Raw genomic sequence first — 57,671 nt, forward strand, 5'->3', positions numbered from 1 at the left:
GTGGATGGCGACCCCGATCAGGAAGGTGGGTCAGGCCATGTCCACCCATGTCGTCACCAATCAGGTCCCCGAACTCGTCGACTTCGACTCCGCGGACACCCCGGCCATCGCCGAGGCGGTCCATCGCGCGGGCGCCGACCACATGCTCGAGGAGTTGCACCGGATCGGCCGGCTGGCCGGGGGCGCCGAGGCGCTCGGTTGGGGCGATCTCGCCGAGTCCCGCCCCCCGGAGCTGCGGACCCATGACCGGTACGGCAACCGGGTGGACGAGGTCGTGTACGACCCCGCCTACCACCACCTCATGCGGACGGGCATCGGCCTCGGCCTCGCCGGAACCGCGTGGTCGAACCCGAGCCCGACAGCGCATTTCGAGCGAGCCGTGAAGTCGAGCGTGTGGGGACAGGTGGACGCCGGACACGGATGTCCGATGTCGATGACCTACGGGGTGGTGCCTGCCCTGCGCGCCAACGCCGAGCTCGCCGAACTCTATGAACCGCTTCTGGTCTCGACGACGTATGAGCCCGGGCTCCGGAGCCCGCTGTCGAAGGCGGGACTGACGGCCGGGATGTCGATGACGGAGAAGCAGGGCGGGTCCGATGTCCGCGCGAACACGACGACCGCAGTCGCGCAGTCGGATGGCTCGTATCGCATCACCGGGCACAAGTGGTTCACCTCCGCGCCGATGTGCGATGTGTTCTTGGTGCTGGCACAAGCGCCGGGAGGTCTGTCGTGTTTCTTCGTACCGCGGGTGCTTCCCGACGGGACGCGCAACACCTTCCAGCTGCAGCGGCTGAAAGCCAAGTTGGGCAACCACTCCAACGCGAGCAGTGAAGTGGAGTACGACGACACCGTCGGATGGCTCGTCGGTGATGAGGGCCGCGGCGTGGCGACGATCATCGAGATGGTCAACATGACCCGCCTGGACTGCACCCTCGGGTCGGCGACCGGCATGCGGGTCGGCGTCGCCCAGGCCGCCCACCACGCCACCCACCGTCGGGCCTTCGGTGCCGCGCTCGTCGATCAGCCGTTGATGCGCAACGTCCTCGCCGATCTGGCGATCGAGTCGGAAGGCGCGACGATGACGGCGCTGTGGCTCGCGGAGTTGACCGACCGGGCCGTCGCGGGCGACCAACGGGCCGACGCCCTACGACGGATCTCGCTCGCGGTCAGCAAGTACCACGTGTGCAAGCGGGCGCCGATCCATGCCGCGGAGTCGCTGGAGTGCCTGGGCGGCAACGGATATGTGGAGGAGTCTCGGATGCCGAGGCTCTACCGGGAGGCCCCGCTCATGTCGATCTGGGAGGGGTCGGGCAACGTCGCCGCCCTGGACGTGCTGCGGGCGATGGTCAAACAACCGGACACGGTGACCGCGTTTCTCGACGAGATCGACCGCGCGGCAGGGGCCGACCGCCGCCTCGACGCCGCTGCGGCCGATCTGCGGCGCGAGTTCGATGACCTCGATGAGATGCAGTACCGAGCCCGCCGGGTGGTCGGCCGCATGGCCCAGCTCCTACAGGCCTCCCTGCTGGTGCGCAACGGGCACCCGGCCGTCGCCGATGCGTTCGTCGTGAGCCGCCTCGGCAACGACCGGGGTGATGTGTTCGGCACGTTGCCGACGGGGGTCGACACGGCGTCCATCATCGAACGCGTGATCCCGAAGACGGTGCAGGAGAACACACATGGTTGAGTCGAGCGGCTCGCGCCCGGCCGCGTGGCGCGACGATCTGCGCCACGGTGAGGACTCGTTGTTCGCCGGACGCGCGGAACGCGAGCCGGACGTCGACTACCGCACGCTCACCTACGAAGTCACCGGCCGGATCGCCCGCATCACCTTCGATCGGCCCGAGCAGGGCAACGCGATCACCGTCGACACCCCGGTCGAACTGTCGCATGCGGTGGAACGCGCCGACCTCGACCCCGGTGTCCACGTGATCGTCGTATCGGGGCGGGGCAAGGGTTTCTGCGGCGGATACGACCTGTCGATCTTCGCGGAGAACGGTGGCGACCCGTCGCAGGCTGTCGATCCCCGGACCGGCTCCGTCCTCGATCCCGTTGTGCAGGCGCGCAATCACGACCCGGGCCGGACCTGGGACCCCATGATCGACTACGCGATGATGAGCAGATTCAACCGCGGTTTCGCCAGCCTGCTCCACGCGAACAAGCCGACGGTCGCGAAGTTGCACGGATTCGCGGTCGCCGGCGGCACGGACATCGCGCTCTACGCCGACCAGATCATCTGCGCCGACGACACCAAGATCGGCTATCCGCCCACCCGGGTATGGGGAATTCCCGCGGCCGGTATGTGGGCACACCGGCTCGGCGATCAGCGCGCCAAACGGCTGCTGTTCACCGGTGACTGCCTGTCGGGCCGGCAGGCGCACGAGTGGGGACTGGCCGTCGAGGCCCCGCCGGCCGAGGACCTCGACGCCCGCACCGAGGATCTCCTCGAGCGGATCGCGCGGATGCCGGTCAATCAGCTCGTGATGGCCAAGCTGGCACTCAACAGCGCGCTCCTCGCCCAAGGGGTCGCCAATTCGGGAATGATCAGCACGGTCTTCGACGGGATCTCCCGCCACACCCGCGAGGGATACGCCTTCCAGCAACGTGCCGCGACCGCGGGTTTCCGGGAGGCGGTCCGCGAGCGCGACGAGGTCAACGGGGACTGGAAGCGGGCCCAATTCCGTTCACCGTCTGAGTGATTCGCTGGTCCCTGACCCGAGTGCAGCGCCCCCTCTGCTCCCTATCCGAGAGCAGCGACCCCCTCTGCTCTCCCTATCCGAAATCAGCGACCCCCCTTCTCTCCTCGCCCGGTGGACGACACCCGATCACCACTCAGGTGGCTTCACAACTCTGACGCTGAAGGGAGCAGTGGAGACTCGCTTCGCTCGCGCATGGGGGGCAACAATCGGGCCACATGCTCCAGAGCGAGGGTTCTTCTGAACCATCCACCTGTGACTGATGGGGTTTCTGTTCACTGTAGTTCACCACGGTTCACCGCTGATGCGTGAGTGATATCAACTGTGGCACAGCTGAAATCGAGAACAAGAGGGTTGTGGAGAAATCTCGTCGTCGAACGTTTTGGCGAGTACCTTGGTGTCATGACCTCGATCACCGAGCTCCGCGACACCCTCACCGGTCTGACTCCACCACCCGACGACGGCACCGGTCGCGCGGTGCTCGACCGACTCGACGAACTACGGGTGCTGCGAAACGTGCTCGATCACCAGATCGCTGTCCACATAGCTCTTCTGGAGGCCTCGGGTGCAGCGGCACGCGCAGGCTCGACGACACGGTCGTGGCTGATCGAGATGGGGATGCCGCCGGCGGTCGCCTACCGTGGTGTGCGGATCGCCGGCGGCCTGGCGTCGTTGCCGAAACTCGCTGACTGCGCCGCCGACGGATACCTCGCCGTCGAGTGCGTCGACGCGGTCGTCCGCGGTATCGCCTCCATCGACAAACGGTCAGCCGCTGGGCTTTTCGACGACGACCGGCAGGTGCTCGAGATCGAGCTGCTCACCCAGGCGTTCTCCGGTGCCACACCCGCCGAGATCGACACCCACGCCCGCTCGATCGCCATGGGTGTCGCCGAGGCTGATCCCGGCACGGTTCCGGCCGCTGATGACGCATCACTGAACACCCTGCACACTCGGGTGACCGACGAGGGCAGAGTCGCCATCACCGGCGATGTGACGGCGGTGATCGGAGAGAAGTTCCTGTCGATGATCGACGAACGATCCGGTCCACGTCCCGAACCCGACGGCGCCGAGGATCGGCGCAGTGTCGGCGAACGCCGCGCCGACGGCCTGGAACTACTGCTCGATCAAGCGGCGATCGGCGCGGCGATGACCACCGCCGGAGCACCCCGCACCCAAGTACTGGTCACCATTCCCGCCGACAACGCGGACCCGGCGCGGTTGCCGTGGGTCGGGGCGATATCGGCCGCATCGGCGCAGCGACTGTCGTGTGACGGTGGGGTGGCCGAGATCGTCCTCGACGCCGAGGGTGTGCCGTTGCGGATGGGCACCACCAAACGGCTGTTTCCGCACCATCTGCGGCAGGCGATCATCGTCCGGGATGCGTGTTGTGTGAAATGTGGTGCCCCCGCTGCACATACGCAGGTCCACCATCTGGTCCATTGGGCTGACGGTGGTCCCACGGATCTGGACAACGGGTGCCTGCTCTGCCAACGCTGTCATACCCAGGTCCACCGCCACAGTTGGCAGGTGGTGATGGGACCCGACCGGCATCCGTGGTTGATCCCACCGGCCGACATCGACCCCAAACGCTCACCCCGCCCCGCCTACAACCGGCGCACCATGCGACTCGACGACGCACTCGTTTAGACGCCCCGCGCACCAGACCCTCCGGCGTCGACCCCGATGCCACACGACCTTTGACAACTCCACAGTGTGATATGACCACCCGCGCCCGGTGGGATCAGGGAGCGTCGGGCACGAGGTCGACATCCCCGGGCGCGGACAGGGTCAGCACCGCTTCGGTGATCCGCGGGTCGCGCTCCAGCTCGTTCTCCAGTTCGCGCAGGGCGACCGCCACCGAGGATTCTGCGTCGTCGCCCGCGAAATCGACTGCGGCGACCAGGAACAGCTGAACGGGCCCGGTGTACTCGACGTGTAGGTAGGTCACCCGATCGATGTTGCTGTGCGCCAGTAAATCTCGGAGGACTCGGCGCTGAACGACGTCGTCCACTGCCTGTCCGAGCAAGAACCGGCGGTTCTGGTTGATCAGGACGATCGCGACGATCCCGAGCAGCACACCGACCAGGATGGAACCGATCGCGTCGTAGGTGGCCGACCCGGTGACCTGGTGTAGGAGTACGCCGACGAAGGCGATCGCCAGACCGATGAGTGCTGCCGCGTCCTCGGCGAAGACCGCACGCAGCGTCGGGTCCGAGGTGCGGAACACCTGCCGGAGCAGGCCGATCCGGCGCTTGACGGCGCCGCGCTTGGCCTGCTGGTACGACCGCACGAACGAGATTCCCTCGAGCACCGCGGCGACCGCCAGGACCGCGTAGGCGATGCCGTAATCCGTGGCCGGTTCGGGCGACAGGAGTTCGGAGATCCCGTGCTGCACCGACACCGCCGCGCCGACCGCGAACAGTCCGAACGCGGCGAACATCGACCAGATGTACGCTTCGCGCCCATAACCCTGCGGATGGGTGGAGTCCCGCGGGCGATGCGCACGACGTTCCGCGACCAGCAACAGGATCTCGTTCCCGGTGTCGGCCCACGAGTGCGCGGCTTCGGCGACGAGCGATGCGGACCCGGTGATCATCGCCGCACCCGTCTTGGCGACGGCGATCAGCAGATTCGACACGAAGGCGATGACGACCGTCAGGAAACTCTCGCTGGGGCCGCCGGATTCGTGCTGCGCTTCGGGAGGAGGAGACACTGCGGTCAGTCTCGCACACGGCGGGGTGCCACCGGTTCCATCCTGGCGGAGATGCCGGGCGGCACGCCTACACTCGCGGGAGTGGCAGCCCACCCCGATGATCGACCGGCTTCCGGTGCCCCCAGTCCCGACGTCGTCGAACTGGCCACCCGGCTGTTCGACATGGCACGGTCCGGCGACGCCGAGACACTGAGCAGTTACCTCGATGCAGGCGTGCCGGCAGATCTGCGCAACCAGTCGGGTGACTCGCTGCTCATGCTCGCGGCCTATCACGGGCACGCATCGACGGTGTCTGCACTCCTCGCCCGTGGCGCCGACGCCGACCTCGCGAACGACAAGGGACAGACGCCGTTGGCGGGCGCGGTCTTCAAGGGTTTCGACGACGTCGTGCGCGTGCTGGTCGACGCCGGGGCCGATCCCTACGGCGGAACCCCGGACGCCGACGCCGCCGCGTCCATGTTCGGTCGTGACGACCTGCGTCGACTGTGGACCTGACCTGTCGGCGCGGGCCGACGCGGCGTGATCGGGTTCGCATCACGCTCTCAAGTAGGGTTTGAAGTCGTGATCGACCTGAAGACTGTTCGCGACAACCCCGACCTCGTCCGCACCTCACAGCGCACCCGCGGTGAGGACCCGGGCCTGGTGGACGCACTGCTCGCTGCCGACGCTGAGCGTCGCGCCGCGATCGTCGAAGCGGACGCGTTGCGGTCCGAGCAGAAGACGCTCGGCAAGCAGGTCGGCAAGGCTCAGGGCGAGGAGAAGCAGGCGCTCCTGGCGAAGGGCAAGGAACTCGCCGAGCAGGTGAAGGCGGCGGTGGCGCGTCAGTCCGAGGCCGATGCGGCAGCCGCGAAGGCTCACCGGGCGATCTCCAACATCGTGGCCGACGGAGCACCGGCCGGTGGTGAGGACGACTACGTGGTCCTCGAGCACGTCGGCGAGCCACGCGACATCGAGAATCCGAAGGATCACCTCGAACTCGGTGAGTCACTCGGACTGCTCGACATGGAGCGCGGCGCCAAGGTGTCGGGGTCGAGGTTCTACTTCCTCACCGGTCAGGGTGCTCAGTTGCAGCTCGCATTGCTGAACATGGCCGCGCAGAAGGCGACGGCGAATGGGTTCACCCTGATGATCCCGCCGGTGCTCGTGCGTCCGGAGGTCATGGAGGGCACCGGGTTTCTCGGTGCCCACGCCGACGAGGTCTACCACCTGGACAAGGACGACGACCTGTACCTGGTCGGCACTTCGGAGGTGCCGCTCGCGGGGTACCACATGGACGAGATCCTCGACCTGTCCGACGGCCCCAAGCGGTACGCCGGGTGGTCGACCTGTTTCCGTCGCGAGGCCGGCAGCTACGGCAAGGACACCCGCGGCATCATCCGCGTCCACCAGTTCGACAAGGTCGAGGGCTTCGTCTATTGCCGTCCCGAGGACGCGGAAGCCGAGCACCAGCGTCTGCTGGGCTGGGAGAAGGACATGCTCGCCGCCATCGACGTGCCTTACCGCGTGATCGACGTCGCCGGGGGCGACCTCGGCTCGTCGGCCTCGCGCAAGTACGACTGCGAGGCCTGGGTTCCGACGCAGGGCACCTACCGCGAGCTGACCTCGACGTCGAACTGCACGACGTTCCAGGCGCGTCGCCTCTCGATCCGGTACCGCGACGAGAACGGCAGACCGCAGACCGCCGCGACCCTCAACGGCACCCTGGCGACGACGCGCTGGCTGGTCGCGATCCTGGAGAACCATCAGCAGCCCGACGGTTCGGTCCGGCTGCCCGCCGAGCTCGCGAAGTTCGTCGGCACCGACGTGCTCACCCCGCGCTGAGCTGAGCTCGTGTCGTGACCGCCGGCATCGTCATCGCGGTGATCGGTTCGCTGGCGTTCGCCGCCGCGGCCGTTCTGCAGGCGCTGGGCGCCGAGCAGGTCGCGCAGCGAGCGGCGATCCGGGAAGAGCGCCGACGATCCGCTGCCGCGCACCCGTCGCTGCGGTCGACCGCGGCGACGATGCTCACGCTGCCGTTCCTCGTCGGATTCGTCTTCGACATCATCGGATTCGTCGCGACGATCGCCTCCGCGCGGATGATCCCGCTCTTCCTGTCGCAGACGATCATCTCCGCCCGGCTGGTGGCAACCGCGCTGCTCGCGATGGTGATCCTGAAAGTTGGACTCACACTGCGGGATTGGATCTCCGGCGGGGTGATCGTGCTGTCGCTGGTGTTGCTCGCGGTCTCCGCCGGTCGCGAAGGCGTGGAGCACACCTCATGGATGCACTGGGCGGTGCTCGTCGCCGGGCCGGCACTGATCGCACTGGGCGTGATCATGATGCGCCGGCTGCGCACGCACATCGCGGCGGTCACCGGTCTCATCGCCGGGGCCGTCTTCGGCGTCATGGCGGTCGCGTCGCGCATCCTGGACGGACTCGACCCCCTCGACCTGTCGGTGCTCTTCACCGACCCGGCGCTGTATGCGTTGCTGCTCAGCGGGATCGGCGGTTTCTACCTGTTCACCGTTGCGCTGCAGACCGGGTCGGTCAACGCGGCGGCGGCTGCACTGGTCGTCGGTCAGACGGTCTTGCCCGGCGCGGTGGGGATCGCGTTCCTCGGCGACGTCACCCGAGCCGGGTGGGGCCCCGTCGCGATCGTGGCCTTCGCCGCCGCCGTTCTGGGTGGGGTGGTCCTGGCGTCGTCGGGCGCGGTCACCGCGGTCGAGACCGCCGACGCGACGAACGCGCCTCGCGGATACGGGCATCCGCCCCGCGAGGCCGATCGCCGCTGAAGCGGTCGTAGGGGCGTCGGTCCCCTCACATGATCGCGCCGAGCAATCGGTCGAGTGCTCGGTGTGTGCGTTCGCGGGCGGTGTCGTCGTCGGGGTGCCGGGCCAGCCAGAGTGCGGCCTCGTTCATCGCCCCCGACAGGAGCATCGTGAGGACGTCGACCAACTCGCCGTCGACCCCGACCGCCTCGAGGGCTTCGCGCAGATGGGCGGCCGAGCCGGCCTCATCGAGTCGACGCCACTCATCCCAGCCGACGACGGCCGGGCCGTCGATCAGCAGTATCCGTACGGCGGGCCCGCTGGTGATCGCATCGACGAAGGCGTGCGAGCCGGCGCTCAATTGGCGCGCCGGGTCGGTGCCCGCGGACTCGGCGGCCGCGACCACCGCGTCGGCGACCCGGTCGTGGCACGCCGCGGCCACGGCCGTGAACAACGCCGCCTTGTTGCGGAAGTGGTGGTAGACCGCGCCGCGGGTGACGCCCGCCGCCTCGGCGACGTCGTCGAGGGACACATCGGCGAACCCCCGCTCGGCGAACTGGCAGGTGGCGGCGGCGAGTACGGCGCGGGCCGTTTCGGCGGCGGCCGCGGCGGAGGCTCTGGGCACGAAGGGTTCCTTTACGTACGTAGCGTATGTATAGTCAGATATACATACTCATCGTACGTAAAGGAGATCAGTCATGGCCATCACCAGCGTGTATCCGGTCCTGATGTCGAACGACGTCACGTCTGCGTCGGCGTTTTACCAGCAGATTCTGGGTTTCGAGGTCACCTTCTCGGCCGACTGGTACGTCAGCATGCGCACCGGAGTGTTCGAGTTGGCACTCGTCGACGCGAGCCATCCGACGATCCCGGAGGGCCATCGCCGAGCGGCCGCCGGTCTGCTCGTCAACATCGAGGTCGACGACGTCGACGATCTGTACCGACGCCTGATGGGCGAGCACGGGTTGCGTCCCGTCCTCGAGTTGCGTGACGAGGAGTTCGGTCAGCGGCATTTCATCGTCGAAGGCCCCGACGGGGTTCTCCTCGACTGCATCCAGCCGATCGCACCGGTCGGCGAGTTCGTCGACGCGTACGTCACAGGCGCCGACGTCACCGGAGCGCAGGCGAACTGACCTCCCAACCATCGCCATCGTCCCGCACGACCGCCCGGGGGTGGCTACTGTTCGACCATGCTGATCGGGATCCTCGCGGCGGTGTTCGCGGCACTGGCGTACGGCACGGCGTCGGTGTTGCAGGCGCGCGGCGCCCAGAGTGTCGAGGACACCGGCGGACCGGGTGCGGCACCGTCACTGCGTTCGACGATCACCGCGATGCTGACGGTGTCGTTCCTGGCCGGGATCGCGCTCGACGGGATCGGGTTCCTGGGCAACATGGTCGCCGCCCGCATGATCCCGCTGTTCCTGGCACAACCGATCGTCAGCGCGAATCTGGTGGTGACCGTCGTGCTCGCCACGATCTTCCTGCACGCGAGACTGTCGGCCCGCGACTGGACGGCGATCGCGGTCGTGGTGGTGTCGCTGGTCCTGCTGGGGTTCGCGGCCGGGGACGAGGGACACGAACACGAATGGTGGTTGCACTGGGCGGTTCTCGCGGCCGGAGTGGCAATTCTCGGTGTCGGCCTCGTGGTCCTGCCGCGGATGCAGAGTCGGGTCTCGGTTCTCGCCGGGTTGTCGGGGGGCGTGCTGTTCGGCGTCCTCGCGGTCGCGGTGCGCATCCTCGACGGCCTCGACCCCTTCGATCTCGGTGAACTGCTCACCGACCCGGCGCTGTACGCGATCATCTTGTGCGGCCCGGGCGGTTTCTACATGTTCACCGTCGCACTGCAGAAGGGGTCGGTGAGCGCCGCATCGGCCGCCCTGGTCGTCGGTGAGACGGTCGTCCCAGGAGCCATCGGAATCCTGGTGCTCGGCGACACCACACGGGCCGGTTGGGGGGCCGTCGCGGTGATCGCGTTCGTCGCCGCCGTGGCCGGTGCGGTGGTGGTCGCGATGTCGCCGGTGGTCGAGGCGGTCGAGCGGGCCGGCGAGAATCCGGTGCCGGACGCCACTTCCGGGTGAACAGCGGTACGCGGCGTCGTGCCGAGTCGGAACGAAACCTGCTGCCGACGCCGCATATCGGGCATGATCATGACTCATGCGGCTTCTCTCCCGCAGCCTCGGAACGCTGACCGCGATCCTCGGGCTGACGACGTCCCTGTCCGTGCTCGCGCCCACGGTGTCGGCGGCTCCGGTTCCCGTACCCGCGGCGGCGCCGGCGCAGTTGCCGTCCCAGGATCCGTTCTATGACCCGCCGTCGGGGTACGAGTCGCGTTCGCCGGGTGCGGCGCTGAGGACGCGACAGGTCGAGTTGGGTTGGCGCGGAACCAGTATCCCGATCTCGGCCACCCAGATCCTCTACCGGACGACGAACCAGTTCGGTGGGCCGACGGCGACGGTCACCACGGTCATCTCACCGCCGGGTGCGCCCGCCGGGGCCCCGCGGCGCGTCGTCTCCTACCACTCGTTCTACGACGCGCTGGGCTCGCAGTGCGACCCGTCGTACACGCTGCGCGGTGGCAATGCGGCCGAGGCGCCGATCGACATCACGCTCATCTCCGGTCTCCTCGCCGCCGGTAACACCGTCGCCGCCCCCGACTACGAAGGTCGCGGACTGCGCTGGACGATGGCACGCGAGTCGGGGTACGCCGCACTGGACGGCGTCCGCACCGCGCTGACCCACCTGCGCGCGCCGGCCCGGACCCCGGTCGGTCTCTTCGGCTACTCCGGGGGTTCGATCCCCACCGGTTTCGGCGCGGAACTGGCCCCGCGCTACGCACCGGAGCTGAACATCGTCGGTGCGGCCGCGGGCGGCGTGCTGGTGAATCCGGCCAACAATCTCGGGTACGTCAATGGCAGTGAGAACTGGGCCGGCGTCATCCCGGCGTTGATGGCGGTGTACGGCGAGACCTACGACATCGACCTGCAGCCGTACCTCTCGCCGAAGGGCAAGCGGGTCCTCGGGCAGGTGGCGGGGGAGTGCATCGAGGCGTTCGCCGACAAGTACCCGGGTCTGACCGATCACCAGCTCCTCGTGCCGACGGTCGGCGGCCTGCTGGACGTCCCCGGCGTGCGCCAGGCGATCTCGCAGAACGTGATGGGCACGCTCGGCACCCCGCGGAGTCCGATGATGCTGGGGGTCGGCAACGTCGACGGCACCGGCGACGGTGTGATGATCACCGCCGACGTCGCACGCCTGGCCGGGTCGTTCTGCAATCGAGGGGTACCGACAACGTTCACCGAGTACCGCGGCTCGAATCACACCCGGGCGTTCATCCCGTGGAGCGCCGACGCGCTCGGATTCCTCGACCGTCGGTTCGCCGGGCAACCCGCCGGCGGGTGCGGCCGATGACCGCCATTTCTGTCGCCGCGACCTGCGGGAAACCGTGAGCAGGTGGACGACGCGCGTCGAGCGCGCCGGAGATGCCGATGCCATCCGCGAGGTGGTGACGGCGGCCTTCCCGACCCCCGACGAGGCGCGGATCGTCGACGAGCTGCGCGCCGATCGCGACGCCTGGATCGACGGGTTGTCGATCGTCGCCACCGACACCGACGGCAGGATCGTCGGGTACGCGCTGTACTCCAGGTGCCGCGTCGACGTCGAGCCCGCGCTCACTCTCGGCCCGTGCGCGGTGCTGCCGTCGCATCAACGGACCGGGGCCGGCTCGGCGGCCATCGTCGCCGGTCTCACCGCGGCGCGAGAACACGGCGAGAACCTGGTGCTGGTTCTCGGTCACGCCGAGTACTACCCGAGGTTCGGCTTCGTCCCCGCGTCCCGCTTCGGCATTCGTGCTCCGTTCGACGTCCCGGACGAGGCGATGATGGCGCTACCCCTCGACGACGCCCGTCCGGTGCCGAGCGGGACCATCGCCTACCCGGCCGCGTTCGGGGTGTAGAACGCGTCTCGCGCCCCAGGGATGGACTCCCTGGAGCGCGAGACCTGCTGCCGACGTGATCCCGCCGAGGGGACGCGGGTTCAGTCGGCGTCGGCCGAGGGACTGGCGTTGGTTCCCCCGTCGGACACCTCGAAGTTCTTCCACTCGCCGTCATCGTGGACCTGCATCACGGTGCCCAGGCTGTCGTCCGGTGCGGCGACGGTCTTGAACCAGTCGTAAGCGCCGGTGGCGTCGTCGAACTCCTTCTCCTCGACGACGTTCTCGTTCGCGTCGACTACGCGGTACTTGGCCATGATGTTCTCCTCACGGTCGATGTGTGCGACGTCTGGTCCCGGGCCCTGTCGGGCCGAAAGTCCTGACGTCATCGTATGAATCGGGTCGCCGACGTGGGGTCGATGTGCGTGCGTCGACGTCGGATCGTGTCTGCACGCAACGGGTCGGTAACGGTCGACTCGGGCAGGTCCCTTCCTGCCGTCCCGGAGGTCTACCCACAATCGCGGCGAGGTAATCCGGAGGACGGACCGTCGGGGTCAGAGGCCGCCGAACGAGTGACTTCGGGTGTCGGTGGGTACACCGCGGAACGACATCGGTGTCGTGTCGTCATGAGGAACGGTGAACGACAGGATCGAGGATCCGGCGTCGAAGCAGCCGATCTTCAAACTCGGTGCGGCGTCGTTGACGCTCCGCGCGCCGGGGTGACCCGACCGCATGTGCCGAGCACCGCGTCACGGCACTCGCGGCGGATTGCCCAACCGCTGGTTGATCACCAGGGCCAGATTGTTGCCCACGAGGTTGACGAACGCGCGCCAGGTCGTCGGGTCGAGCGCCATCGATCCCTGATCGCTTGTCATGCAACCGGTCTGTGCCGGCTTGCCGTTCAGGCGATCCCGCATCCACACGATGGCCGGCGCGAACCCCTCTACAGCAAGGGTGATGTGTTCACTGAAATGATCGCGCACGTATCGCACACTCGCGCCATCGGCGCAGTAGGTGCGGACCAACTCGTTGACCGGGCCCACGGGGGCGATCCAGTCGGGGTTCGACTGATAGATGAACATCGGGAAGTCGGGTGTGTTACTCCCCATCTTCAACTTTCCCAGCACCTTTCGCGGTGTCGGGTGGTCCAGTGGATCGCCCGGCAGGTTCACCAGGCCCTTGATGTTCACGAAGGGGGCGAGTGCGGCCTGGTAGGTGAGGCACAGCGGATTCTTGGTCGCCAGCAGGGCTCTGCCGAGTGGGTTCATGTGTCGCTGGAGGAAACGGGCGAGTTCCGGGTATTCACGGCTGACGCCGATGATCCCGGCCATGATCAGACCCGACGCCGCGTTCTTGTCGGCGAGATCGACCAGCGCTCGGATGTTCGCGGGCACCCCACCTTCGGCAGCGCCGACGATCGGGAGTTCCGGCGCGTACTGCGAGTGCAACTCCGCTGCCCACCCGGTGGCGATCGCGCCGCCGGAGTAGCCCATCAGACCCACCCGCACGTCGTCTCTGAGCCCCAGTGGCGCGAAGTTACGGGCACCCCGGATCCCGTCGAGGGTGATGCGTCCCGCGAGAGGCCCGGCTGCGAAGGCGGATTCGGGGCCCTGATGGTCGGGGATGACGACCGACCAGCCGGCGCCGACCAACGAGGTGATCTGTAGGACCTCGAGGCTCGAGTCCGCCGAGCCGGTCAGCTGCCCCGGGATGGAGGCCTGCTGCAAGGCATACGACGGTGCGCAGTACATCGCGGTGGAGTCCTCCGCGGACTGCCACGACACCAGTTTCGACGGTCCGGGCTTCGCCGGCCCCTTGGGTTTGAGCAGCGTCGCCACGGCCGGGATCGGCTCGCCCCGGGTGTTGGTGGATCGGTAGGAGATCTGCCAGGCGTCGACGTTGATCGGGATCACCGACAGGGCGGCGACATGGACACGCCGGGCGGCGATGAGCTCACCGGGCTTCTTGGTCGCGACCACCGACTGCGGCGGCAGATAGAAGTCCGTGTCGAACTCCGGGATCGCGGGCGGCACCGGGAACGGGAGGGCCGGCGCCACCGGGACCGACGCTGGGGTTGCATTCGCAGCAGCCGAACCCAGTGGTCCGCCGGCGATCAGCGCAACCAGTCCGATCCCGACAGTCAGGCGCACGACGATCCGTGAGCCGTGGCGTTTCCATCCCCGCATGGCAACCCTTCCGAAAAGTGAGACGGAGGTGTCTCACACTTCGGCAGAACATACACCCGGTGTGTCCGAGGACACAACGTCCGGGTGGGCGGCGAATGTCTCAGAGCGTGGTGAAGGCGAGCAGGATGTCGGCGAGAACCGCGACGACGTCGTCGAGTGTGCCGGGTTCAGGCGATTCGCTCCAGCGATGGACCAGGCCGGTGAGTGCCCCGACGAATGCGATCGCGAGGTGGCGCTGCCGCGGCGTCGCGGGGCGATCGGCGAACTCCGACATGGCGTCGACGAAGAACTCGACCCATTCCTCACGGCCGTCGAGGCGGTGCTGCTCGACGCGGGGGCTCACCCCGACGATCTGGACGAACGACACCGCCGCGCGCCGGGGATCGGTGCCCACCGATTCCATGTAGGCGCGCATCGCCGCCGTGCTCAGGTCGCGGAGATCCCGAGAAGGGCTGGCGGCCAATGCTTCTGCCACGGCGACGCGAGCGGCGCCCTGCACGGTGTCGTACAGCGCGACCAGCAGTTCCTCGCGGTCGGTGAACTCCGCGTAGAACTGCCGGCGAGACAGTCCGGCCACCCGGCAGATCGACGTCACCGACGACTTCGCGTAGCCGGTGCCGGTGAACTCGACCAGCGCGGCGTCGAGGAAACGCTGCCGCCGTTCGGCGGCGCGGTCGCTCACCGAACGGCCACCGTACGTGCGTTCGGAGGTCATCGGGGTGGCGATCCGGCTACGAGTCGAGTCTGGACGCGCGGAGGTCGTGTCCCTTCGACGTCAGGCAGCGTCCGGTGGGCAGGTCCCACTGCCATCCGTGCAGATTGCAGGTCAGCTTCTCGCCCTCGATGACCCCGAACTTGCCGAGGTCGGCCTTGAGGTGCGGACACCGCCGCTGGATCTCCCAGCCGTCCTTGGTGATCGACGCCGAGTCGTCGTGCGCCTCGGCGAACCACCCGTCCGCGTAGGCGATCCGCTCGTCGGTGAGGCATTTGAAGAAGGTGTAGAGGAACTCGTTGTACCCGCCGATCCGCCAGGTGGTGAAGCGCGTCGACAGGAAGATGGTGTTGACCCAGTCGGGCTCGTCGTCGCGCAGGACGGTCCGCACCAGCTCGGTGGCGATGCGGAATCCGTAGCGGTACTTGCCCTCTCCTTCTTTCGGCTCACGCACGATGCGGTTCGGGAAGTCGAGGACGACCGTCTCGGTGGCGTCGTTGGCCGCGCCCCCGCCCGGCGTCATGACGAGCCCGACGGGGTAGCCGATGCCGTCGCAGATGAGGTCCGACTGTCGCATGATCGGTTCGAAGAGGTCCCGCAGCGCCGGGAGCAGCGGTTCGCCCTCGGCAGGCGCCCACGACTCCTTCTCGGCGGCGATGACCGGCGCGAACTTCTCTTTCATGCGCTCGAGGTAGGCGCGCTTGTTCTCGCCGAACACGTCGGCGGGGGCATAGGGGTGGGTGACCTCGTTGAGGGTCGGTCCGGTGAAGTCCGCGACCGAGCCCGACACCATCATCAGACCGCGGTGCTTCTCGCCGTCGTCGGTGCCGTGGATACGCATCTGCTCCAGGAACGTCTCCTGGTCGGGGAAAATCGATGTGGTGTCGGCGTTGTCACCCGAACCGAAGTCGTTCAGATAGAACAGATCCTCGTCGAGGAACATCGGCGGGCCGGCCGACGGGACCACCCACGTTGCGCCGACCTGCTCGATGTACGAACGCGCCCGGTCCATTCCGCGTTGTCGCTTCTGAGAGGCGAAGTTGGCCTTGGATTTCCGCGGGATGTCGTAGACCATCGGGTACCAGATGGCACCCGAGTACTGCAACAGATGGACGTCGACGTGTCCGAACGCCTCGTCGACGACGTCGAGGTCGATCGGGCGGGCGTCGTTCATGTTGAAGCAGACGGTCTCGCCGTCGGAGACGATCAGGCCGCTGTCGCCGATCGGCCCGTCGGCGGGCGCGCGCAGCGCGATGATCATGACGTCGAGCGAACCCTTGTCGTTCGTGACCGTCGTCTTGACCGAGTCGGTGGTCTCGACGAATGTGGTGAAGCCGAGCTTCTCCAGTTCGCGGCGCAGGTCCGGCACCGGATAGTCGGGCAGCAGGACCGTGGCGTCCTTGCTGACGTTCTCGCGCAGGTTGCGCTCGTCGAAGTGATCTCGATGCAGGTGCGAGACGTAGAGGTAGTCGCAGTCGCCGAGCGTCTTCCAATCGAGTTCGGAGTTGTCCGGGAAGGGCACCCAGGAGGCGAAGTACGTCGGGTTGACCCAGGGGTCGCAGAGGATCGATCCGGCGGTGGTCTGGATGTGGAAACCGGCATGACCGATGCTGGAGATCTGCACGAGGGGGCCTTTCATGGTGTGCGCGGGCTGCGCGGCAGGGCACTACAGACATCCAGGGTATCGAGCCGTGCCGGACGGACGCGTGGGCCATGAGTCCCATCGGGTGCGCGGCGTGAGCAGGCTCACGGCGCTCTCCGCTACACGCCGAGTCGCTCCCGGACGCCGCGGGCGAGGACCGGCAGCCTGGACGCCGCGAACAGGCTCCGAACCAGCTTGCTGTCGTCGCGCGGCATGATCCCGGCCCGCTGTACGGCGTCGATGAAGTCGTAGAGGGCCTCGCCCTCGTCCATCAGGCCGTCGGCGTCGAAGTGGTACCGGTCGACCGCCGGCGCCTGGATGAACCGCCCGTCGCCGTAGATGGTCGGCGCCGATCGGTCGTAGGGGTACATCCTCAGCGCCCCGCTGAAGTGACCGCTCCCGATGTACCGGATGACGGTCCGCACCGTGCCGTCGGGCTGGATGTCGATGTAAGCCTGATCGGGCAGTGAGTCGTATCGCCACTCCGGGACAGGCTTGGCCAGACGGGGACGGGCGAGCGCTTCCTGGAAGGCCTCTTCGGTAAATAAGAATCGCATGATTCATGTTGAATCGACCGATGTCAATGGGAGGGTCCGGTCGAAGTGCGACGATGAGCGGATGACTCCGGAGAAACTGTGGCGCGGCCAAACCCTCGCCGACCGGTCGTCCGACCGTCGCGAGCAGATGCTCGCCGTCGCCGAGCAGCTGCTCGGTTCGGGCGGCGCGAGTGCGGTGACGATGCGCGCAGTGGTCCGCGAGGCGAATCTCAGCCCCCGGTACTTCTACGAGAGCTTCGCGTCGCGCGAGGACCTGGTGACGGACGTGTACGACCGGGTCACCGACCAGCTCCTGACGGAGATCGCCGCCCTTCCACGCGTCGCCGACCGTCGGGAGAATGTGCGGGCGGTCCTCGAGGTCTGCCGAGAGTTCTTCGAGGCCGATCCCGGACGAGCGCGAATCCTGCTGCGCGAACCGCTCGCCGACGACGTCCTGCGCGCACGACGGGCGGCAAGGGTGCCCGGCTTCGTCGCGTCGGTGCTTGAGATGACCACCGGGGCGCACGCGAGCTCACCCGAGCGACTCGCCGTCGTGTCGTCGGCGCTGGCGGGGGCACTGGTCGCGCTGTACCTCGACTACATCGACGGCCGCCTCTCGCTCACGCCCGCGCAACTGGCCGACGCAGCGGTCGACCTCGTGTCCGCCGTCACCCGGCTCGCCACCGCCGACGACGGCGAGGGGTCGGCGGCGAGTGGCTAAGCTCTCTCGCATGGAACCCGTCTACGACACCGTGATCACCGCCGCCCGCCTGCTGTGGCTGGCCGAAGGTCTGAAGTTCACGGTGTCGGGTGTCGAACACGTACCGGCCGACGGCCCCGGCGTCGTCGCGATCAATCACACCGGCTATCTCGACTTCACCTACGCCGGCATCCCGGCTTTCCTGCAGGGGCGTCGCAAGGTCCGTTTCATGGCGAAGAAAGAGGTCTTCGACAACAAGATCTCCGGCCCGATCATGCGCTCGCTCAAGCACATCCCCGTCGACCGCGCCCAGGGTGCGGACAGCTACCGCAACGCGGTCGACTATCTCAGGCGCGGCGAACTCGTCGGGGTCTACCCCGAGGCGACGATCAGCCGGAGCTTCGAGCTGAAGGCCTTCAAGTCGGGCGCCGCGCGGATGGCGATCGAGTCCGGTGCGCCGATCGTGCCCACGGTCATCTGGGGCGCGCAACGAGTCTGGACCAAGGGCCACCCCAAGCAACTGGGTCGAACCGGGTACAAGATCTCGATCGGTGTCTGTGAGCCCCTCGATGCCACGGGCAGCCCCGACGCCCTCACGGCGAAGCTGCACGAGGTCATGAGTGCGAAACTCCTCGAACTCCAGGAGGCCTACGGCGAGCACCCGAAGGGTGAGTTCTGGGTTCCCGCACGGCTCGGCGGTTCCGCGCCGACGCTCGAGGAGGCCAATCGCATGGATGCCCAGGAGCAGGCCGAACGCGCCGCCAAGCGCGAGCCCCGGAACGACGACCCCGGAGTGGTCTGAGCAGACCTCGCGCCCCAGCGTTGCCTGTCGGTTGTCGTCGTCCCGCGGTGTCGTCCGGCGTCGTTAACCTGGACTCATGAGCGCAGGGAGGCACGGGCACCGCGAGCCGGTGTATCGCACCCTGGAACTCATCGCCAACGGACTCGTCCGAGCCCAGGGTCTCGACCTGCACTTCACCGGTGTCGAGAACGTCCCGGACACCGGCGGCGCGGTCCTGTGTGTCAACCACACCGGTTACGTCGACTTCCTCCCGCTCGCGCTCGGCGTCCAGCGCGCCGGCCGCCGAACCCGCTTCCTCATCAAGTCCGAGGTCATGGACATCGGGATCATGCGGTTCCTGGTCAACCACACCAGAACGGTCCCCGTCGACAGGTCGCGCGGCGCGGAGGCCTATCGCGCCGCGCTCGGGCGTCTCCGGGACGGGTACATCGTCGCCGTCTACCCGGAAGCGACGATCAGCCGCAGCTTCGAGCTCAAGGAGTTCAAGAGCGGGGCGGCCCGGATGGCAGCCGAAGCCGGCGTCCCCATCATCCCGGCGATCGTGTGGGGTGCCCATCGGCAGTGGACGAAAGGTGGCGTGCGGGACATCGGGCGCAGCCGGCTCCCCGTCCATGTCCGATACGGTCTGCCGTTCACCCCCGGGCCGGACGAGTCCCCGGAGCGTGAGACCCTGAGGCTCCGCGACACCATGAACTCGATGCTCCTCGAGGTCCAGGACTCCTACGGTCCGCACCCACCGGGTGAGTTCTGGGTTCCGTCACGACTCGGCGGCTCGGCACCGACACCCCAGGAGGCCGCCGTGATCGAAGCCGACGAGGCGCTGCGCAAAGCCGAGGCGCGGGCGAGACGAGCCGCCGAGAGAGCTCGGTCGAGAGGAAGCAGACGCTGATGACATTCGGTCCACCCACACTCATCGCCAGCGATGTGGACGGAACCCTCATCGACGACGAGAACCGGGTCTCCCCGCGCACGTTGTCCGTGCTGGCCGCCGCCCGCGCCGCCGGAGTGGAGTTCGTGCTGGCCACCGGCCGGCCCCCGCGATGGATCGCCGAGATCACCGATCAGTTCGCCGGCACCGAGGCGTTCGTCCGTTACGCGGTGTGCGCCAACGGCGCCATCATCTACGACGCCGAGCACGATCGCGTGCTGTGGTCGGCGAACCTCGAGCCCGACGCGCTCGTCAAACTCGGAGAGATTGCCTACCAACAGATCCCGGGATGCGGCATCGCGGCCGAACGTGCGGGCCGGTCCGCGCACGACGCGGCGACGGCGCCCTTCGTGGCGAGTGCCGGTTACGAGCACGCGTGGCTCAACCCCGATCACGTCGAGGTCGGCGACGACGAGGTGTTCGGTGATCCGGCGGTGAAACTCCTCGTCCGCAAACCGGGTATGGCCTCCGGCGAGATGGCCCGTCGGCTGCAGCCCGTGGTCGGCGACCTCGCCCAGGTGACCTTCTCCACCGACAACGGACTCATCGAACTGTCGGTGCCGGGAACCCACAAGGCGTCGGGGCTCGCACGCCTCGCCGACCTCGCCGGACTCTCGGCCGATGCCGTGATCGCGTTCGGCGACATGCCCAACGACGCCGAGATGCTCACCTGGGCGGGGCACGGCGTCGCGATGGGCCACGGTCACCCGGCGGCGGTCGACGCCGCCGACGAGGTCACCGTCGGCAACAACGACGACGGCGTCGCCAAGGTACTCGAGCGCTGGTTCGCCCCGCGCTGATCGTCTCGCGGATCCGCGGCTCAGGCCGCAGGCGGTACCGGTGCGGGTGCTCCGGGCTCGGCCGGCTGCGGCGCAAGGGTACCGGGATCGGTCGGCGGGGGAGCCGGGGCGGCCGGATCGGCGGGCGGCGTCGGTTCGGGTGCCGGCGGGGCACCGCCGGCGAGCGCCCGGATCGCGGTGAGCGCCGCGTAACCGTGTACTCCCGGGCAGCTGGTGCTGTTGTAGTCCCGGTGCCCGGAGATCACCGGCAGATTCGACTGAGTGCCCGCGGCGAACTTGGTGCCGGCGAAGCCTTCTGAGGTCAATGTCGCAGTCCCGGCGGGATTGAGTCCGGCCTTGCCGAGGCGCCAGCGCAGGAACTTGCCGGTCGCCGACACCATCGCCGCGGTCGGCGGGACCTCGTCGAGATTGCCGATCATCGACACCCCGACGGTCTCCTTGTTGAACCCGCCCGTGTGCGTGCCCTCGACATTGCGGTCGAGTCCGCCGAACGCGCCCTCGAAGATTTGGCCGTACTTGTCGATCAGCACGTTGTAACCGATGTCGCACCAGTTCAGGCTGCGCGCGTGGTACGCGTAGATGCCGCGGACGATCTCGACGGACTGCTGCGGGGTGTAGTCGTTGCTGCCGGCCGTGTGGTGCACGATCGCGCCGCGCATGTGCGGGGAGTAGACCGGTTGCGAACAGCGGATGGACTCATCGGCGCCCCACGCCTGGCGGGCGACGACCTGCGGCCCGCCGGTCAGCGGCGACAGCAACGACGAGCCCAGGCCGAGCAGGCTCTCCGGGCTGATGAGCGTCGCCTTCAGCGCGTTCAGGGCGACGGTGGCCAACTCCGTCACCACCGTGCTCGCGGTGCCGACGGCCAGTTGGGCGAGATCGCCGCCCTGTGTTTCCGCAGCCGGGATCGCGAGTCCGTCCTTGCTCGCGGCGACCTGCACCTCACGAGCGTCGCCCACCCAGACCGGCTCGGTGCCGGCCGGGTTCTTCACGCTCGGCGCCTGCCCGCGCGAGATCTGTTCCAGGACTGTCCACGGACCCCACTTGCCGTCGGGGTTCTTCGCGCGCAACTTGAGGTCGACATCGACGGGACGGTCCCACGTGAACGCGACCATCTTGATGGGCGCCTCGCGCACGATGTGCGTCACCGCGGCCCCGACCTCGCGGCCGTCGCGCATCGTGGGTGTCGCCGGCGTCGTACTGCTCGGGGTCGACCGGGTTGTGCCCGGAGTCCGATCGCCTCGCGGAGCGGGTGTCGCCGCCTCATCCGGGGACTCCCGGGTCGGCGACGGAACGCGACGTTCGCTGGTTGGCGCGTCGGTCGTCGGGGTCGCGGATTCTGTGGTCTCCGACGCTGATTCCGACGTCGACGACCCGGGCGTCGACTCCGGTGACGACGAACCCGGTGACCCGGACGGGCCGGTGCTCGTCGATGCCCCGCCGGCACCCGGTACGAGTCCCTTCGGCAGCGGAACCGTCAGATCCGGCAGCGGGAACGCGTCCGGATCGATCGGCGGCAGCTCGACACCGGCCGCGGCGAGACCGGATGACGCGACGTCGACGATGGCCGCGGGCAGTTCCCGCAGCGGGACCTGCTCGATCTCGGTGTCGGAGACCGTCTGCTTGTTGTCCATCAGCTGTGGCTCGGACTGGCTCGCGATCACCACGAACGGTGTCGCGACGACCGCAGCGGCGATCGCGGCGAGCGCGATCGAGGGTTTCGGTCTGGGGTAACGCACTCAGGTCTCCTCGCAGGTTGGTCGGACCGCGGCACGGGTGGTCGTGGGGGTGTGGTCGGGTCCGGTCAGCCGTCGGCATCCACGCAGCCGACGGCGTCGGAGCCCGGAGGCTTCGAACGCGGTCGACTGTGCTCGGTACGGCGGCCATCGTCGCGGTCGCCGATCCCGGACGTCGGCGACACACGCCGCAACCGCGTAACTCGTGATGTTCTTGTTATCTGTGAGGCACGAGTGGTTCAAGTGGTGATTGTTGATCAAGAGGCAGCTCATCCTCGAGGGCGGTGCGAGGTCACGACAGTCCGGGCAACTCGTGATCCGGTTGTGATCCCCTCGGGTTGGAGATCGGCTCCTTGGTTCACTAGGGTCACTTAAGTCCCAATCGTCACATCAGTCACAGGCGTTACGGAGGCCGTGAGTCCGCGGCAGCCGCGGCTGGTGTCGTCGCGACCGAAGGATGTGTTCTGCAGTGACCAAAGCCCGACCTACACGGCGTCTGCCGAGATGGACGGCGAGCGGTGCGCGGCCCGGACGGGCTCGCAACCGCGCGTTGACCTGGGCCGCGGCCGGGCTGGCGCCCGCACTGCTGGCCGGTGGACTCGCGGTTGCGAGTTCATCGGAATCGGCCGAACAGGTCGAGCTCTCGGTCGGGTCGACGGTGACGCTTATCGGGCACGGTCATGGCCACGGCCGCGGAATGGGGCAATGGGGAGCGTACGGCTACGCCCGTAAGGGCTGGACGGCACAGCAGATCCTGCGCCACTACTACGGTGGCACCACCGCGGGGAAGGTGGACAGGCCCGAGATCCTGGTGGCCCTCACGGGTCAGGGCTCGGTGAATGTGCACGCGGACGCCGGCATGCGAGTCGGTGGTCAGACGGTGGCTCCCGGGCAGGCGGTCAGCCTGTCCGGGGGCACGGCCACCATCCTCAGCGGATGCGGTGGTGGGGCGGTGCGGTCGGTACCCGCCACGTTCGTCGAACCACTCAGCATGGCGCCCAATCGACCGGGCGGCGAATTCCTCAAGTTCTGCGGTTCGAACAAGGCCTACCGCGGGGCCATGGGCCTCGAAGGTGGGCGCGTGGTCAACCGCATCCACGTCGACGACTACGTCAAAGGCGTCATCCCGCGCGAGAGCCTGCCCGCCTGGGGTGACTCCGGCGGCGCGGCGGCGTTGCAGGCGCAGGCGGTGGCGGCCCGCACCTACGCGCTCGCGGCGATCGCGGGCGGCAAGAAGATCGACGACACCCAGAATTCGCAGGTCTACGGCGGTGTCTCCGGTGAGGACCGGCGAACCAACGCGGCGGCCGACGCCACCGCCGGCCAGATCCTGCTGCAGAACGGACAGCCGGCCTTCACCGAGTTCTCCGCATCGACCGGCGGTTTCACCGCAGGTGGTCGCTTCCCGGCGGTGGTCGACGAAGGGGACACGGTCTCGCCGAACCACAACTGGACGGCCACCGTTAGTGCGGGCAGCATCGGATCGGCTTTCGGGGTCGGTGCCCTACGGAGCTTCGAGGTCATCGAGGCCAACGGCCTGGGCGCCGAACACGGGCGCGCGATCAAGGTCCGCGCGGTCGGCTCGGGTGGCACCGCGGAGGTGAGCGGTGAGGAAGCACGGACCAAGCTGCAGCTGAAGTCCTCATGGTTCGCGGTGCAGGGCCAGCCCGCACCGCCCCGCATCGTCAAACCACCCACCGGTCCGGCGTCGCCCGGCGGCGGTGGGATCGACTTCGGCAGCCTCGATCAGCTCGCCGAGCAGATCTTGCCCGGGTCGTCGAAGTTCCTGGACATGGCGACCTCGGCGATGAACGGGCGGTTCGCGGACCTCGGTGGGATCACCGGACCGCTCGGCCAGGCGCTCGGCGTGCCGACCCTGACCCCCGACGCCGCGGGCGTCACGCAGCTCTTCGAGAAGGGGATGATGTTCTTCACCCCGGCCACGGGCCCGCGGGTGCTGGTCGGCAAGGGGCTCGAGCGATACCAGGACCGCGGCGGCATCCCCGCGCTGGGCTTCCCGAAGCGCGACGCGTTCCGCTGAGCGCTCAGTCGCCTTCCGGTCCCGCTTCGACGATCTGGGCGGCGACGTCGACGAGTTTGGTGTTGGTGTCCTGGGACAACCGCGCCAGAAGTGAAAAGGCCTCGTCTGCGTCGAGCCGGTAGCGCTCCATGATCATGCCCTTGGCCTGACCGATGATGTCGCGTGAGCCGAGTGCGGCGCGCAGTTGCTGCTTCTCCTGGACCGCGCCGAAGGCGGTCGCGGCGTGCGCCGCGAACAGCTCGCCGAGCTGGCGCGCCTCGGGGGTGAACGCCGCCGGCTCGGTGCTGTGCAGGTTCAATGCGGCCGAGTCGTCGCCGTCGATGTAGAGGTAGAAACAGGCCATCGACCGAATACCGAGTTCTGCCGCTGCCGCCGCGAAGTTGGGCCAGCGTGTCTCGACGCGCATGTCGTCGACCCACACGGTGAGATCGGAGACCGCGGCCCGGATGCACGGACCCTCGCGCAGCTCTCGTTGCAGTCGATCGGCTTCACCGCCGAGGTCGCCCACCATCACCGGTGTCTCGACTGCGCCGTCGGCGACGAGGGTCACGGTCGCGTACTCGGCGCCCGGGATCGCATCGACCGCGAATTTGGTCATGGAACGCAGCGCTGCTTCGGTGTCGTCACTCTCTTTGCGCATCTCGCTCGCGATCCGCGTCATCTGAGCTCCGAAGTCGGCCAATCCGGTCACCCCTGCCTCCTCGTGAGACGTCGTTGCGCGCGCCTCAGCTGGACCGACAGCAAAGCGCTGGCTTCGAAACACCTGTTGTCGAAGAACCCATTATGCCGTACGGTGTGCGGCTGCGGCGTCGACGAGTCCTTCTCGTTGCGCAACCGACCCGAGGGGTGACGAAGTCATCACGTCGATGCAGAAGTCGGTGTCCGCGTACGACGCTGACGGGTGCAGCGCTGACGAGCGCAACGCGTCATGGACTTGGTCGCCGGTTCGCGGATACTCCTCGACCCGCCATCTCCAGTGCACCGCCAGCACCTCGCCCGTGGGCGACAACGAGTCCGGAAGCCGTGCGATGACCTCGTCGAGATCGGCGTCGTCGAGGTAGTAGAGGACCTCGCTGAGCACGATCAGGTCGAACCGGCCCGACGGCCAGTCGGTGACGATGTCACCGACGTGCACGTCGACCGAGTCGTGGCCGTCGAGTCGCCTCCGTGCGAGTTCCACCGCACGTGGGCTGACATCGGTACACAGCAGATGGTCGGCGCGCGTGGCCAACTCGGCGCTCAGCACGCCGATCGAGCAGCCGGGCTCGAACACCGAGCCATACCGGGGAGAGCTCAGCGCCGCGAGGGTCAGAGCGTACTTCCGCTGCTCGTACCACCGCGTCGCGAAACCCCACGGGTCGTCGCTGCTGCGATACATGTCGTGAAAGTAGCTGTTGGGCAGCGATTTTCGATCACTGCCGGTGGTGCCGTCGTCGGTCATGGCCTCGTCCGTCCTGTCCTCGCCGGTCGTGTTCTCGACCGGTCGCGCTGCCTTGCTCCGCGCCTGCCCCGGATGTCGGTGGTCACACGAAGACGAACTCCCGATCGCGGAGCAACCGGTCGAGAATGTGCGGTCCGAGAACGACGGCGTCCTCGGGTGCCGGTGACAGCGGGCGGATCTGGGTCTCGAAGGCCTGTGTCGCCGCGCGTTTGGCCACGGCGATGTCGTCGTCGAGGACGAGGGTGCGCAGCCTGTGCCAGGGGATGTCGGGATCGTCGGGAGTTGCCCAGTGCCACATCCAGATCGGATACACCCAGACCGGGACACCGCGCCGGTCGCCGACGCGACGTGCACACCGCCCGACGGCCTCGTGGTCGGGATGACCGTCGTGCGCCCAGACCGCCAGCAGTGCGGTCGGGGTCTCGGGTTTCTCGGAGATCGTCGCGTCGATGATGGCCTCGATCTCGTCGTCGTGGGCCGACAGGGTGCCGTCGCCGAGCCCGCACCATCGGGTGGGGCCGATGCCCAGCGTCGACGTCGCGGTGTCGACTTCGGCGTGGCGCCGGACGGCCAGCTCGGCCGGGGACAGCGTCGGCGAACCGGGATGCGACGCCGAGCCGTCGGAGAGGCAGAGCGCGACGACGTCGACACCCCGTCGGTGGGCGGCCGCCATCACCCCGCCGACGCCGAGGATCTCGTCGTCGGGGTGGGCGGCCAGGACGATCAGCCGCCGGACGTCCGGCTCGAAGTCGGGCCACGGCCCCCGCACGGCGAACCACCGCTGCCACTCCGACTCCGGGGTTCCCTCCGACGATGTCGGGGTCGTCCCGAAGCGGTCCGTCGAGGAGATGTCGCCGGTCGTCATGACGTCTCCGATCCCGGGCCGGGTATCCGACCCCCGGTCAGTCCGCCCAGGACCGCGAGATCACGGTCGGCGTGGGACTGCCGGATGTAGACGGTGAGGTCGGCGACAGCCTGGGCGTGGTCGGGATCGGCGGCGAGCGGGCCGGGACCCAATGCACGCCCGACCCGATCGATCACGGCGGTGGCGATCTGTTCGACGGACCAGCGCACCGCGAAGGCGAGCCGTTTCGCCGACGCGGTCGGGTCATTGTCGATCTCATGTGCCGCGGCCTGCAGGTGCGCCCATCCGGCGGCGAGGTGGGCGTCGACGGCGCCGGCGTGCATCCGCAGCAACGCGTCGTCGGAGCGCTCGGCCGCGCGGTAGAGCGGTGCCGCGACCTTGCGGGCCCCGCCGAACCAGCAGGCCGCGACGCCGATCCCGCCCTGCCAGAAGCCCGGCCGGTCGAGATAGGCGCCGGGTTCGCCGATCGGGTCGGCGGGCACGGCATCGAAGGTGACGGTCCCGGTGTCGGAGTCGCGCATACCCGTGTTGGTCCAGGCCGAGCTGTCCGCGGAGACCCCCGGGCGACCGAGATCGACCGCGAACAGTCGGTTGCCGGCGTCGGTGTGCGCGGTGACCAGCGCATGCGTGCACGACGTCGCGCCCGAACACCATTCCTTGATGCCGCTCAGTTCGCAGCCACCCGCGACCGATCGGGCCTCCACGCGGGTGTCGCGCCCCTCGGCGGCCCACACGCCCCAGAACTCGCCCGGGGCGGTCCCGCCGCCACAGATCTCCGCGAGGATGGCGTCGGCATCGGCGTGCGCCTCGACGAGACGGCCCGTGCTGATGTCGTCGGAACAGGCGCGGACGAGAGCGGCGAACCGGTCGAGGGTGTGGCCCCGGCCGGGGCGGGGGAGTGGGAAGGACGGGTCGTCGACGATGGCCCGGGCCCGCGCGGGCGTCACCCGGCTGCCTCCTCGCGCTGGTCGTCGGCCAGGTCTCGCAGGTAGCTCGCGAACCCGTGCCGGGTACGTCCCTCCCGCCGGGTCGATGTGCGGACCGGGACCCGGGCACCCCGTTCGACCGCCGCACCCGAGGTGCGCAGGCGATCGACGAGATCGACGTCCTCGTCCACGTCGAGCTCGGCGAACCCGCCGACGGCGAGGTACGTCGAGGCCCGGATGCCGAGGTTCGCGCCGTGGACGTGGCCGTGCCCGGGACCCGCGTCGTACTCGCGCAGATATCTCTCGTCGGTCCCCGCCGGCCACCCGTCGAACCCGTCGGGGGTGACAGTGCCCACATAAGCGTCCGCGCCGGCATCGGCGGCTGCGACGTGCTCGACGAGCCAGTCCCGCGGAACCGTCGAATCGGCGTCGGTGGTCGCGAACCACGTGGTGTGCGACTCCGCGGCCGAGATGGCGGCTGCATCGAATCCCGCTCGACGCGCCGCCCCGACGCATCGCGCGTCGACGACGACGGTTGAGACATCCGCCGTGAGCAGCGTTGCGGAGTCGTCGTCGCAGGCGTCGAGCACCACGACCACCTGCACCGGAATGGCCACGGCGGTCGCTGCGCCCTCGAGAGCGGCGAGACAGCTCGGGAGATGTTCGGCCTCGTTGTGGACGGGGACCACGACGACGACGCGCTCGACCGGCGTGGGTGAAGGTGGGTTCGTCCGCTCCCCGAGAGGGGGACCGGTCTGCTCCCTGAGGAGCCCCGGAGCCTGCGGGGGTGGCCCGGTCTGCGCCCTGAGGAGCCCCGGAGCCTGCGGAGGTGGCCCGGTCTGCTCCCTGAGGAGCCCCGGAGCCTGCGGAGGGGCGTCACGAAGGGCACTCGGGGAGGGGTCGTCGGGCGGTCGTACGAACAGCGGCGTCACGCAAACCCCGAACTACTCACCGGACAAGGCACGGGCCCGGGGGCTACAGGCCGACGATCGAAACATTACCCGGCTTCCGTGCCAGGCCACGTGGCTCGGAGATTCCTCAGGGAGGGTCCGTTACCCTGAGGACCCGTGGCAACCAGTAGCAGTTACGACCTGATCGTCGTCGGCTCCGGATTCTTCGGCCTCACCGTCGCCGAACGGGCCGCGACGCAGCTGGGCAAACGGGTCCTCGTGCTCGACCGACGCGACCACCTCGGCGGCAACGCGTACTCCGAACCCGAACCGACGACCGGGATCGAGATCCACAAGTACGGGGCGCACCTGTTCCACACCTCCAACGAGCGGGTGTGGGAATACGTCAACCAGTTCACCGACTTCACGAACTACCAGCACCGCGTGTTCGCGCTGCACAACGGCCAGGCCTACCAGTTCCCGATGGGCCTGGGGCTGGTCAGCCAGTTCTTCGGCAGGTACTTCAGCCCCGACGAGGCGCGGAAGCTGATCGCCGATCAGGCCAGCGAGATCGACACCGCCGAGGCGCGCAACCTCGAGGAGAAGGCGATCAGCCTGATCGGTCGCCCGCTGTACGAGGCGTTCATCAAGCACTACACCGCCAAGCAGTGGCAGACCGACCCCAAGGAGTTGCCCGCGGGCAACATCACCCGCCTGCCGGTGCGCTACACCTTCGACAACCGGTACTTCAACGACACCCACGAGGGTCTGCCGGTCGACGGTTACACCGCTTGGCTGGAGAACATGGCTGCCGACGACCGCATCGAGGTGCGGCTGTCCACCGACTGGTTCGACGTGCGCGAGCAGCTGCGCGCCGACAACCCCGACGCCCCCGTCGTCTACACCGGCCCCCTGGACCGGTACTTCGAGTACTCGGCGGGCCGGCTCGGTTGGCGCACACTCGATTTCGATACCGAGGTGCTCGACACCGGCGACTTCCAGGGCACTCCGGTGATGAACTACAACGACGCCGACGTCCCGTTCACGCGCATCCACGAGTTCCGGCATTTCCACCCCGAGCGGAACTCCTACCCCGACGACAAGACGGTCATCATGCGGGAGTTCAGTCGGTTCGCCGAGAACGACGACGAGCCGTACTACCCCATCAACACCCCGGAGGACCGGGCGATGCTGACCGCCTACCGCGAACTCGCCCGCACCGAGACCGCAAGTGCCGGAGTGCTGTTCGGCGGTCGTCTCGGTACCTATCAGTACCTCGACATGCACATGGCGATCGCGAGCGCGCTCACCATGTTCGACAACACCCTGGCACCGCATCTGCGTGATGGTGCGCCGCTGGTGGCCGACCCCGCAGGAGCCGAATAGATGACGGTGACTCCCGTGAACCAATCCGACATCCCCGACGCAGGCGTCGGGCCGTCGAAGGCGAAATCCCTTCTGCAGCGGGTGATCTTCCCGCGGGCGGGTGAGCCGCTCGACGTGCGGTCGCTGTACGTCGTCGAATCCGAGAGCAACAACCGCCGGGCGCATGCCCCGAGTCGGACCTCGGTGCTTCTCGGCGCCGAATCCGAGGTGAGCTTCGAGACCTACTTCAACGCGTTCGCTGCGGCCTACTGGCGGCGCTGGAGCATCCTCGACTCGGTGGTCCTGCGCGTCGAGGTGATCGGCACCTGCCGCGTCGACCTGTACCGCTCGAAGATCGACGGGTCGCGTATCGGCATCGGCGGTGACCTGGTCGACACCGACGAAACCGGCCGCGGCGTAGTTGAATTCGAACTCGACCTCGGTCCGTTCGAGGACGGTGGCTGGATCTGGTTCGACGTCACCACCGACACCGACACCGAAATCGTCTCCGCCGGTTGGTATGCGCCCATCGACGCACCGACGGCCGACGAGGAGACCAAGCGCGTCACGGTCGGCATCCCGACGTTCAACCGCCCGACCGATGCGGTGAACGCGTTGGCCGCGTTGACCTCCGACCCGTTGGTCGACGAGGTCATCGATGCGGTCATGATGCCCGACCAGGGCACCAAGAAGGTCGTCGACGAGCCCGGTTACACCGAGGCCGCCGCGGCTCTGGGCGATCGCCTGCACATCTTCGACCAGGGCAACCTCGGCGGATCGGGCGGATACGCGCGCATCATGTACGAGGCGCTGCGGCTCACCGACTCGCCCTACGTGCTGTACATGGACGATGACATCGCGATCGAGCCCGACTCGATCCTGCGTGCGCTGGCCATGTCGCGATTCGCCAAGGCGCCCATGCTCGTCGGCGGTCAGATGCTCAATCTGCAGGACCGCAGCCACCTGCACTGCATGGGCGAGGTGATCCGCCGCGACACCTTCATGTGGACTGCGGCGCCGTTCGTCGAATACGACCACAACTTCTCGAAGTACCCGCTGCGCGACCGCGAGAACTCGAAGAACCTGCACCGGCGGATCGACGTCGAGGGCAACGGCTGGTGGATGTGCATGATCCCGCGCGAATGCGCTGAGCAGATCGGCCTCCCGATGCCGTTGTTCATCAAGTGGGACGACTGGGAGTTCGCGCTGCGTGCCGCCAAGGCCGGTTACCCCACGGCCACGGTTCCGGGAATCGCCATCTGGCACATGGCCTGGAGCGACAAGGACGACGCCATCGACTGGCAGGCGTACTTCCACCTGCGCAACCGGCTCGTCGTCGCATCGATCCATCACGACGGCCCGATCAAGGGCATCGTCCGGTCGATGACCAAGGCGACCGCCAAACACCTTCTCTGCCTCGAATACTCCACCGTCGCCATCCAGAACGAGGCGATCCGGGACTTCCTTGCCGGACCCGATCACATCCGCAGCCTGCTGCCGACCGCGCTGCCGAAGGTCGCGCAGATGCGCAAGCAGTATCCGGACGCAGTGGTCTTGCCGTCGGCGACCGAGCTGCCCCGGACCTCCGGCGAGGCAACGCGTCTCGGGACCTCGATACCGCTGAACCCGCTCAGCAAGATCAAGGCGCTGACCGCCGCCGTGGTGAACAACGTCCGCCCGGCCGACCCGCGGCATCACGAGGTTCCGCAGGCCAACTTCCCGCCCATCGAGGCGCGGTGGTTCTCGCTCGGTCGTGTCGACGGGGTCACCGTCACCACCGCCGACGGCCGCGGCGTCGTCTATCGGCAGCGCGACCGCGAGAAGATGATCGAACTCGCGCGCGAACACTTCGCCCTCGTGAAGGAACTGCAGGACAAGTTCCCGGAGATGAAGCAGCAGTACAGGTCTGCGCACCGCGACCTGACGTCGAAGGAGAGCTGGGCGGGTGTCTTCGGAATCTGATGGTCCGGTGATCGGCAGTGGGGACGACACGGTGCTGGAGGATCGTGCGGAGACGGGCCGGGTCCCGGCCGACGACATCCCGCGTCCCCTGAACGGTGAGGAGAAGGCCCTCGTGGCCATCCAGGCCGGGATCGGTGGCCGCCCCGGCGTCCGTCCGGCCGCGCGCGGACTGTCGCACGTGGGTGAGCACGCACTGGGCTGGCTCGCCATCGCGGGTACCGGCTGGGCGCTGGCCCGCCGCCGCGGCGATGTGCGGGCGCAGCAACTCTGGCTCGAGGCCGGGGTGGGTGCCTTCGGTGCGCACGCCGCGTCGGTGATCATCAAGCGCATCGTCCGGCGCCCACGCCCGGCCCACCCGCAGATCGCGATCGGGGTGTCGACGCCGAGCAAACTGAGTTTCCCGTCCTCGCACGCGACCTCGACGACCGCGGCCGCGATCCTCATCGGCCGCGCCGCCGGCTGGGACCCGAAGGTGCTGCCCGCCGTCCTCGTGCCGCCGATGCTCGTGTCCCGCCTGGTGTTGGGTGTGCACTACCCGAGCGATGTCACCGCGGGCGCCGCGATCGGTGCCGCGAGCGCAGCGGCGGTCGTCGTGGGCGATAAGGTGCTGCTCGAACCCACCCGGAACAACCCGGACCCCGGGCGTGCCCGCCGTGCGGCGCGCGTCCTGGCCCGGCTCGGTCTCACGGCCGCAGTACCCGGCGGGCCGCTGCGTCTTGCCGCGTCCCCCGTCATCGCGCGGGTGACACGACACAGGGAGAGTGCATGAGCGAGGAGCCGATCGAGCACGGAAAGGTTCTCGGACCACCGAAGAACCTGACGTCCGGGCTGATCAAGGCCGTCCGGCCGCGGCAGTGGGTCAAGAACGTCCTGGTGCTCGCCGCTCCGCTCGCCGCGGGCAACATCACCGACGCCTCGGTGCTGGCCTCCGCCGGCGTCGCCTTCGTCGCGTTCTGCCTCGCCGCGTCGAGCATCTACCTGGTCAACGACGCGATGGACGTCGAGTCCGACCGCAATCACCCGACCAAGCGGTTCCGGCCGATCGCCGCCGGCGTCGTCCCGGTGACACTGGCCTACGTTCTCGCCGCCGTCCTGCTCGTCGGCTCGATCGGCATCGCCTTCCTGGCGAACTGGCAGACGGCCGTGGTCATCGCCATCTACCTGGTCATCCAGCTCGGCTACTGCTTCGGCCTGAAGAACCAGGCCGTCATCGACATCTGCATCGTGTCCTCGGGCTTCCTGCTGCGTGCGATCGCCGGTGGCGTCGCCGCCGAGATCGTGCTGTCACAGTGGTTCCTGCTCGTGATGGCCTTCGGGTCGCTGTTCATGGCGGCGGGCAAGCGCTACGCCGAACTCCAGCTCGCCGAACGCACCGGCGCCAAGATCCGCAAGGCCCTCGAGTACTACACGACCACCTACCTGCGGTTCGTCTGGACGCTGTCGGCGACCGCGGTCGTGATCTTCTACGGCCTCTGGGCGTTCGACAAGGGCTCTGACCACGACACCAACGTCGCGTACGCCATCTCGATGGTGCCCTTCACGGTGGCGATCCTGCGCTACGCCGTCGACGTCGACGGCGGTGCCGCGGGCGAGCCCGAGGAGATCGCGCTCGGCGATCGTGTCCTGCAGCTGCTCGCCGTGGCGTGGCTGGTGTGTGTGGGTGTCGCGGTCTATGCAGTCAATTGATGAGTCGCCAACCGGTTTCCGGGCGCTGAACACCGGCCGCAACAAGGTTGCGGCCGTCAGTTTCGTCCTCGGCGCCGTCGTCGTCACCACCTTCTTCGCGATCGGTGCGTGGCAGCGCAGGTGGATCGCCGACGACGGACTCATCGTCCTGCGCACGCTCCGCAATCTCTTCGCCGGGAACGGTCCGGTCTTCAACGCCGGGGAGCGGGTCGAGGCCAACACCTCGACCGCCTGGACGTACCTGTTGTGGTTCTGGGCGTGGATCACCGACGGTCAGCTCGAATACGTCGCGCTCTGGGTGGCGCTGGTCTGTTCGGTGGCCGCGATCCCGATCGCGATGTACGGCAGCGCGCGTCTGTTCGGCACCCGGATCGGCGGGATCACCGGCGACGGTTGGACCCTGCTGCTGCCGTTCGGTGCCGTCATCTACATCGCCATCCCGCCCGCCCGCGACTTCGCGACCAGCGGATTGGAGAACGGCCTCTGCATCTTCTGGGCGGCCGTCCTGTGGTGCCAGCTCGTCGCATGGGCGCGTCGCGGCCCGCACGCGAGCCGCGGGAGCGCGGCGGCCACCCTCGCGCTGGCCTTCACCGCCGGTCTCGCCCCGCTGATCCGGCCCGAACTGGCGATTCTCGGCGGCCTGGTGCTGCTGCTGGTCTTCTTCGCGCCCCTCGGTTGGAAGATGCGGATGGGTGTCGTCGTGGTCGCGGGTGCGTTGCCGGTCGGCTACCAGATCTTCCGCATGGGCTACTACGCCCTCCTGGTTCCCAATCCCGCCGTCGCGAAGGACGCCAGCGGTGCGAAGTGGGATCAGGGTTTCGCCTACCTCACCAATCTCTTCGGCCCCTACGTGCTGGTGCTGCCGGTCGTCCTGGCCGCAGTCGCGGGCGTGCTGCTGATCGTCGGCGGCCGGATGCGGGCCACGGCGGCCGATGCCCAGCACTCCGACCCGGCCGACACCGGTGACGCCACCCCCTCGACGCGGTCGTCGCGTCTCGCAGGCTGGTCGCGTCGGCTGCAGTCCTCGACCGCGGTGGTCACCGTCGTGGTCCTCGCCGGCATCGTCCTGATCGTCTACTGGATGCGCCAGGGCGGCGACTTCATGCACGGACGGGTGCTGCTGGTGCCGGTGTTCGTCACCCTGCTGCCGCTGATGGTCGTGCCGGTGACGATCCCCGCGCACGTCGGCGCGGCGTTCCGTCGCCGGCCGTCGAAGGACTCCGACTCGGTGATCTCCGACCCCGCGACCGACCCCGATCCCGTGCCGTCCGCGCCCGAGCCCGCGGATCGCCGTCGAGCGCGTGCCCAGCTCGTCGGTGCGATCGCCATGAGCGGCATGTGGATCACCGTCGTCGTCTGGGCGGTCGTGACGCATGCCAACGTCCTGCCGAACGCCGGCATCGACATCGGCCGCAGCGGCATCGTCGACGAGCGTCGGTTCTACGTCACCAACATGGGCAACGAGAACCCGGTCACCGCCGAGGACTACCTCGACTACCCGCGTATGAGCGCGATGGTCGAGAAGATCGACGAGTACCGCGAGGACGGCGGCGTGATCCTGCCGTCGTTCAACTACGACGAGTGGTACGTGGCACAACTGCCGGCCGTCATGCCCAAGGGCGCCGAGCGGCAGGTGACCGTCTACTTCCTGAATTTGGGTATGACGAGCATGAACGCACCGCTGGATGTGCGCGTCATCGATCAGATGGGTCTGGCCTACCCGCTCGCGGCGCACACCGAGCGCCTCGAGGACGGCCGCATCGGGCACGACAAGATCCTGCCGAGCGAATGGGTCGTCGCCGAAGCAGGCGCGTACCCACGCCGTCCGGTACTGCCCGGGTACCTCGACGAGGATCTGGTCCGCCAGGCCCAGGTCGCGCTGCAGTGCCCGGAGACCAAGGACCGGTTCGCCTCGTTCGAGGCCCCCTGGTCCTTCGATCGCTTCAAACACAACCTGCGTCAGGCGTTCACCTTCAACAGCTATCGAATCCAGCGCGAGCCGGAGTACGAGATCCAGCGCTGCGGGTTGGAGATGCCGCCGCCGGTCCACCCGCGCTAGTGCCACGCCACCGGGTGTCGAACCCAAGCACACGACACCAAGAGAACGCATAGAAAACACGGGGCCGAACCTGTGGAGTTGCCGTCCAACATCTCGGATCGGTAACGTCCCCGTGGGCGCGGCCGATAGAAAGGTCGTGACGGAGGTGTTCTGAACTGCTGGGACGCCGAAGTGACGGGGGTTGTGATCGCGATCACATGGTTTGTCACGTCCGGGGGCATCGAATAGGCTCGCCGACGGTGAATCGCATGCGAGAACGACTCGTGAACGACGTCGCGCCGCGCAATGAGCCGGGGGACGAAAAATGTGTGACGCACAAGGACCGATCGGCCGCTAGGGACTACGAGTTCCGGCCGATCGGCTGAAGAGGGAGATTCTGTACATGCGTGAAGCTGCCACCGAGGCGCCGAGGCCTGCGCGCAACCGGATGAGCAACCGGTTGATCGCCGCATTCGTCGCCATCCTGACAGTTGTCGGACTGACCGGTGTCGTCGCCGGCCAGGCCAACGCCCGGATCGGCGGAACGCAGGTCGGCAAGCAGGAGTTCTGGGTCAACGGCTGCGGGATGCCGAACGTGAAGGTCCGCGCCTGGAAGAAGCCCGGCAACTACAAGACCGTCATCCTCCTCGACGGCATGCGCGCCCAGTACGACTACAGCGGCTGGGAGATCAACACCAACGTCCAGGAGATGGTCAAGTCCGGCGTCAACGTCGTCGAGCCCATCGGTGGACCCGCAAGCTTCTACACGGACTGGGATGCACCCAGCAACTTCAACCGGCAGCCCTACCGGTACCGCTGGAACTGCGTCATCAGCCGGACCCTGATCAGCGCGCTCGACGCCCGCGGCTTCCGCGTCGGACCGTCGAAGCGCTACGCCATCATGGGTCTGTCCATGGGTGGTAACGCCGCACTCGTCCTCGGCGCCCAGAACCGTCAGCACTTCGACCGCGCCGGCTCGCTCTCGGGCTACAACTTCCTGAGTGCGCCCGGTATGCGTACCGCCCTGCGTCTCGCGATGCTCGACGTCGACCCGAAGCCCTGGAACATCGACGCCATGTGGGGCCCGCCGTGGAGCATTCGCTGGTTCCAGAACGATCCCTTCTGGAACATCGGCCTGATGCGCGGCATGAAGGTCTTCGTCGGTTCCGGTAACGGTCTCTTCGGCCGCTACAACGCACTGCCGAATGTGTTCGACGACCTGTTCAAGGGTTCGACCCTCGAGCTCCTCGCGTTCACGCAGTCCAAGGCCTTCGAGGCTGCGGCCTTCGTGCAGGGTGTGCCGCTGATGACCTACTACGCAAACGGCACCCACGCCTGGGGTTACTGGCAGGACATGATCTGGAACGCCAAGAACCGCGGATTCTTCCGCTGATCTGACATCGCCGGTCCGCCGGCCGCACGACGCCCCGCCCGGGTCACCGGGCGGGGCGTCGTCGTGTGTGGGCGCACCCACCTGCTCCCTGAGGAGCGCCCGGAGCCTGCGGAGGGCGCGTCACGAAGGGTCTGGCGACCGAGGTTGCGAAGACCCTTCGTGACGCTCGCAAGCTCACTCCTCAGGGATGGGCTGGCATATCAACTGTCACACAAATCCCACGTGTCACAGCGTGGCGTGGGGACAGGCTGCGCCGTGGCGTGTAAGAAACTCCTGAGGCGTTTGATACTTATGAGGCATGTGTGACTGACGGGGAATCGGTCACGGGTGCTGGCGCCGGTGTACAGGGGCGAAGGAGTTCTGGAGAGTGATGCGGCGAAACAGTGGTACAGGCAAGGTCGACGCGCGACCGGCCGATCCAGGGCAGGATGGCGCGCGCCCGGCCGGTCGTCGGGCGACTCTTCGCCCGGTGAAGGCCGCCGCGGTCGCGCTGGCGACGGTCGCGGTACTCGTGATCGGTAACGGGCTCGCCGGGGCCGAACCCGCGCCGGCCCCGCCCGCCCCCGCGGCACCGCCCGCGGCGCCCGCGCCGCCGGCCTCACCCAGCGCGCCGGCACCCGCACCGCCGAGCTCGCGTGCCCCGGTCGCACCGGCGTCGGTCCCGGCCGCGCAACCCGCCAAGGTGACCAACACGTACTGGTACACCGACCGGCGAGTGGCCCTGTGGGTCTACTCCCCGGCGATGAACACCAACATCCAGGTGCAGATCCTGCTGGCCCGCGACTGGCACGCGAAGCCGAAGGAGAAGTTCCCGCAGCTGACGATGCTCGACGGTCTGCGCGCGCAGGACGATCAGAGCGGTTGGATCATCAACACCAAGATCGTCGACTTCTACAAGGACAAGAACGTCAACGTCATCCTGCCGATCGGTGGCGAGTCGAGTTTCTACACCGACTGGAAGGAACCCGATCGCGGCAAGAACTACAAGTGGGAGACGTTCCTCATGCGGGAACTGCCGCCCATCCTGGAGAACGATTGGCGGTCCACCGACGTCCGCGGCATCGAGGGGCTGTCGATGGGTGGCTCCGCCGCGATGATGCTCGCCGCGCGCAACCCCGGGTTCTACAAGTTCGCGGCGTCGTTCTCGGGAATCCTGCAGCTGAGTTCATTCGGTATGCCGCAGGCGATCCAGTTCGCGGTGCGCGACGGTGGCGGCTACGACTCGATGAAGATGTTCGGCCCGCCGTCGGACCCGGCCTGGAAGGAACACGATCCGTACCTGCTGGTCGACAAGCTGCAGGGCACGAGTCTGTACGTCTCGTCGGGCAACGGCATGGTCGGGCCCCACGACAAACCGTCCGACATCCCGATGCTCGCGACCAACTACTCCGGTGTGGGACTCGAGATGCTGAGTCGCGTCACCTCGCAGCAGTTCGCGATCCAGTTGAATCGCAAGGGGATTCCCGGCCAGGCCAACTACCGGCCGTCGGGTACGCACACCTGGCCCTACTGGGAGTTCGAGATGATGCAGGCCTGGCCGCAGGCCGCGGCCGCGCTCGGACTGTCGCGTGATGCGGTCGCATGCCGCGTCGACGGTGCCTTCCGCAAGGTCTGGGACGCCAACAAGGCGGACCTGGGAGGTTGCCTCACCCCGTCGTACCCGGTGGCGGGCGGCAAGGCCCAGGACTTCGCCGGCGGACGCATGTTCACCGGACCGAAGGGACCGAAGATCGTCACGGGCGCCATCGGTGGCGCCTACGTCGCCGCCGGCGGTCCGGCCGGTCGTCTCGGCAAGCCGACGAGCGACGAACTCCCGACCCGCGACGGCAAGGGCCGCGTGAACTACTTCGAGCACGGCCGGATCACCTGGACCGCGAAGGACGGCACCAAAGTCCTCAAGTGAGGAGTCCGGTGAGCGAGGCGGGATTCGACAGAAGAGGACGGGGGCACCCGTCGGTGCCCCCTAACCTCGACCGCACGTGTGTGCGGCCTGAAACTTCGCTGAGGAATCGGACTGTTTGTGCAGGTGGCGCGAGTGCGGCGGCCGGAATGCCCCCGCGCGGGCGGTAGCCTGACGTGGTGTGCGATGCGGGGTGCCCCTGCATTGCGATCGGCCGCAGGCCGGACGCGTGAGGTGTCGCCGGACAGATCGTCCGGTGGTGCGCGATCTCGACGGAGAAAGGTTCGGCAGGAAGTGGCGATGACAACGAAGTGTGTGCGGCTGGTGCTGGCCGTGACGGGCCTCGCTCTCGCGCTCGGGTCCGTGTCGGCCTGCGCCGACGACTCGACGGCCAGTGCGCCGATCACCAACAACCCGGTCACGACGACCTCGCTCTACTCGGCGGCGGAGTCCTCGACGAGCACGCCGGGCACGACCTCCGCAGAGGCCACCCCGTCCACGACCGGCGGCACGTCGGAGCTGCCCGCGACCGCGCCGAACCCCAGTACGAAGGTCCCGGCCAGTTTTCCCGGGCCCAGCGGCCAACCACTCGACGACAAGGCCCGCGCCTACCTGGCCGCGCTGAAGCAGCAGGACGTCACCTTCATGGGGGACAACGACAACTCGGTCGCCCTGACCATGGCGAAGTATGTCTGCGGCGCCAAACAGAAGGGCACCGACCCGAGCATGGTGAAGGCCTTTGTCACCGCCTCCGTCGGTCCCGGTGCAGACAATGTCGAAGAAGCGAACGTGAAGGCCGACAAGGTCATTCGCGCAGCAGAACAGCACTACTGCTGACGTGGCCGCCCGTCGCAACGCCGCGGGCCGCACCCGCAAGGGTCCGGTTCGGCGGCTCGGCAAGTTCGCTCTGCTGCTCCTCGCGCTCGCGGCCATCGCGATCGTGCTCATCGTCGTGCTGGTCCTGGTGTGGCTGGCGCCCGGCCCCGCGCCGATCGGTCCCGGTGGGCCGCCGAGCACGCCGCCGTCCGGCGAACGTCCCGACGCCCAGCCCGCGGACTGCCCCGATGTCCTGACGGTCGTCATCCCCGGCACCTGGGAGTCGAGCGCGGACGACGATCCGTACAAGCCGTCGGCGAATCCGAACTCGCTGATGCTGCGCGTCTCGCGCGCGCTGTCGAACGACTTCGCCACCTCGCGCACCGAGATCTACACCGTCCCCTACACGGCCCAGTTCCGGAACCCGACCAACCTGGCCGACCGGCAGGCCGACTACAACGTCTCGCGTACCCAGGGCTACAAGCGCGCGGCAGGCAAGATCATCTCCACCAACGAACGCTGCCCGTTGACCGGCTACGTGATCATGGGCTTCAGCCAGGGCGCGGTCATCGCCGGTGATCTCGCGAGCAACATCGGCAACGGCCGCGGCGTGCTCGACGAGAGCGACCAGGACCTCGTGCTCGGTGTCGGGCTCATCGCCGACGGCCGACGCCAGCCGGGTGAACAGAACGACATCGAGCCGAGCCCCAACGGTGTCGGCGCGGAGATCGCGCTCGGCGGGATGGGCAATCTCGTACCCGGGATCTCGATGACCGGCCCGCGCAACGGCGGATTCGGCGACCTCCGCGACCGGGTCCAATCCATCTGCGCGCCGGGCGATCTCATCTGTGACTCGCCGACGATCGTCAATCCGCTGGCGGCGGTGTCGAAACTGGCGAACGCGGCGTCGAACCCCATCCACGCGATGTATGCGACGACGCGCTACTGGGAGAACGACGGCCAGACCGCGACCCAGTGGATGTACGACTGGTCCAAGGACCTCATCCAGGACGCGCCCGCGCCCAAGCACAACTGACCCTGGCTCGCCCGTCCGGACGACACCGGCCGGGCACCACCGATGCACCACCGGTCCCGTCGTCGAACTAACCGGCCGGTAACCTCGTCTGGCGGCGTCGGCCGATTCGTTTGGCGGTGCCGTCACGCTGCATTAACGTGTTGGGCTGGCCCGAGGAACACCGCGGACGCCGGAGGGCGCGCACGCGCCCTCACCCATCCGGCGATCACGACGAGAGGACAGCGATGACGCAACCCCCGAGCGATGCCGGTGGTGCCTCCTCCGGTTTGCGGAAGTTCCGCTTCGGCGCGGGTGGTGAGGGCAACAAGGACGAGGGCGGTGCCCGCAAGTTCGTCAAGCTCGCGCAGACCGCCGAGGAGTACGGCTACGACACCTTCGCGGTGCCCGACCATCTCGGCAACCAGGTCGGTCCGCTCGCGGCGCTGGGCGCGTTGACCCAGGCGACGAGCACGATCCGCCTGGCGACCTCGGTGCTCGCCAACGGCTGGCGCCACCCGGCCCTGCTCGCCAAGGAGGCCAACACGATCGACGTCCTGAGCAAGGGACGTCTCGAGTTGGGCATCGGCGCCGGCTGGATGAAGGAAGAGTTCGACAAGGCCGGGATCGAGTTCGAGTCGCCCGGTGTGCGCATCCGTCGCCTCGATGAGGCGCTGACGGTCCTCGACGGCCTGATGCGTGGCGAGACGGTGAACTTCGACGGCGAGTTCTACCAGATCAACGGCCTCGAGGGCAGTCCTCGGCCGAGGCAGGGACCGCGTCCGCCGATCGCCGTGGGCGGCGGTGGACCCAAGATGCTGGCGCTGGCCGCCAAGCACGCCGACATCATCTCCGTCGCTCCCGGCACCACCACCGACGGCAAGATGAAGCTGTCCGACATGACCATCGCCAAGACCACCGAACGCGTCGACCGCATCCGTGAGGCCGCCGGCGACCGGTTCGACGATCTCGAGCTGAACTGGACGATCGCCGTCATCGTCATCACCGACGACCGGGTCGCCACCGCCGAGATGGCGTTGAAGGCCCTCGAACAGGGCTATCCGCCGAACATCGCGCACGACACGGAGTTCACCGTCGACGACGTGCTGACCTCGCCGTACATCGCGATCGGCAGCTTCGACGAGATCGCCGACCAGATCCGGGAGGTGCGTCGCCGTACCACCATGTCCTACGTCGGGGTCTTCCCGACGCAGATGGATGCTTTTGCGCCCGTGCTGGCGCAATTGAAGGGGGAGTAGGATGGCCGACGGTCTCGCGACTCAACAGCGAGGTGACGGGTCGGTGAACCCGGGGGTGCGCGTCGAGGGGCGACGCGCACTCATGCGAAACCGAGCATGACGAACGCGAGTTTTTTCGTTGGGTAACTGGACGTGCGCTACCGTATCCCGCGGTCGGCACAGGACGTGGACGGCAGGACTGCGTGGTGGTGTCGCCAAGACCTCGCCGGAGATCTGCGCCCGCGTGGGGGAGTCCACGAGGGGGCACAGGAGTAATGAATGCTGAGTACTGAACTCGAAGACTTTCTCGATGAGACCGGGAACATCTCTTTCAGCGAGGAAGCGACCCTGGTCGACTACGTCGAGCAGAACGTCCGCGAGCAGGCCGACACACTGGCCTACCGGTTCATCGACTACAGCCGTGAGCGCGACGGGGAGCCGCAGGATCTGACCTGGGCGCAGTTCGGTAAGCGGCTGCGCGCGGTGGCGGCGCGTCTGCAGCAGGTCACGAAGCCGGGCGACCGTGTGGCGATTCTCGCGCCCCAGTCGCTCGAGTACGTGATCGGGTTCTTCGCGGCGCTCTATGCCAGCAACGTCGCGGTACCGCTGTTCTCCCCGGACGAGCCCGGCCACACCGACCGTCTGCACGCGGTCCTCGACGACTGCCGGCCGACCGCGATCCTGACCTCGACGAAGTCCGCCGAGGCGGTCCGCGATTTCTTCGCGCCGCTGCCGGCCAAGGAGCGCCCGCGCGTCATCGCCGTCGACGCGGTGCCGGATTCGGTGGGGTCGAGCTGGGTGGCACCGGTCGCCGGTCAGGACCACAACAAGGACACCGTGGCCTACCTGCAGTACACGTCGGGTTCGACGCGTGTCCCCGCAGGCGTGGAGATCACCTATCAGGCGGTCGCCGCCAACGTGCTGCAGATCTCCGACACCATCGGCATCGACCGGAAGGCGCGCGGCGTCACCTGGTTGCCCATGTTCCACGACATGGGCCTGCTGACCGTGATCCTGCCCGCACTCGGCGGTCGGTACATCACGATCATGAGCCCGCAGGCGTTCGTGCGTCGTCCGGGTCGCTGGATCAAGGAGCTGGCCGCGGCCGCCGACGGCGCCGAGACCTTCGCCGCCGCGCCCAACTTCGCCTTCGAGCACGCCGCCGCGCGCGGTCTGCCGAAGGACGGCGAGGAGCTGGATCTCTCGAACGTCATCGGCCTGATCAACGGCTCCGAGCCGGTGACCGTCAGTTCGATGAAGAAGTTCAACGAGGCGTTCGCGCCCTACGGTCTGCCGAAGACGGCCATCAAGCCCTGTTACGGCATGGCCGAGGCCACGTTGTTCGTGTCGGCGACGCAGCGCGAGAACGAGGCGAAGATCGTCTACGTCGACCGCGACGACCTCAACGCCGGCAGCTTCACCCTCGTCGACGCCGATGCACCCAACGCGGTCGCGCAGGTGTCCTGCGGCCAGGTCGCGGTGAGCCAGTGGGCCACCATCGTCGACGCCGAGACGGCGACCGAACAACCCGACGGCCACGTCGGCGAGATCTGGCTGCACGGGCTGAACATCGGCGCCGGCTACTGGAACAAGCCGGACGAGACGGTGGAGACGTTCCACAACAAGCTGGTCACCCCGCTCCCCGAGAACAGCCACGCCGAGGGTGCGCCCGCGGACGCGATCTGGATGCGGACCGGCGACTTCGGCGTCTGGCTCGACGGCGAGCTCTACATCACCGGGCGCGTCAAGGACCTGGTGATCGTCGACGGCCGCAACCACTACCCGCAGGACCTCGAGTACAGCGCGCAGGAGGCCAGCGACGCACTGCGCCCCGGCTTCGTCGCGGCGTTCTCGGTGCCGGCGAACCAGTTGCCCGGTGAGGTGTTCGAGTTCGCGGGCAGCGGCCTGAAGCCCGACGCCGACGACGCGTCCGAGCAGCTGGTCATCGTGGCCGAGCGCGGACCCGGTCGTAAGGCCGACCCGCAGGAGGTCGCCGACACCGTGCGCGCCGCGGTCGCCCAGCGTCACGGCGTGATGGTCCGCGACGTCCTCTTGGTGCCGGCCGGCTCGATCCCGCGCACGTCGTCGGGCAAGATCGCCCGTCGCGCGACGCGTGCCGCCTACATCGACGGCAGCCTCCGGGGTGGCTACAAGCAGACGGCGTTCCCGGACGCCGAGTAGCGATCCTGCGGACCCGGGCGGGGTGAGTGCGTCGAGTTGCCGCGCCCGGACACCCCGCGGGCTCATAATGCACCCGGCACCAGTTCAGGTGCCCCGAGATCAGTAGTCTGGAAGCGATGTCTGAACTGAATACCGACGAGGCCCGCACCATCGATTCCGCCGCGTCCGGCACCGACGGTGAGACCGCCGGTGACCTCACCGTCGACCAGCTTCGTGACTGGCTGCGCGAGTGGGTGTCGCAGGCCACCGGGCTCCCCGTCGAGCAGATCGCCGTCGACCGTCCCATGGAGGAGCTCGGTCTCTCGTCCCGCGATGCGGTGGCGCTCGCCGCCGACGTCGAGGACAAGACCGGGGTCATCCTCACCGCGACGGTGGTCTACAACCACCCCACGATCGCGACGCTCGCGCAGCGGATCATCGAGGGTGACCCGGACGAGGGCCTCGACGGCGACGCGGACACCTTCTGGCAGCGCGAGCGCAGCGCCGAGGACGACATCGCGATCGTCGGACTCTCGACGCGGTTCCCGAAGTCGGGTACCACGCCCGAGTCCACCTGGGAGGCGCTGCTCGGCGGTGTCGACGGCATCTCCGAGCTGCCCGAGGACCGCTGGACCGAGTTCAAGGCCGATCCGCGTCTGGCCGAGGTGCTCGAGAACGCCAACACCCATGGCGGCTACCTCGACGACGTCCGGACGTTCGACGCCGACTTCTTCCAGATGAGTCCGCGCGAGGCCGAGATGGTCGACCCGCAGCAGCGGCTGGCGCTCGAACTGACCTGGGAGGCACTCGAACACGCGCACATCCCACCCAGCGACCTGAAGGGCGCGCCGGTCGGTGTGTTCATCGGGACGTCGACCAACGACTATCAGCTGCTGGCGACCCTCGGCCTGGGCGAGGGCGCCCAGGACACCGCGGCGTACGCGCTCACCGGTACGTCGACCGCGATCGTCGCCAACCGCGTCTCCTACTTCTACGACTTCCGCGGTCCGTCGGTCGCGCTGGACACCGCGTGCTCGTCGTCCCTGGTCGCCGTCCACCAGGCCGTCCGCAGCCTGCGCACCGGCGAATCCGAGGTCGCCCTCGCGGGCGGCGTCAACATGATCATCAACCCGGCCGCCAGCCTCGGCTTCGACAGCATCGGGGCGCAGGCGAAAGACGGTCACATCAAGGCCTTCTCGGCCGACGCCGACGGGATGATCCGCGCCGAGGGCGGCGGTCTCCTCGTCCTCAAGCGGATGTCCGATGCCCGGCGCGACGGCGACCGGGTCCTGGCGGTCATCGCCGGGTCCGCGGTCAACTCCGACGGCCGTTCGAACGGTCTGCCCGCCCCCAACCCGGAGGCGCAGGTCGATGTGCTCCGGAGTGCGTACACCGACGCCGCGATCGACCCGCGCTCGGTGGACTACGTCGAGGCGCACGGCACCGGCACCATCCTCGGTGACCCCATCGAGGCCGACGCGCTGGGTCGCGTCGTCGGCAAGGGCCGTGCCCCCGAACAGCCGATGCTGCTGGGATCGGTCAAGACGAACTACGGCCACATGGAGTCGGCCGCGGGTGCCGGCGCTCTCGCCAAGGTCGTCCTGGCGATGCAGCACGGCGTCATCCCGGCCTCGCGGAACTACACCGGGCCCAACCCGTACATCCAGTTCGACGCGACCAACCTGAAGGTCATCCCGGAGAACACCGAATGGCCGCGCTACTCCGGCCACGCCGTCGCCGGTGTCTCCGGGTTCGGCTTCGGCGGCACCAACGCGCACGTCGTCGTGCGCGAGGTGCGGCCCGAGGACCTCGAGCCGGCGTCTGCACCGGCCGGTGATGCGAGCGCGTCCGAGCTGCCCGCCTCGGCGTCGCTCGGCGACGAACCCGATCTCGACGACGACGACGTCTACCTGACCGAGGCCGAGCGCGCCGTGCTCGCCGCGCAGGCGAAGAACCTCGATCCGGTGGTCGAGGAGACCGCACCCGACCCCGCCGCCGGCTTCGCGCCCTGCGCGGTCGAGGGTTCGGTTGTGCCGCTGGTCATCTCGGGATTCCTGCCGTCGCGCCGACGCAAGGCTGCCGCGGACCTGCTCGAGTGGCTCGAGTCCGACGCCGGCCGGTCGACACCGCTCGCCGACATCGGACGCGCACTGGCCCACCGCAACCACGGGCGCTCGCGCGCGGTCGTCATGGCCCGCACCCACGACGACGCGCTCACCGGTGTTCGCGCGATCGCCGACGGGAAGAGCAATCCGATTGTCTACTCGTCGGATTCGCCCGATGCGGCGTCGGCCGTCTGGTTGCTGTCGGGCTTCGGTTCGCAGCACCGCAAGATGGCCAAGCAGCTCTACACCGAGAACCCGATCTTCGCGAAGTACGTCGACCGCGTCGACGAACTGGTCCAAAACGAGCTCGGATACTCGATTGCGGAGATGTTCGTCGACGACGAGCAGACCTACGGGATCGAGCAGAGCCAGGTCGGCATCTACACGATCCAGGTCGCGCTCGCCGACACCCTGCGTCACCACGGGGCGGAACCCGGTGTGCTCGTGCCGCATTCGATGGGTGAGGCCTCGGCCGCGTACATCAGCGGCGGTCTGTCGCTGGAGGATGCGACGCGTGTCATTTGCCAGCGATCACGGCTGATGGGTGAGGGCGAGTCGATGCTGCAGGGCGACGACATCCGTCTCATGGCGCTCGTCGAGTACAGCGCCGACGACATCAACGGCGTCCTCGTCGACTACCCCGATCTCGAGATCTGCGTCTACGCCGCGCCGACCCATACGGTCATCGGCGGGCCGGAGTCGCAGGTCGACGCCATCGTCGAGCGGGCCGAGAGCGAGGGCAAGCTCGGCCGGAAGCTGGCGACCAAGGGCGCCAGCCACACCTCGCAGATGGATCCGCTGCTGGGCGAACTCGCCTACGAGCTCACCGGCATCGAGCCGCTGCGCCCCACCACCGGCTTCTACAGTTCGGTCGACCGCGAGGTCTTCTACCGTGCGGGTCACGAGCCCGTCCACACCATCGACTACTTCACCAAGGGGCTGCGCCACAGCGTGTGGTTCAGCCAGGCGATCGCGAAGTCGGTGGAGAACGGACACCGCACCTTCCTGGAGCTCTCGCCGAATCCGGCAGTGCTGATCTCCGTTGCGGCGGTGACCTTCTCGGCCGGACTGCACGATGCCGAGCTCATCGAGACGCTGCGGCGCAAAGAGGACGAGAGCTTCGGTCTCGTCAACGCGCTGCTGAAGCTCTACGTCCACGGTCACCCGGTCGACGTCGGATCGTTGTTCGGGACCGGCGAGCATGCCGCGATCCCGCGTACCCGCTTCGAGCGCAAGGAGTTCTGGCTCACCGCCACCATCTCCTCGGGCGGCTCGGCCGGCAAGATCCCCGGTTCGCACGTGGCGTTGCCCGACGGCCGGCACGCCTGGGAGGTGAACGCCGCGGCGGTCACCGACCCGCGCGCGCTCGTCCACGCGGCGGCCGGACAGGTACTCGCCAACGCGTCCGTCGGCGCGGCCGTGACCCATGGCGAGGTCCCGACGACGGGTACCGTCACCACGACGCTCAGCCCACACCCCGGCGGCGGCTCGGTCACCGTGCACGTCCGCCCGGACACCACCAAGGCGGACAAGAACTTCCGGTTGTTGTTCGAGGCGGTCGTCACCGGCGATCCCGACGCTTCCGCCGACAGCGCCCCGGCCGACACGGTGCAGGCCGGTGCCGGTGCGGCGGTCTTCGCCGACGACAAGGTGGTCGTCGAAGACGAGGTCATCGACGACATCGGCAACAAGTGGAGTCCGGAATCCGGTGAGCCCGTGGGTGATCGTCTCGCGATCATCGTCGGTGAGTCCATGGGCTACGACCCCGAGGACCTGCCGCGTGAGATCCCGCTCATCGAACTCGGTCTGGACTCGCTGATGGCGGTACGCATCAAGAACCGCGTCGAGTACGAGTTCGACATCCCGCAGCTCCAGCTGCAGGCGATGCGGCAGGCGAATCTGGCCGACGTGCAGAAGTTCGTCGAATTCGCGGTCACGCATCGCGATCAGCTCGACGACCTGGCGCAGGCGGGCGACGGCGGCGAACTCGACACCGCTGCCCTGAACGCCTACATCGACGAGCAGAACGCGAAGGACGAGCCCGCCGAGGAGTCGCCCGAGCGCAAGCTCGAGGTCGCCGAAGACGCAGCCGACGTCGAGGCGGCGGTCGCCGACTCCCCGGCGCAGACGCCGACTGTGCCCGAGGCGGCCCCGACGGCAGCGCCGAGTCAGGCAGCACCGCAGGCGACCACGGACATCACATCGCAGCGGGCCGTCGCCGAGGCCGCCGGTTCGGACGTGCCGCCGCGAGATGCCGCCGAGCGCTTGACCTTCGGCACGTATGCGGTGGTCACCAAGGCCTCCGCCGGTGGCATCTTCAACAAGCTGCCGGTCCTGTCCGAGGACGTCGCCCAGCAGCTCACCGACCGGTTGAACGAGCGCACCGGAGGCGACATCGACGTCGAGGACATCCTCGACTCGGAGACGATCGAGGAGATGTCGAACTACGTTCGTGAGCACCTCGACGCCGGCGCGTCCACCGACGGTTTCCTGCGCTACCTGCGTCTGGTCCCGGACAGCAAGAAGGTCTACGACCCGTCTGCCGGCGACCCGACCCCGATCCTGCTGTTCCATCCCGCGGGCGGCAACACGTCGGCGTACGAGGCGCTCCTCAAGCGTCTGCCCGAGGACCGGCCGGTCATCGGGTTCGATCGTGGGATCGAGGGGACGATCGAAGAGCGTGTGCGCGAATACCTTCCGCGCCTGCGCGAGCTGCAGCCACATGGTCCGTACGTGCTGGTCGGCTGGTCGTTCGGTGGCGCCCTGGCCTATGGGGTCGCGCAGCTCCTGCGCGAAGCCGGCGAAGAGGTGGCCTTCGTCGGTCTGATCGACGTGGTGCGTCCCCGCGCGGACATGACCGAGACCCCGGACAGCAAGCGGGCGCGGCTCGAGCGCTGGAAGGAGTTCGCGATCCGCAACTACGATCTCGACCCCGATGTGCCGATCCCGATGGATCGTCTCGTGGAGGCCGACGACGAGGGGCAGTTCGCGATCATCATGGAGATGATGTCGATGTCGGGCACCAAGATCCCCGGCGGCATCATCGAGCACCAGCGGACCTCGTTCATCGAGAACCGGGTGCTGAGCAGCATCGCCCCCGAACCCTATGACGGCAAGGTCGTCCTCTACCGGGCCGACAAGATGCACGCCGGGGCCATCGAACTCGAGCCGCAATGGGCTGAGATCGACGAGGACGGTCGCTGGGGCGAGGTGGTCGACGACCTGGAGATCATCCATGTCGGCGGCGACCACCTGTCGATCGTCGACGAGCCGTACATCGGCCGGATCGGTAGCGATCTGGCCGCGCGGCTCGGGCGGATCGACGAGAAGTAGCGTCACTTGTTGCTCATCGGAAACAGCGGTTGCGTAGAAAGTGAGACACCGTGACTGACACCACCGCAGGCAAGCTCGCCGACCTTCGTCAGAAGCTGGAGGCCGCCCGGGAACCGGGAGGCGAGAAGGCGCTCGCGAAACGCGCCGCGAAGGGGATCTGCTCTCCCCGTGAGCGTCTGAACATGCTCTTCGATCCCGGCACCTTCGTCGAGATCGGCGCGCTGGCGAAGATGCCGGGTGCGGCCGAGAGTGGTTACGGCGACGGTGTGGTCACCGGACACGGTCTGGTGCACGGCCGCCCGGTCGCGGCGTTCTCGCACGACCAGTCGGTCTTCGGCGGAACCGTCGGTGAGATGTTCGGCCGCAAGGTCGCCTCGCTGATGGAGTGGGCAGGCAAGATCGGCTGTCCCATGGTCGGTGTCAACGACTCGGCCGGAGCGCGGATCCAGGACGCCGTGACCTCACTCGCGTGGTACGCCGAGATGGGCCGTCGCAACGACCTGCTCTCCGGTCTCGCGCCGCAGATCTCGGTGATCCTCGGCAAGTGTGCCGGCGGCGCGGTGTACACCCCGGCGAACACCGACATCCTGGTGGCTGTCGAGGACAAGTCGTACATGTTCGTCACCGGACCCGATGTGCTGAAACAGGTCAACGGCGAGGAGATCTCGGCCGAGGACCTCGGCAGCGCGCACAACCAGGCGCGTTGGGGCAACATCCATCACGTCGCCGTCGACGAGAAGTCCGCGTTCGACTGGGTCCGCGAGTACCTGCAGTACATGCCGTCGAGCGCCTACGAGCGCCCGCCGGTGATCAACCCGGGCCTCGAGCCGGAGATCACCGAGTCGGACCTGTCGCTCAACGACTTCATGCCCGACAACGACAATGCCGGGTACGACATGCACGACATCATCATCAAGCTGTTCGACGACGGCGCTTTCCATGAGGTCGGCGAGTTGTTCGCGCCCAACATCATCACCGGGTATGCCCGCGTGGACGGCCGTTCGGTCGGTGTGGTCGCCAATCAGCCGAGCGTGATGTCGGGTGTGCTGGACACCGATTCGTCGGAGAAGGCGACACGCTTCGTGCGCATCTGCAACGCCTTCAGCATCCCGCTGGTGTTCCTGGTGGACACCCCGGGCATCCTCCCGGGTCTCGCGGAGGAGCAGAAGGGCACCATCCGACGCTCCGGCCGCTTCCTCTACGCCTACGTCGAGGCCGATGTGCCCAAGGTGACCGTCGTGCTGCGCAAGGCCTACGGCGGCGCCTACGCGGTGATGGGCAGCAAGCACCTCGGTGCCGACGTCAACTTCGCCTGGCCCACCGCCAAGATCGCGGTCATGGGCGCCGAATCGGCGGCCGCCGTGCTGACCCGACGTCAGACCGAAGGTCTCTCGGCTGCCGAGGCGGACAAGATCCGCCGCGAGTTCATCGACTTCTACAACACGATGATGGCCACCCCGTACCTTGCCGCGGAGCGCGGGTACGTCGATGCCGTCATCGAACCCGCCGAGACCCGGCTGCAGCTCCGAAAGGCGTTGGCGCAGTTGCGCGACAAGGAGGTCCTCAAGACCCCGCGCAAGCACTTCCTGATGCCGATCTGACCGTCGTCCTGGATGGTCGAGGGCAACCCGTTTCCGCTCCCTGATCCGAAGAAGCGCACTGCTCCCTGAGCTCAGAGAACGACAGACCCCCCATCGCTCCCTGAGGTGCGAGGAGCGCAAGCGACGAGCCACGAAGGGCGGGCGAGCGTCGCACGTGACCCTTGGTGGCTCGCTTCGCTCGCACCTCAGGGAGCGGAGGGGGCTCGTCGCTGACACCCCTCGCACCGACAGACTTCAACTCGACTCCTAGACCTCGATCGAAGTCTGCCGGTCGAGTTGAAGTCTGCCGGTCGCCCGCGGGCTCGCCCCTCAGGGAGTGGGACGCACAGCGACTAGTTCTTCACCGCCCGCATGGGTCCGGGTGTCCAGAGACCGTTGTGGGTGTCGGTGGTGATGGTCAGTTCCGCGTCGGTCTGCGGGAGGATCGGGGTCAGGCTCTGGAGCATGCCCCAGTCCTTGGCCCAGTCGTTGCGCAGATACGACGGGTAGACGCGTGGGCGCAACTCGTTCTCGATGATGCCCAGCGGACCGCCGGAGTCGCCGGCCATCCACCGCTGCGAGTTGACGCGTTCGCCCTCGCGGTCCGGCGAGATCCGCCACTCCGGCGTCTCCAGCACCCCGTACTTCACCTGAGCGGGACGCTGGCACGGGAACGCGAGCCCGGCCTCCCAGTCGATGAGCACCGGATCCTCGCTGCCCACGAGCGAATTGAGCGTCACCATCGTCGACATGCGCGGCGGGGTCACGGCCAGCCACTGATCGCGCAGCGTCGAGGTGTCCTCGGCGAGGATGCGCACCGCCGTCGCTCCCGGGGGCGCCTGATCCATCGGGAAGCGCAGGTTGCGCCATTCGGGTGCGCCGCCGATGTCGAGCGGGACCATCTGTCCGGCCGGTGCCACCGTGCCGTCGGGTGCGACGCGGCCGAACTGCAGTCGTACGCGCTGTCCGGGCCGGGTGACGGCGAGATCGTCGACGTACTCGACCTGTCCCGCCACCGACATCGTGACGAGTGGCTGCTCGCCTGACCTGTTCTGCGGCAGCTGGTACCAGTCGGACGTGAGACGTCCGGTACCGGTGGGCGAGTTGTACGTTCCGAGCACCGGGGTCTCGCTCGGCGACAGCCCGAACGGCAGCTTCACCGTCGAGCCGTTGACGCCGGCTTGCGACGTCTGTCCGCCGCTGGTGTCGCTCGACCCGGTGGCGGTCTCGGTGTCCGAGCCGCTGCTGTCGTCGGTCGGATCGGTCTGGGTCCGGTCGACCTCGGCGGTCGAGGTGCCCGATGAGGATTCCCCGCCTTCCTCGTCGGTCTGCTCGGACAGGTCCGAGGCCACCCCGTTGGGATCGAAACCCTCCATCCCGGTGCCGGCGAGGGCCGCGCCCGGTGATGGATCGCGCTGTCCGGCCACTCGCGCGGGCGCCAGCAGACCGGCGTTCGGATCGTCCTCCACCAGTACGGCATCGGCCAGTGCGCAGGGCTGACCCTGGAGGGCATTCACGTTGGAACTCAGCCACGACCACGAGTTGCGTTGCGTCCAGTCCGCTTTCGCGAACGACACCAGCGTGAACAGCAGCATGATGGTCGACACGACGATGATCGACGGGCTCCGCAGCCGGGTGAACACCGAGCGCGGCTGCCCGGCGCGGACGCCGTCGTCGACATAGTCGTCGCGGAAGTGTTGCCACAGTCCGAGCGCGGTGAGCGCGACGGCGACGGCCAGGATGCCCGTCCACAGCGGGATGCCGCGCACGTCGGGAACCGCGTCGCGCCACGGGATTCCGTAACTGCCGACGTACCACCACTGGTTGCGTCCGGAGAACGCGAGCGCGAGGACATATGCGCAGGCGGCGGCGAACAGCGTCCGGTTGCGCCGGCGCCGCATGATGGTGCGATCAGCGCAGGCGGTCGCCACCGCGGCGAGCGCGCCGCCGATCGCGGCGTACACCCCGAGCTGGTGGGTCCACTTGGTCGGCAGGAACGCCATCAGCACGGCCGACCCGGCGATCATCGCGACCAGGCGCCACGTGGGAGCGGTCGCGATGCCGGGCAGGCGTCGCCGGTTGAGCAGCATCACCACGACCAGGATGAAGCAGGTGAACACGATGAGAATGCCGAAGCGACGGGCGATGCCGCCGTCGGCGGTCGGATTCATCAGCATGTAGTAGCGCATCGGCTCTTCCCACCACTTGTTGGTGGGACCGACCTGACCGTTGACCGAGACAGCCTCCAAGATGGGGGCCAGCGGCTGGTCGGCGAAGATCTCGAACATCACCGCCAGTCCGGCGGCCAGGATCGGCAACAACAGCGGCCACAGCCCATCGCGCTTGCGGCGCATCGCGAAACGCTTGATGAGCGGTCGGATACCGGCGATGAGAGCGATCGCGGCGATCACACCCGTGGGGTGGATGGTCAGGGTGAACGCGGCCGCGATGATGCCGATCGTCAGCGGGAAGAAGCGACCCGTGGCGATCGCACGCTCGACGCACACCCACGTGAAGAGGGTGCCCAGCGCGATGAGCGGTTCCACGCGCAGGCCGTTGTTGTACGGCATCCACACGGCGAGGAAGACAAGTGCCGCAGCCCAGATGGCCGGAGTCGACTCCCGGACCGCACGGCCGAGACGGGGGATCGCGGCACGGCTGATGAGCCACCACGAGGCCATGGCGAACAGGAACGGGAGCAGACGCAGCCACGGCGTCGCGGTGCTGACCTCCATCCACGCGGACAGATAGTGGTAGTGCCAGCCGAACGGATCCTGCGGAACACCGAAGTAGCGGTAGTAGTTGTCGAGATAGCCGGCCTCGCTCGCGATCCGACCGACGGTCACCTGATAGCCGTCGTCGGCGGTGTTGCCGCCGACGAACAGCCAGATCAGCAGCACGAGGGCGACGACACCGTCGACCGGGCGCACCCGCCACCAGCCCGCCGGGAAGATCTTGTGATGGCCACGCGCATCCCGGGCGTCGAGGACGGCCAGAGCGGCGAGCGACAGGATCGTCGACGCGATGCCGAGAACCAGCAGCCAGAACTTGAGAGTCGTGGGCGTGGAGACGAATCGGGTGTCGATGGTGGACCGGAACGACAGGCCCTCGGTGCTGACATCCGCCGGCAGGCTCGAGTACACGCCGATGATCTGCGGGCGCGCGTTGGGATCTCGCAGATCGAAGGACCGCACCGCGTCGGTCTCGTTGTCGTTCGGCAGGCCCTGGATCGAGCCACGGGTCCCCTCGGTGTCTGCCTCGACGACGATGCGGCAGTCCGGTGCGTTCTGTGCTGCCGTCCGAGGAGTGTTGAGCAGCACGACGTTTCGCTGCACCACCTGGATCGAGTCGGCGGTGGCCCGGACGAAGAGCCCGACCTTGCCTGCCTCGGCGCCGCCCTCGGGCACCGTCGACAACAGGACTCCGCCAGACGCAGGCAACGACGCGCCGAGCGCACAAGGCACGGTGACATCCATGGAGACCGGGACGAACGACACGTTCGGGGCCGCGACGTTGGCCACCGAACCCTGCTGCGGCCAGGTCAGTTCGGCCTTCGTGTAGTCGACCGGCAGGAACGGGCTCAGCAGCGCGAGCAGGATTCCGACGACACCCGCGGCCATCGCGACGATGCGTGCGGTGCCGGCGTGGCGTTCCGCGAAACCGGTGGGACGGGGCTCCTCGAGTTGCGCGGTCGCGGACGGACTCGCGCCGGGGGAAGTGTCGGTGCTTGCCACGTCTGCCTGGTTCTCTCCGGGGTGAGGGTTCGCCGGGTCGGCGTGCGGGTCGTTGCGGTCAGTCATCTTCGGGCACCACCCTGATCGGACCCGGGCGGGACCATCCCCACGTGGTCGACGTCCCGGTCTGCACCTCCGCGGGGCGTGCCTGCGGGGCCAGCGGTGTCAGACGCTGAAGGTTGCCCCACTCGCGATACCAGTCGTTGTCGAGGTAGGTGGCCAGCGTCGACGGTCGTGTGAGCGCCTCGACCGGCGCCAGCAGTCCGCCGTCCTCGGCGGCCATCCAGGTCTTCGACTGCGAGTTGGCGATCCACGATTCGGGCAGGATGCGCCACTGAGGGATGTCGAAGACGCCGTGGTGCGCGGTCATCGGTCGCTGGCACGGGAACACCGCGCCGGCGGCGAAGTCGATGAGCACGGGGTCGGTGGAGCCCACGACGTCCTGCAGGGTCTGCAGGACCGGCGCACGCGGTGGTGTGACGGCCAGCCACTGGTCCGGGTCGAGGTTGTTGTCCCGGGCGACGATCCGCATCACGGTCGCGTCGGCGGGTACGCGGTCCATCGGGACGCGAAGGTTCCGCCACGGCCGGTTGGTTCGTTCGGGATCGATCGGGATCGCGGGCGCGCCGACCTCCTCGAACTGTCCGTTGGCAGCAACATTCGGCCCGCTCGCTTCGCTCCCGGCGCCGGCTTCGGTGCCGAACTGCACCTCCAACGCCTGCCCGAAGTTCGGGACACCGTCCCGGTCCAGCGTGAAGACGGCGCCGGCAGCGGTGATGACGATGAGCGGCGAGGAGTCGCGCGCGGGCAGGCGGTACCAACCCGTGGTGAGAGTGGCCTGGCCACTGGTGGTCTCGTGACTCCCCAGGACCGGGGTGGTCGCCGGGTCGAGGCCGAATGGGAGTGCGGCGGTACTGCCGTTGACGCCACGGGGGCCCACTCCGCCGGTCGTGCCCGGATTGCTGCCGTAGACGATGAAAGTCTTCGACAGGTCCGCCGAGGTGTTCATCGCGCCGGGCTTCTGGGCGCCGGCCTGGGGCGTCAGATCCGGTTTCACGCCGTCGGGACGGAAACCCTCGGATCGGCCCTGCAGGGTCGACGACGCCGTGCCGCCCTCCGCCGGAGTCAGCATGCCCCGGTTCGGATCAGGTTCGACGAGCACGGAATCAGCCATCGCGCAGGTGTTTCCGCGCGCGGAGTCGAGGTTGGCCGACAGCATCGTGAAGGTGTCCGTGCGACCGGCCGCGGCTTTGGCGAACACCGCGAGTTCGCTCACGACGATGAGGACGGCGATCACCGCGATGGGGGCGGAGGCGATACCGATGCGCCAGCCGGACGGCGCCGCGCCGCGATCGTGGGCGAGGCCGGTCTCGTCGACGAAGTCCATCCGGAGGTGCTGCCAGATCGCGAACAGCAGCGCCACCACCGCCAAGGCGAGCAGCACGGTCGACACCTGGATACCGGCGACGACCGGTGCCTTGTCGAACCAGGCGATTCCGAAATTGGCCGGCCACGGCCACGCGTTCTTGCCCGCCGAGGCGGCCGCGCAGGCCACCAGGAGTCCGGCGACCAGGATCGACAGGTTGCGCAGCGTGCGACGCGCTGCCTGCCCGATCGCCACGCAGGCGACGGCGGCCAACGCCGCACCGAGGCCCGCGAAGATGCCGAACTGGATGGTCCACTTGGTCGGGGTGAACGACAGGAACAGCACGGTGAGCAGGGAGGCGCCCAGCGCGCGCCACACCGCACCCGGATCGATCCCGTCGATGCGCTTGCGCCGCAACATGATCGCCAGCACGACGAACATGGACACCGCGAACAGCAGGACGGGGATTCGCCGGGCCAGGGCGCCGTCGGTGGTGTTCACCGCGAGGAAGTAGTAGCGGAGCAGTTCCTGGTACCAGGCCAGTGTCGGACCGACCGAGTATCGGATGCGCAGGGCCTCGAAGACGGTCGCGAGCGTCTGATCCCGGAAGACGATGATGACGACCAGTGCCACACCGGCGAGCAGCGGGGCGAGCAGCGGCAGGAGTCCGTCCTCGGCACGGCGTCGGACGAGGATGCGGAGCATGGGCCGGGCGCTCGCGATGAGCAGGGCCAGCGCGACGAGACCATGCGGGGCCAGGGCGAGCGTCAGCGCGGCGGTGAACGCGGCGACGACGGCCGGCAGCATCCGCCGCGTCGAGACCGTGACCTCGACCGCCCACCAGGTCGCCAGGGTGCCGAGGACGATGATGCCCTCGCTGCGCAGTCCCGAACACATCGGCAGCCAGAACGCGAGGAACACCGCCGCGCCGGTGAGCATCGCCCACTGCGAACGCCGCACCGCACCGCCCAGGCGGGGGAGCAGGACTCGGCTGAGGATGAACCAGGCGGCCAGACCAGCGAACAGCGACGGGAGCCGCATCCACAGGCCGGTCGTCGAGATGGTCGACCAGTAGGCCAGGAAGTTGTAGTACCAGTCGAACGGGGCTTCGGGGATGCCGTAGAAGCGGTAGTAGTTCGCCAGGTATCCGACGTCGGCGGCGTTGCGCCCCATGTTGAGGATGTAACCGTCGTCGGGCGATCCGGCGCCGAGGAAATGCCAGAGCACGAGCGTCAGCGTGACGCCGATGTCGGTGGGGCCGGGCCTCAGGACCGTGCGCAAGCGCAGGCGACGCCCGACGCGGCGGTGGTAGCCGTGGATGCGGTCGAGACGTCCGACGGCGACGAGGGCGACGACCGCGGCCCCGACGCCGATGACCATCACCACCCATTTGAGGATCGACGGTGCGGAATCGAAGCGGTCGTCGATGTCGAGGCGGACGGCGAAGGCCGGTGCCGACCGGATCTGCTCGGGCGTGAGGTCGGTGAAGACACCGGCGATCTGGGGGTTCGCCGACGGCTCGGCGAGGCCGACGTCGCCGCCGCCCGCAGTGGCCGGACCCGGGGGCAGGCCGACGAATTGCGCGCCGGTCGTCGTGGCATCGGAGAAGACGCGGAGTTCGGCGCAGCCGGTGAGGGCTTCGCGCGGCGCCGACGCCAGGGTCTTGTTGCGGTTGGAGACCGTGACACCGGCGG

General features: G+C 68.2%; 43 protein-coding genes (1 of these 43 cut by a window edge). 28 read left to right on the top strand and 15 right to left on the bottom strand.

Annotation, left to right across the window (positions count from 1 at the left end):
• The first annotated feature begins 37 nt into the window (after positions 1-37).
• The 3 genes from BCM27_RS01365 (at position 38) to BCM27_RS01375 (ending at position 4,343) form a co-directional block, all read left to right on the top strand.
• Positions 38-1,687: an acyl-CoA dehydrogenase family protein gene (locus tag BCM27_RS01365; RefSeq protein ID WP_004021402.1), complete on the top strand. Its 1,650-nt coding sequence runs from the start codon at positions 38-40 to the stop codon at positions 1,685-1,687.
• Positions 1,680-2,699: a crotonase/enoyl-CoA hydratase family protein gene (locus BCM27_RS01370; protein ID WP_004021401.1), complete on the top strand. Its 1,020-nt coding sequence runs from the start codon at positions 1,680-1,682 to the stop codon at positions 2,697-2,699. Before BCM27_RS01365 ends, BCM27_RS01370 begins: the two co-directional genes overlap by 8 nt.
• Before the next feature lie 399 nt (positions 2,700-3,098).
• The gene (locus BCM27_RS01375; protein ID WP_004021400.1) at positions 3,099-4,343 is read left to right on the top strand and encodes an HNH endonuclease signature motif containing protein; all 1,245 of its coding nucleotides are present in this window, start codon (positions 3,099-3,101) and stop codon (positions 4,341-4,343) included.
• A gap of 94 nt (positions 4,344-4,437) precedes the next feature.
• Here the strand turns inward: BCM27_RS01375 and BCM27_RS01380 are convergent, their stop codons facing one another.
• Positions 4,438-5,409 (bottom strand): cation diffusion facilitator family transporter, encoded by a 972-nt coding sequence (locus tag BCM27_RS01380; RefSeq protein WP_004021399.1) that lies wholly within the window; start codon positions 5,407-5,409, stop codon positions 4,438-4,440.
• Positions 5,410-5,460: 51 nt separating this feature from the next.
• Between BCM27_RS01380 and BCM27_RS01385 the strand changes: the two genes are divergently transcribed.
• The 3 genes from BCM27_RS01385 (at position 5,461) to BCM27_RS01395 (ending at position 8,180) form a co-directional block, all read left to right on the top strand.
• On the top strand, positions 5,461-5,904 hold the full coding sequence (locus BCM27_RS01385; protein ID WP_004021398.1) for an ankyrin repeat domain-containing protein: 444 nt from the start codon (positions 5,461-5,463) through the stop codon (positions 5,902-5,904).
• Between the two features lie 66 nt (positions 5,905-5,970).
• On the top strand, positions 5,971-7,230 hold the full coding sequence (gene serS / locus BCM27_RS01390; protein ID WP_004021397.1) for a serine--tRNA ligase: 1,260 nt from the start codon (positions 5,971-5,973) through the stop codon (positions 7,228-7,230).
• Positions 7,231-7,244: 14 nt separating this feature from the next.
• On the top strand, positions 7,245-8,180 hold the full coding sequence (locus BCM27_RS01395) for a hypothetical protein (RefSeq protein ID WP_004021396.1): 936 nt from the start codon (positions 7,245-7,247) through the stop codon (positions 8,178-8,180).
• 25 nt (positions 8,181-8,205) lie between these two features.
• Here the strand turns inward: BCM27_RS01395 and BCM27_RS01400 are convergent, their stop codons facing one another.
• Complete coding sequence (locus tag BCM27_RS01400; protein ID WP_004021395.1) at positions 8,206-8,781, bottom strand: TetR/AcrR family transcriptional regulator; 576 nt, start codon at positions 8,779-8,781, stop codon at positions 8,206-8,208.
• A gap of 73 nt (positions 8,782-8,854) precedes the next feature.
• Between BCM27_RS01400 and BCM27_RS01405 the strand changes: the two genes are divergently transcribed.
• The 4 genes from BCM27_RS01405 (at position 8,855) to BCM27_RS01420 (ending at position 12,108) form a co-directional block, all read left to right on the top strand.
• A complete protein-coding gene (locus tag BCM27_RS01405; protein WP_004021394.1) occupies positions 8,855-9,289 on the top strand; it encodes a VOC family protein in 435 nt (144 codons plus the stop codon).
• Between the two features lie 57 nt (positions 9,290-9,346).
• Positions 9,347-10,234, top strand: coding sequence for a DMT family protein (locus BCM27_RS01410; protein ID WP_004021393.1), 888 nt, complete (start codon positions 9,347-9,349; stop codon positions 10,232-10,234).
• Positions 10,235-10,310: 76 nt separating this feature from the next.
• Complete coding sequence (locus BCM27_RS01415) at positions 10,311-11,564, top strand: lipase family protein (protein ID WP_004021392.1); 1,254 nt, start codon at positions 10,311-10,313, stop codon at positions 11,562-11,564.
• A 34-nt stretch (positions 11,565-11,598) separates the two neighbouring features.
• Complete coding sequence (locus BCM27_RS01420) at positions 11,599-12,108, top strand: GNAT family N-acetyltransferase (protein WP_004021391.1); 510 nt, start codon at positions 11,599-11,601, stop codon at positions 12,106-12,108.
• 80 nt (positions 12,109-12,188) lie between these two features.
• Here the strand turns inward: BCM27_RS01420 and BCM27_RS01425 are convergent, their stop codons facing one another.
• From BCM27_RS01425 to BCM27_RS01450, 5 genes are all read right to left on the bottom strand, one after another.
• The gene (locus BCM27_RS01425) at positions 12,189-12,401 is read right to left on the bottom strand and encodes a hypothetical protein (protein WP_004021390.1); all 213 of its coding nucleotides are present in this window, start codon (positions 12,399-12,401) and stop codon (positions 12,189-12,191) included.
• A gap of 432 nt (positions 12,402-12,833) precedes the next feature.
• Positions 12,834-14,270, bottom strand: coding sequence for a lipase family protein (locus tag BCM27_RS01435; RefSeq protein WP_004021389.1), 1,437 nt, complete (start codon positions 14,268-14,270; stop codon positions 12,834-12,836).
• Positions 14,271-14,370: 100 nt separating this feature from the next.
• Entirely contained in the window at positions 14,371-14,985 is a 615-nt protein-coding gene (locus BCM27_RS01440; RefSeq protein ID WP_004021388.1) for a TetR/AcrR family transcriptional regulator, read from the bottom strand.
• Between the two features lie 16 nt (positions 14,986-15,001).
• A complete protein-coding gene (locus tag BCM27_RS01445; protein WP_004021387.1) occupies positions 15,002-16,606 on the bottom strand; it encodes a Rieske 2Fe-2S domain-containing protein in 1,605 nt (534 codons plus the stop codon).
• A 137-nt stretch (positions 16,607-16,743) separates the two neighbouring features.
• Positions 16,744-17,181 (bottom strand): hypothetical protein, encoded by a 438-nt coding sequence (locus BCM27_RS01450; RefSeq protein ID WP_004021386.1) that lies wholly within the window; start codon positions 17,179-17,181, stop codon positions 16,744-16,746.
• A gap of 61 nt (positions 17,182-17,242) precedes the next feature.
• Between BCM27_RS01450 and BCM27_RS01455 the strand changes: the two genes are divergently transcribed.
• The 4 genes from BCM27_RS01455 (at position 17,243) to BCM27_RS01470 (ending at position 20,390) form a co-directional block, all read left to right on the top strand.
• Entirely contained in the window at positions 17,243-17,881 is a 639-nt protein-coding gene (locus BCM27_RS01455; RefSeq protein WP_004021385.1) for a TetR/AcrR family transcriptional regulator, read from the top strand.
• Positions 17,882-17,891: 10 nt separating this feature from the next.
• A complete protein-coding gene (locus BCM27_RS01460) occupies positions 17,892-18,662 on the top strand; it encodes a lysophospholipid acyltransferase family protein (RefSeq protein ID WP_033204733.1) in 771 nt (256 codons plus the stop codon).
• A 76-nt stretch (positions 18,663-18,738) separates the two neighbouring features.
• Positions 18,739-19,551 carry a lysophospholipid acyltransferase family protein gene (locus BCM27_RS01465; protein ID WP_033204735.1) on the top strand — a complete coding sequence of 271 codons (813 nt, stop codon included), beginning with the start codon at positions 18,739-18,741 and terminating at the stop codon, positions 19,549-19,551.
• Positions 19,551-20,390, top strand: coding sequence for a Cof-type HAD-IIB family hydrolase (locus BCM27_RS01470; RefSeq protein WP_004021382.1), 840 nt, complete (start codon positions 19,551-19,553; stop codon positions 20,388-20,390). Before BCM27_RS01465 ends, BCM27_RS01470 begins: the two co-directional genes overlap by 1 nt.
• Before the next feature lie 20 nt (positions 20,391-20,410).
• Here BCM27_RS01470 and BCM27_RS01475 read toward each other — a convergent pair whose 3' ends face one another.
• Positions 20,411-22,129 carry a peptidoglycan recognition protein family protein gene (locus BCM27_RS01475; protein WP_004021381.1) on the bottom strand — a complete coding sequence of 573 codons (1,719 nt, stop codon included), beginning with the start codon at positions 22,127-22,129 and terminating at the stop codon, positions 20,411-20,413.
• Between the two features lie 454 nt (positions 22,130-22,583).
• Here BCM27_RS01475 and BCM27_RS01485 point away from each other — a divergent pair, with 454 nt between their 5' ends.
• Positions 22,584-24,167: a SpoIID/LytB domain-containing protein gene (locus BCM27_RS01485; RefSeq protein ID WP_239450644.1), complete on the top strand. Its 1,584-nt coding sequence runs from the start codon at positions 22,584-22,586 to the stop codon at positions 24,165-24,167.
• 4 nt (positions 24,168-24,171) lie between these two features.
• Here BCM27_RS01485 and BCM27_RS01490 read toward each other — a convergent pair whose 3' ends face one another.
• The 5 genes from BCM27_RS01490 to BCM27_RS01510 form a co-directional block, all read right to left on the bottom strand.
• Positions 24,172-24,858, bottom strand: coding sequence for a GAF and ANTAR domain-containing protein (locus tag BCM27_RS01490; protein ID WP_004021379.1), 687 nt, complete (start codon positions 24,856-24,858; stop codon positions 24,172-24,174).
• A 90-nt stretch (positions 24,859-24,948) separates the two neighbouring features.
• Complete coding sequence (locus BCM27_RS01495) at positions 24,949-25,608, bottom strand: class I SAM-dependent DNA methyltransferase (protein WP_004021378.1); 660 nt, start codon at positions 25,606-25,608, stop codon at positions 24,949-24,951.
• A gap of 82 nt (positions 25,609-25,690) precedes the next feature.
• Positions 25,691-26,473 carry a PIG-L deacetylase family protein gene (locus BCM27_RS01500; RefSeq protein WP_004021377.1) on the bottom strand — a complete coding sequence of 261 codons (783 nt, stop codon included), beginning with the start codon at positions 26,471-26,473 and terminating at the stop codon, positions 25,691-25,693.
• Complete coding sequence (locus tag BCM27_RS01505; protein ID WP_004021376.1) at positions 26,470-27,420, bottom strand: acyl-CoA dehydrogenase family protein; 951 nt, start codon at positions 27,418-27,420, stop codon at positions 26,470-26,472. The genes BCM27_RS01500 and BCM27_RS01505 overlap by 4 nt, the downstream gene beginning before the upstream one ends.
• Positions 27,417-28,088, bottom strand: coding sequence for a glycosyltransferase (locus BCM27_RS01510; RefSeq protein WP_033204739.1), 672 nt, complete (start codon positions 28,086-28,088; stop codon positions 27,417-27,419). The genes BCM27_RS01505 and BCM27_RS01510 overlap by 4 nt, the downstream gene beginning before the upstream one ends.
• A gap of 378 nt (positions 28,089-28,466) precedes the next feature.
• Here BCM27_RS01510 and glf point away from each other — a divergent pair, with 378 nt between their 5' ends.
• The 13 genes from glf (at position 28,467) to BCM27_RS01575 (ending at position 50,898) form a co-directional block, all read left to right on the top strand.
• Complete coding sequence (glf, locus tag BCM27_RS01515) at positions 28,467-29,675, top strand: UDP-galactopyranose mutase (protein ID WP_004021374.1); 1,209 nt, start codon at positions 28,467-28,469, stop codon at positions 29,673-29,675.
• Complete coding sequence (locus tag BCM27_RS01520) at positions 29,676-31,616, top strand: glycosyltransferase (RefSeq protein ID WP_004021373.1); 1,941 nt, start codon at positions 29,676-29,678, stop codon at positions 31,614-31,616. It begins immediately after the preceding gene.
• Complete coding sequence (locus BCM27_RS01525) at positions 31,600-32,385, top strand: phosphatase PAP2 family protein (RefSeq protein WP_004021372.1); 786 nt, start codon at positions 31,600-31,602, stop codon at positions 32,383-32,385. The genes BCM27_RS01520 and BCM27_RS01525 overlap by 17 nt, the downstream gene beginning before the upstream one ends.
• Positions 32,382-33,302, top strand: coding sequence for a decaprenyl-phosphate phosphoribosyltransferase (locus BCM27_RS01530; RefSeq protein ID WP_004021371.1), 921 nt, complete (start codon positions 32,382-32,384; stop codon positions 33,300-33,302). Before BCM27_RS01525 ends, BCM27_RS01530 begins: the two co-directional genes overlap by 4 nt.
• The gene (locus BCM27_RS01535; RefSeq protein WP_004021370.1) at positions 33,289-35,361 is read left to right on the top strand and encodes an arabinofuranosyltransferase AftB family protein; all 2,073 of its coding nucleotides are present in this window, start codon (positions 33,289-33,291) and stop codon (positions 35,359-35,361) included. Before BCM27_RS01530 ends, BCM27_RS01535 begins: the two co-directional genes overlap by 14 nt.
• Before the next feature lie 382 nt (positions 35,362-35,743).
• A complete protein-coding gene (locus BCM27_RS01540; RefSeq protein WP_004021369.1) occupies positions 35,744-36,733 on the top strand; it encodes an alpha/beta hydrolase in 990 nt (329 codons plus the stop codon).
• Positions 36,734-37,103: 370 nt separating this feature from the next.
• Positions 37,104-38,636: an alpha/beta hydrolase-fold protein gene (locus BCM27_RS01545; protein ID WP_033204742.1), complete on the top strand. Its 1,533-nt coding sequence runs from the start codon at positions 37,104-37,106 to the stop codon at positions 38,634-38,636.
• 297 nt (positions 38,637-38,933) lie between these two features.
• Positions 38,934-39,470, top strand: coding sequence for a DUF732 domain-containing protein (locus tag BCM27_RS01550; RefSeq protein ID WP_004018727.1), 537 nt, complete (start codon positions 38,934-38,936; stop codon positions 39,468-39,470).
• A gap of 1 nt (position 39,471) precedes the next feature.
• Positions 39,472-40,485 carry a cutinase family protein gene (locus BCM27_RS01555; RefSeq protein WP_004018728.1) on the top strand — a complete coding sequence of 338 codons (1,014 nt, stop codon included), beginning with the start codon at positions 39,472-39,474 and terminating at the stop codon, positions 40,483-40,485.
• Between the two features lie 224 nt (positions 40,486-40,709).
• The gene (locus tag BCM27_RS01560) at positions 40,710-41,720 is read left to right on the top strand and encodes an LLM class F420-dependent oxidoreductase (RefSeq protein ID WP_004018729.1); all 1,011 of its coding nucleotides are present in this window, start codon (positions 40,710-40,712) and stop codon (positions 41,718-41,720) included.
• Positions 41,721-41,978: 258 nt separating this feature from the next.
• Positions 41,979-43,880: a long-chain-fatty-acid--AMP ligase FadD32 gene (gene fadD32 / locus BCM27_RS01565; RefSeq protein WP_004018730.1), complete on the top strand. Its 1,902-nt coding sequence runs from the start codon at positions 41,979-41,981 to the stop codon at positions 43,878-43,880.
• A gap of 116 nt (positions 43,881-43,996) precedes the next feature.
• Complete coding sequence (gene pks13 / locus BCM27_RS01570) at positions 43,997-49,297, top strand: polyketide synthase Pks13 (RefSeq protein WP_004018732.1); 5,301 nt, start codon at positions 43,997-43,999, stop codon at positions 49,295-49,297.
• A gap of 50 nt (positions 49,298-49,347) precedes the next feature.
• Positions 49,348-50,898: an acyl-CoA carboxylase subunit beta gene (locus BCM27_RS01575; protein ID WP_004018733.1), complete on the top strand. Its 1,551-nt coding sequence runs from the start codon at positions 49,348-49,350 to the stop codon at positions 50,896-50,898.
• 332 nt (positions 50,899-51,230) lie between these two features.
• On the opposite strand, the gene BCM27_RS01580 is transcribed toward BCM27_RS01575, so the two are convergent.
• Positions 51,231-54,677: an arabinosyltransferase domain-containing protein gene (locus tag BCM27_RS01580; RefSeq protein ID WP_004018734.1), complete on the bottom strand. Its 3,447-nt coding sequence runs from the start codon at positions 54,675-54,677 to the stop codon at positions 51,231-51,233.
• On the bottom strand, positions 54,670-57,671 hold the 3' portion of the coding sequence (locus BCM27_RS01585) for an arabinosyltransferase domain-containing protein (RefSeq protein ID WP_004018735.1). Its footprint extends 403 nt past the window's final position; the window shows 3,002 of its 3,405 coding nt (coding positions 404-3,405); its start codon lies beyond the right edge, outside the window — the gene reads right to left on this strand; the stop codon is at positions 54,670-54,672. Before BCM27_RS01585 ends, BCM27_RS01580 begins: the two co-directional genes overlap by 8 nt.

The sequence above is a fragment of the Gordonia terrae genome (assembly GCF_001698225.1).
GTDB lineage: Bacteria > Actinomycetota > Actinomycetes > Mycobacteriales > Mycobacteriaceae > Gordonia > Gordonia terrae.

Coding starts and splice junctions, on each gene's coding strand:
- BCM27_RS01495 (WP_004021378.1), bottom strand. CDS start 25,608: ATGACCGACGACGGCACCACCGGCAGTGATCGAAAATCGCTGCCCAAC.
- BCM27_RS01485 (WP_239450644.1), top strand. CDS start 22,584: ATGTGTTCTGCAGTGACCAAAGCCCGACCTACACGGCGTCTGCCGAGA.
- BCM27_RS01365 (WP_004021402.1), top strand. CDS start 38: ATGTCCACCCATGTCGTCACCAATCAGGTCCCCGAACTCGTCGACTTC.
- BCM27_RS01465 (WP_033204735.1), top strand. CDS start 18,739: ATGAGCGCAGGGAGGCACGGGCACCGCGAGCCGGTGTATCGCACCCTG.
- BCM27_RS01425 (WP_004021390.1), bottom strand. CDS start 12,401: ATGGCCAAGTACCGCGTAGTCGACGCGAACGAGAACGTCGTCGAGGAG.
- BCM27_RS01520 (WP_004021373.1), top strand. CDS start 29,676: ATGACGGTGACTCCCGTGAACCAATCCGACATCCCCGACGCAGGCGTC.
- BCM27_RS01540 (WP_004021369.1), top strand. CDS start 35,744: ATGCGTGAAGCTGCCACCGAGGCGCCGAGGCCTGCGCGCAACCGGATG.
- BCM27_RS01410 (WP_004021393.1), top strand. CDS start 9,347: ATGCTGATCGGGATCCTCGCGGCGGTGTTCGCGGCACTGGCGTACGGC.
- BCM27_RS01440 (WP_004021388.1), bottom strand. CDS start 14,985: ATGACCTCCGAACGCACGTACGGTGGCCGTTCGGTGAGCGACCGCGCC.
- fadD32 (WP_004018730.1), top strand. CDS start 41,979: ATGCTGAGTACTGAACTCGAAGACTTTCTCGATGAGACCGGGAACATC.
- BCM27_RS01580 (WP_004018734.1), bottom strand. CDS start 54,677: ATGACTGACCGCAACGACCCGCACGCCGACCCGGCGAACCCTCACCCC.
- pks13 (WP_004018732.1), top strand. CDS start 43,997: ATGTCTGAACTGAATACCGACGAGGCCCGCACCATCGATTCCGCCGCG.
- BCM27_RS01545 (WP_033204742.1), top strand. CDS start 37,104: ATGCGGCGAAACAGTGGTACAGGCAAGGTCGACGCGCGACCGGCCGAT.
- BCM27_RS01530 (WP_004021371.1), top strand. CDS start 32,382: ATGAGCGAGGAGCCGATCGAGCACGGAAAGGTTCTCGGACCACCGAAG.
- BCM27_RS01535 (WP_004021370.1), top strand. CDS start 33,289: ATGCAGTCAATTGATGAGTCGCCAACCGGTTTCCGGGCGCTGAACACC.
- BCM27_RS01500 (WP_004021377.1), bottom strand. CDS start 26,473: ATGACGACCGGCGACATCTCCTCGACGGACCGCTTCGGGACGACCCCG.
- BCM27_RS01450 (WP_004021386.1), bottom strand. CDS start 17,181: ATGCGATTCTTATTTACCGAAGAGGCCTTCCAGGAAGCGCTCGCCCGT.
- BCM27_RS01375 (WP_004021400.1), top strand. CDS start 3,099: ATGACCTCGATCACCGAGCTCCGCGACACCCTCACCGGTCTGACTCCA.
- BCM27_RS01435 (WP_004021389.1), bottom strand. CDS start 14,270: ATGCGGGGATGGAAACGCCACGGCTCACGGATCGTCGTGCGCCTGACT.
- BCM27_RS01405 (WP_004021394.1), top strand. CDS start 8,855: ATGGCCATCACCAGCGTGTATCCGGTCCTGATGTCGAACGACGTCACG.
- BCM27_RS01415 (WP_004021392.1), top strand. CDS start 10,311: ATGCGGCTTCTCTCCCGCAGCCTCGGAACGCTGACCGCGATCCTCGGG.
- BCM27_RS01385 (WP_004021398.1), top strand. CDS start 5,461: ATGCCGGGCGGCACGCCTACACTCGCGGGAGTGGCAGCCCACCCCGAT.
- BCM27_RS01560 (WP_004018729.1), top strand. CDS start 40,710: ATGACGCAACCCCCGAGCGATGCCGGTGGTGCCTCCTCCGGTTTGCGG.
- BCM27_RS01550 (WP_004018727.1), top strand. CDS start 38,934: ATGACAACGAAGTGTGTGCGGCTGGTGCTGGCCGTGACGGGCCTCGCT.
- BCM27_RS01370 (WP_004021401.1), top strand. CDS start 1,680: ATGGTTGAGTCGAGCGGCTCGCGCCCGGCCGCGTGGCGCGACGATCTG.
- BCM27_RS01455 (WP_004021385.1), top strand. CDS start 17,243: ATGACTCCGGAGAAACTGTGGCGCGGCCAAACCCTCGCCGACCGGTCG.
- BCM27_RS01460 (WP_033204733.1), top strand. CDS start 17,892: ATGGAACCCGTCTACGACACCGTGATCACCGCCGCCCGCCTGCTGTGG.
- BCM27_RS01470 (WP_004021382.1), top strand. CDS start 19,551: ATGACATTCGGTCCACCCACACTCATCGCCAGCGATGTGGACGGAACC.